The 50,718-nt window shown below is 63.4% G+C and carries 52 protein-coding genes and 1 pseudogene; 39 read left to right on the top strand and 14 right to left on the bottom strand.

Going from position 1 to position 50,718, the window contains the following annotated elements; translation table 11 throughout:
- On the bottom strand, positions 1–1,738 hold a 1,738-nt coding region (locus ON00_RS11130), incomplete at its 3' end, for a DUF4158 domain-containing protein (RefSeq protein WP_040601641.1).
- 129 nt (positions 1,739–1,867) lie between these two features.
- On the opposite strand from ON00_RS11130, the gene ON00_RS11125 reads away from it, so the two are divergent.
- The 4 genes and pseudogenes from ON00_RS11125 to ON00_RS11110 all read left to right on the top strand — a co-directional run bounded on the left by ON00_RS11125 (position 1,868) and on the right by ON00_RS11110 (position 6,905).
- Positions 1,868–2,500: a recombinase family protein gene (locus ON00_RS11125; protein ID WP_029622716.1), complete on the top strand. Its 633-nt coding sequence runs from the start codon at positions 1,868–1,870 to the stop codon at positions 2,498–2,500.
- Positions 2,497–3,708 (top strand): MFS transporter, encoded by a 1,212-nt coding sequence (locus ON00_RS11120; RefSeq protein ID WP_010405816.1) that lies wholly within the window; start codon positions 2,497–2,499, stop codon positions 3,706–3,708. The genes ON00_RS11125 and ON00_RS11120 overlap by 4 nt, the downstream gene beginning before the upstream one ends.
- A 50-nt stretch (positions 3,709–3,758) precedes the next feature.
- Positions 3,759–6,065, top strand: a pseudogene (locus ON00_RS11115) (strawberry notch C-terminal domain-containing protein); the annotation flags it as partial.
- 102 nt (positions 6,066–6,167) lie between these two features.
- Positions 6,168–6,905 carry a dienelactone hydrolase family protein gene (locus ON00_RS11110; RefSeq protein ID WP_245535567.1) on the top strand — a complete coding sequence of 246 codons (738 nt, stop codon included), beginning with the start codon at positions 6,168–6,170 and terminating at the stop codon, positions 6,903–6,905.
- 43 nt (positions 6,906–6,948) lie between these two features.
- Here the strand turns inward: ON00_RS11110 and ON00_RS11105 are convergent, their stop codons facing one another.
- Entirely contained in the window at positions 6,949–8,130 is a 1,182-nt protein-coding gene (locus tag ON00_RS11105) for a hypothetical protein (protein WP_029622714.1), read from the bottom strand.
- Positions 8,131–8,205: 75 nt separating this feature from the next.
- Positions 8,206–9,567, bottom strand: a complete 1,362-nt coding sequence (locus tag ON00_RS11100; RefSeq protein ID WP_029622713.1) for a phospholipase D-like domain-containing protein — start codon at positions 9,565–9,567, stop codon at positions 8,206–8,208.
- A 323-nt stretch (positions 9,568–9,890) separates the two neighbouring features.
- On the opposite strand from ON00_RS11100, the gene ON00_RS11095 reads away from it, so the two are divergent.
- The 5 genes from ON00_RS11095 to ON00_RS11075 all read left to right on the top strand — a co-directional run bounded on the left by ON00_RS11095 (position 9,891) and on the right by ON00_RS11075 (position 14,796).
- Positions 9,891–11,990, top strand: coding sequence for a ParB/RepB/Spo0J family partition protein (locus ON00_RS11095; protein WP_010405811.1), 2,100 nt, complete (start codon positions 9,891–9,893; stop codon positions 11,988–11,990).
- A 129-nt stretch (positions 11,991–12,119) separates the two neighbouring features.
- Positions 12,120–13,073: an ArdC family protein gene (locus ON00_RS11090; RefSeq protein ID WP_010405810.1), complete on the top strand. Its 954-nt coding sequence runs from the start codon at positions 12,120–12,122 to the stop codon at positions 13,071–13,073.
- A gap of 11 nt (positions 13,074–13,084) precedes the next feature.
- Positions 13,085–13,402: a DUF5983 family protein gene (locus ON00_RS11085; RefSeq protein WP_010405809.1), complete on the top strand. Its 318-nt coding sequence runs from the start codon at positions 13,085–13,087 to the stop codon at positions 13,400–13,402.
- A 30-nt stretch (positions 13,403–13,432) separates the two neighbouring features.
- Positions 13,433–14,041, top strand: a complete 609-nt coding sequence (locus tag ON00_RS11080) for a DUF6927 domain-containing protein (RefSeq protein WP_010405807.1) — start codon at positions 13,433–13,435, stop codon at positions 14,039–14,041.
- Positions 14,042–14,280: 239 nt separating this feature from the next.
- Positions 14,281–14,796 carry a thermonuclease family protein gene (locus ON00_RS11075; RefSeq protein WP_010405806.1) on the top strand — a complete coding sequence of 172 codons (516 nt, stop codon included), beginning with the start codon at positions 14,281–14,283 and terminating at the stop codon, positions 14,794–14,796.
- A 15-nt stretch (positions 14,797–14,811) separates the two neighbouring features.
- Here ON00_RS11075 and ON00_RS11070 read toward each other — a convergent pair whose 3' ends face one another.
- Positions 14,812–15,300, bottom strand: a complete 489-nt coding sequence (locus ON00_RS11070) for a hypothetical protein (protein WP_010405804.1) — start codon at positions 15,298–15,300, stop codon at positions 14,812–14,814.
- Positions 15,301–15,381: 81 nt separating this feature from the next.
- Here ON00_RS11070 and ON00_RS11065 point away from each other — a divergent pair, with 81 nt between their 5' ends.
- The 14 genes from ON00_RS11065 (at position 15,382) to ON00_RS11005 (ending at position 24,430) form a co-directional block, all read left to right on the top strand.
- Complete coding sequence (locus ON00_RS11065) at positions 15,382–16,392, top strand: deazapurine DNA modification protein DpdA family protein (RefSeq protein ID WP_010405803.1); 1,011 nt, start codon at positions 15,382–15,384, stop codon at positions 16,390–16,392.
- A gap of 428 nt (positions 16,393–16,820) precedes the next feature.
- Positions 16,821–17,315: a hypothetical protein gene (locus ON00_RS11060; RefSeq protein ID WP_010405802.1), complete on the top strand. Its 495-nt coding sequence runs from the start codon at positions 16,821–16,823 to the stop codon at positions 17,313–17,315.
- A gap of 106 nt (positions 17,316–17,421) precedes the next feature.
- Positions 17,422–18,066, top strand: coding sequence for a hypothetical protein (locus tag ON00_RS11055; protein WP_010405799.1), 645 nt, complete (start codon positions 17,422–17,424; stop codon positions 18,064–18,066).
- Between the two features lie 22 nt (positions 18,067–18,088).
- Positions 18,089–19,240 carry a phosphoadenosine phosphosulfate reductase domain-containing protein gene (locus tag ON00_RS11050; protein ID WP_010405798.1) on the top strand — a complete coding sequence of 384 codons (1,152 nt, stop codon included), beginning with the start codon at positions 18,089–18,091 and terminating at the stop codon, positions 19,238–19,240.
- Positions 19,237–19,560 (top strand): hypothetical protein, encoded by a 324-nt coding sequence (locus tag ON00_RS11045; RefSeq protein ID WP_010405796.1) that lies wholly within the window; start codon positions 19,237–19,239, stop codon positions 19,558–19,560. The genes ON00_RS11050 and ON00_RS11045 overlap by 4 nt, the downstream gene beginning before the upstream one ends.
- Before the next feature lie 76 nt (positions 19,561–19,636).
- The gene (locus ON00_RS21330) at positions 19,637–19,765 is read left to right on the top strand and encodes a hypothetical protein (protein ID WP_269430337.1); all 129 of its coding nucleotides are present in this window, start codon (positions 19,637–19,639) and stop codon (positions 19,763–19,765) included.
- 59 nt (positions 19,766–19,824) lie between these two features.
- Positions 19,825–20,793 (top strand): adenine nucleotide alpha hydrolase family protein, encoded by a 969-nt coding sequence (locus tag ON00_RS11040; protein WP_010405795.1) that lies wholly within the window; start codon positions 19,825–19,827, stop codon positions 20,791–20,793.
- Positions 20,790–21,140 carry a DUF3768 domain-containing protein gene (locus tag ON00_RS11035; RefSeq protein WP_010405794.1) on the top strand — a complete coding sequence of 117 codons (351 nt, stop codon included), beginning with the start codon at positions 20,790–20,792 and terminating at the stop codon, positions 21,138–21,140. The genes ON00_RS11040 and ON00_RS11035 overlap by 4 nt, the downstream gene beginning before the upstream one ends.
- A gap of 231 nt (positions 21,141–21,371) precedes the next feature.
- A complete protein-coding gene (locus ON00_RS11030) occupies positions 21,372–21,701 on the top strand; it encodes a hypothetical protein (protein ID WP_010405793.1) in 330 nt (109 codons plus the stop codon).
- A gap of 210 nt (positions 21,702–21,911) precedes the next feature.
- Positions 21,912–22,232 carry a DUF7673 family protein gene (locus ON00_RS11025; protein WP_010405792.1) on the top strand — a complete coding sequence of 107 codons (321 nt, stop codon included), beginning with the start codon at positions 21,912–21,914 and terminating at the stop codon, positions 22,230–22,232.
- Between the two features lie 168 nt (positions 22,233–22,400).
- Positions 22,401–22,904: a DUF736 domain-containing protein gene (locus tag ON00_RS11020; RefSeq protein ID WP_010405791.1), complete on the top strand. Its 504-nt coding sequence runs from the start codon at positions 22,401–22,403 to the stop codon at positions 22,902–22,904.
- A 136-nt stretch (positions 22,905–23,040) separates the two neighbouring features.
- Positions 23,041–23,355 carry an antitoxin gene (locus ON00_RS11015; RefSeq protein WP_010405790.1) on the top strand — a complete coding sequence of 105 codons (315 nt, stop codon included), beginning with the start codon at positions 23,041–23,043 and terminating at the stop codon, positions 23,353–23,355.
- 11 nt (positions 23,356–23,366) lie between these two features.
- Complete coding sequence (locus ON00_RS11010) at positions 23,367–23,765, top strand: type II toxin-antitoxin system VapC family toxin (RefSeq protein ID WP_010405789.1); 399 nt, start codon at positions 23,367–23,369, stop codon at positions 23,763–23,765.
- 344 nt (positions 23,766–24,109) lie between these two features.
- Positions 24,110–24,430, top strand: a complete 321-nt coding sequence (locus ON00_RS11005; RefSeq protein WP_010405787.1) for a single-stranded DNA-binding protein — start codon at positions 24,110–24,112, stop codon at positions 24,428–24,430.
- A 42-nt stretch (positions 24,431–24,472) separates the two neighbouring features.
- Here the strand turns inward: ON00_RS11005 and ON00_RS20900 are convergent, their stop codons facing one another.
- Both ON00_RS20900 and ON00_RS11000 read right to left on the bottom strand, forming a co-directional pair.
- Positions 24,473–24,637 carry a hypothetical protein gene (locus ON00_RS20900; protein ID WP_169313331.1) on the bottom strand — a complete coding sequence of 55 codons (165 nt, stop codon included), beginning with the start codon at positions 24,635–24,637 and terminating at the stop codon, positions 24,473–24,475.
- A 133-nt stretch (positions 24,638–24,770) separates the two neighbouring features.
- On the bottom strand, positions 24,771–25,418 hold the full coding sequence (locus ON00_RS11000; RefSeq protein ID WP_010405786.1) for an AbiU2 domain-containing protein: 648 nt from the start codon (positions 25,416–25,418) through the stop codon (positions 24,771–24,773).
- 430 nt (positions 25,419–25,848) lie between these two features.
- Between ON00_RS11000 and ON00_RS10995 the strand changes: the two genes are divergently transcribed.
- From ON00_RS10995 to ON00_RS20585, 4 genes are all read left to right on the top strand, one after another.
- Complete coding sequence (locus ON00_RS10995) at positions 25,849–26,823, top strand: DUF2493 domain-containing protein (protein ID WP_029622706.1); 975 nt, start codon at positions 25,849–25,851, stop codon at positions 26,821–26,823.
- Between the two features lie 167 nt (positions 26,824–26,990).
- Positions 26,991–30,809, top strand: coding sequence for a DEAD/DEAH box helicase (locus ON00_RS10990; RefSeq protein WP_010405784.1), 3,819 nt, complete (start codon positions 26,991–26,993; stop codon positions 30,807–30,809).
- Between the two features lie 71 nt (positions 30,810–30,880).
- On the top strand, positions 30,881–31,459 hold the full coding sequence (locus ON00_RS10985; RefSeq protein ID WP_010405783.1) for a hypothetical protein: 579 nt from the start codon (positions 30,881–30,883) through the stop codon (positions 31,457–31,459).
- A gap of 120 nt (positions 31,460–31,579) precedes the next feature.
- Positions 31,580–31,924 carry a hypothetical protein gene (locus ON00_RS20585; RefSeq protein ID WP_137903286.1) on the top strand — a complete coding sequence of 115 codons (345 nt, stop codon included), beginning with the start codon at positions 31,580–31,582 and terminating at the stop codon, positions 31,922–31,924.
- A 67-nt stretch (positions 31,925–31,991) separates the two neighbouring features.
- On the opposite strand, the gene ON00_RS20580 is transcribed toward ON00_RS20585, so the two are convergent.
- Complete coding sequence (locus tag ON00_RS20580; RefSeq protein ID WP_154651314.1) at positions 31,992–32,165, bottom strand: hypothetical protein; 174 nt, start codon at positions 32,163–32,165, stop codon at positions 31,992–31,994.
- A 269-nt stretch (positions 32,166–32,434) separates the two neighbouring features.
- Positions 32,435–33,016, bottom strand: a complete 582-nt coding sequence (locus tag ON00_RS10980; RefSeq protein WP_137903285.1) for a hypothetical protein — start codon at positions 33,014–33,016, stop codon at positions 32,435–32,437.
- A 316-nt stretch (positions 33,017–33,332) separates the two neighbouring features.
- Here ON00_RS10980 and ON00_RS10975 point away from each other — a divergent pair, with 316 nt between their 5' ends.
- Positions 33,333–33,557: a hypothetical protein gene (locus tag ON00_RS10975; protein ID WP_010405781.1), complete on the top strand. Its 225-nt coding sequence runs from the start codon at positions 33,333–33,335 to the stop codon at positions 33,555–33,557.
- 113 nt (positions 33,558–33,670) lie between these two features.
- Here ON00_RS10975 and ON00_RS10970 read toward each other — a convergent pair whose 3' ends face one another.
- Positions 33,671–33,889 (bottom strand): hypothetical protein, encoded by a 219-nt coding sequence (locus ON00_RS10970; RefSeq protein WP_010405780.1) that lies wholly within the window; start codon positions 33,887–33,889, stop codon positions 33,671–33,673.
- A 706-nt stretch (positions 33,890–34,595) separates the two neighbouring features.
- Between ON00_RS10970 and ON00_RS10965 the strand changes: the two genes are divergently transcribed.
- A complete protein-coding gene (locus ON00_RS10965) occupies positions 34,596–34,886 on the top strand; it encodes a hypothetical protein (protein WP_010405779.1) in 291 nt (96 codons plus the stop codon).
- Between the two features lie 70 nt (positions 34,887–34,956).
- Here ON00_RS10965 and ON00_RS21225 read toward each other — a convergent pair whose 3' ends face one another.
- On the bottom strand, positions 34,957–35,436 hold the full coding sequence (locus ON00_RS21225) for a hypothetical protein (RefSeq protein WP_245535566.1): 480 nt from the start codon (positions 35,434–35,436) through the stop codon (positions 34,957–34,959).
- Here ON00_RS21225 and ON00_RS10960 point away from each other — a divergent pair.
- From ON00_RS10960 to ON00_RS10930, 7 genes are all read left to right on the top strand, one after another.
- Positions 35,392–37,188, top strand: coding sequence for a type IV secretion system DNA-binding domain-containing protein (locus ON00_RS10960; protein WP_245535565.1), 1,797 nt, complete (start codon positions 35,392–35,394; stop codon positions 37,186–37,188). The two genes, ON00_RS21225 and ON00_RS10960, sit on opposite strands and share 45 nt — an antisense overlap.
- A 3-nt stretch (positions 37,189–37,191) precedes the next feature.
- Positions 37,192–40,254, top strand: coding sequence for a MobF family relaxase (gene mobF / locus ON00_RS10955; protein WP_010405777.1), 3,063 nt, complete (start codon positions 37,192–37,194; stop codon positions 40,252–40,254).
- A gap of 45 nt (positions 40,255–40,299) precedes the next feature.
- A complete protein-coding gene (locus ON00_RS10950) occupies positions 40,300–40,500 on the top strand; it encodes a hypothetical protein (protein ID WP_010405776.1) in 201 nt (66 codons plus the stop codon).
- A gap of 52 nt (positions 40,501–40,552) precedes the next feature.
- Positions 40,553–41,170: a DUF2726 domain-containing protein gene (locus ON00_RS19875; RefSeq protein WP_010405775.1), complete on the top strand. Its 618-nt coding sequence runs from the start codon at positions 40,553–40,555 to the stop codon at positions 41,168–41,170.
- Positions 41,157–41,807 (top strand): hypothetical protein, encoded by a 651-nt coding sequence (locus ON00_RS10940; protein ID WP_010405773.1) that lies wholly within the window; start codon positions 41,157–41,159, stop codon positions 41,805–41,807. Before ON00_RS19875 ends, ON00_RS10940 begins: the two co-directional genes overlap by 14 nt.
- A gap of 161 nt (positions 41,808–41,968) precedes the next feature.
- Positions 41,969–43,630 carry a hotdog family protein gene (locus tag ON00_RS19870; protein WP_010405772.1) on the top strand — a complete coding sequence of 554 codons (1,662 nt, stop codon included), beginning with the start codon at positions 41,969–41,971 and terminating at the stop codon, positions 43,628–43,630.
- Between the two features lie 11 nt (positions 43,631–43,641).
- The gene (locus ON00_RS10930) at positions 43,642–45,264 is read left to right on the top strand and encodes a hypothetical protein (protein ID WP_040601631.1); all 1,623 of its coding nucleotides are present in this window, start codon (positions 43,642–43,644) and stop codon (positions 45,262–45,264) included.
- Here the strand turns inward: ON00_RS10930 and ON00_RS10925 are convergent.
- A complete protein-coding gene (locus tag ON00_RS10925) occupies positions 45,261–45,779 on the bottom strand; it encodes an SOS response-associated peptidase family protein (protein WP_029622703.1) in 519 nt (172 codons plus the stop codon). The two genes, ON00_RS10930 and ON00_RS10925, sit on opposite strands and share 4 nt — an antisense overlap.
- A gap of 57 nt (positions 45,780–45,836) precedes the next feature.
- On the opposite strand from ON00_RS10925, the gene ON00_RS10920 reads away from it, so the two are divergent.
- Positions 45,837–46,454, top strand: a complete 618-nt coding sequence (locus ON00_RS10920; protein WP_010405769.1) for an SOS response-associated peptidase — start codon at positions 45,837–45,839, stop codon at positions 46,452–46,454.
- 25 nt (positions 46,455–46,479) lie between these two features.
- Here the strand turns inward: ON00_RS10920 and ON00_RS10915 are convergent, their stop codons facing one another.
- Positions 46,480–47,256, bottom strand: a complete 777-nt coding sequence (locus ON00_RS10915; RefSeq protein WP_010405767.1) for a hypothetical protein — start codon at positions 47,254–47,256, stop codon at positions 46,480–46,482.
- Positions 47,257–47,311: 55 nt separating this feature from the next.
- Positions 47,312–48,253: a hypothetical protein gene (locus tag ON00_RS10910; protein ID WP_245535564.1), complete on the bottom strand. Its 942-nt coding sequence runs from the start codon at positions 48,251–48,253 to the stop codon at positions 47,312–47,314.
- A gap of 100 nt (positions 48,254–48,353) precedes the next feature.
- On the opposite strand from ON00_RS10910, the gene ON00_RS10905 reads away from it, so the two are divergent.
- Complete coding sequence (locus ON00_RS10905) at positions 48,354–48,890, top strand: hypothetical protein (protein WP_010405765.1); 537 nt, start codon at positions 48,354–48,356, stop codon at positions 48,888–48,890.
- On the top strand, positions 48,887–50,290 hold the full coding sequence (locus ON00_RS10900; protein ID WP_010405763.1) for a HEPN domain-containing protein: 1,404 nt from the start codon (positions 48,887–48,889) through the stop codon (positions 50,288–50,290). The genes ON00_RS10905 and ON00_RS10900 overlap by 4 nt, the downstream gene beginning before the upstream one ends.
- Before the next feature lie 24 nt (positions 50,291–50,314).
- Here ON00_RS10900 and ON00_RS10895 read toward each other — a convergent pair.
- Positions 50,315–50,718, bottom strand: a 404-nt coding sequence (locus tag ON00_RS10895; protein ID WP_010405762.1) for a hypothetical protein, incomplete at its 5' end; no start/stop codon positions are given.

The raw sequence follows: 50,718 nt of genomic DNA, 5'->3' as shown, positions 1-50,718 counted from the left end.
GGTCAGTGATCCGCACACGCGGCAGCATCGCGTAGAGACGGGCCTTCAGTGCCTCGGCATCGTCCGACGGGGATCGCCGGATCGGCGAGATCAGCAACTGCCCGCGCTCGATCGTCACATCGACCAATTCGCCCGTCGCCGCTGCCCGTTCCACCTCGGTCATGCGCCGGGTCAGCAGGGTACGACGTTCCTCATACCATTCGGCAAAACCGGACGGCACGGCCAGGCGCAGGTTGCCATCGGCGCGCATCGTGTCGAACGCAGGGGTCGGCAGCAGGTAATCGTCGAGCGTGCGATAGGCGCGACTGCCGTCCACCCAGATGCTGCCGGAGCCGAGCCGTTCGCGCAGATGGACGATCACTGCGATCTCGTAGGCGCGGCGGTCGATCGTACCTTCGGTCGGTTGGACCACCTTGCGCCAGCGCGGCTTGATGAAGCTGGTCGGCAGTCGCTTCGGCAGGACCGAGCGGCCGTCGCGGTACATCGTTCGCAGCGCCTCGATCGCGCCGAGCAGCGGGTCGCCCGACCTTGCGGTGCGGAAGGTGAAGGCGGCGAGGAAGGCCGGTGCGAACCGGCGGACCGCAGGGTAACGCTCGACCACCTCCTCCAACCCATCGTCGGCCGAGCGGGTGAGACCCTCGGCGAAGCGGATGCTGCGTTCGAACTGGTCCCAGCCCATGCGTTCGTCGATGGCGCGGAACGCATCGCGACCGGTCGCGCGGGCATCGACCAGCAGGCGACCGAGCCGCGCATGGAAGCGGGCGGTGTCCTTCAGCATCCGTGCCTGCCCGAGCAGCCGGTCGGATCGGGTGCGGTCGGCGCGGCGGAACAGCGCTCCCACCATCTTCTCGACCATGACCAGGGCGGCGTCGGTCAGCGCCGCCTCCATCTCGATCATGGAGGCGACCAGCATGGCAAGCCGGCGCGGACGTTCGAGGCGGCGAAAGTGCTGCGCGGTGATGATGCCGGCGGTCCGTGCGATGACGGCGTAGCGAGCGGCATGGATACGCCGCGCCCGATCGGCTGTGATCCCGATGCCGCGCACCGCGTCGAGCCGTTCGATGATCCCCTTCAGGTTTGCGGCCGATGGGGCTTCCGGCCATTCGCGTATCCAACCAAGGCGGGTCCGGCCATTGTCGTCGGATGCGATCAGGCGTTCTAGCGCCGCTTCCTGATCGGCCGAGCAGTCGCGGATCAGTCCGGTATGCGCGGCCTTGCGTGCCTGCGCCCGCACGATGAGGGCGAGACGTTCCAGCGTCGATGCCGCAGGCAGCACGATCCGGTCGAGCCGCAAGCGATCGACCATGCCGGCGACGATTGCCTCGCCCCGATCGGTCGAAGTGGCGATCTCCGATCCCAGCGCCAGCATCGATCGCACGTCAGTTCGGTCGAAGGCGCGCACACCGAGATACGCTTCGATCTCCGCGCGATGCTCGCGCAGCGTAGTCGCACGAGCAGAATAATCGGCGAAGTCGTCGGTTCGGCAACCGATCTGGTCGGCGAGCAGCGACAGCATGGCGGCAGGCACCGCCTCACCCGGCAGCAGCGCACGCCCCGGATGGCGCAGGTAGCAGAGCTGCACCGCGTAGCCGAGCCGGTTCGGTCCGCGCCGGCGCCGCGACACCTGTCCGAGGTCTTCGGGGCCGAGCGTATAGAGCCGTTCGATCGTAGCTCGGTCGGCAGGCGGATCGAAGATCGCGCTGCGCTGCGCGGGCGACAATATGGTCCTGGACGGCATCGGCTTCCTGTTCGTCACGCAACAGGGAAGCGGCCCTGTTCACGGAGCGTAGACCACAATACGGGTTATGTGACATTATGGCGATCGATCGACGGGCAATGCCGCTCCGTCACGCAGACGGACGTATATGTGACAACACTCATCGGCTACGCGCGGGTCTCGAAAGCCGACGGCAGCCAGCTCCACGACTTGCAGCGCGATGCCCTGCTGGTGGCTGGCGTCGATCCCGACCACATCTATCAGGATACGGCTTCAGGCCGCCGCGATGATCGTCCCGGGCTTGCGGCCGGTCTCAAGGCGCTGCGCTCTGGCGATACACTCGTCATTTGGAAGCTCGACCGGCTCGGGCGCGATTTGCGGCATTTGGTGAACACAGTCGGCGACCTCACCAAACGCGGAGTCGGACTAAAGGTGCTGACTGGTGAAGGTGCTTCGATCGATACCACCACCGCAAACGGCCGACTGATCTTCGCCATCTTCGCAGGGCTGGCGGAGTTCGAGCGCGAGTTGATCGTCGAACGCACCAAGGCGGGGCTCGCGTCCGCGCGTGCCCGCGGCCGGCAGGGCGGACGACCGTTTAAGATGACACCGGCCAAGCTACGGCTTGCACAGGCGGCTATGGGAAAGCCTGAAACCAAAGTTGCCGAGCTATGTGCCGAGTTGGGCGTCACTCGGCAGACGCTCTACCGGCATGTCACGCCCGATGGGCGGATTAGACCGGACGGTGAGAAGCTGCTTGCTCGACGAAACCGCACGTCGTGAGCCAACCGATCTCTGAGACAATTGCGCTTCGCCCAGGGTTTGAACGTCTCCTCTTCGGTGTGCTTCTCGCATCCACCATCGGCGATGAGATTACGCAGGTGGCGCTCGTGTTCCGGGTAGCTCCGGCCGGCTCTGGTCCGCAAATAGCAGCCCTGCTGATTGCGCTTCTGCTGCCCGGTGCTTTGGTCGCGCCGTACGCGGGCAAGCTGGTCGATCACCACGATGCTGCAAAAATCCTCGCCGCGACCTCGTTGGCGCAGGCGTTCGTCTCGGGCGTGATCGCGTTCACAGGAGGCGTGACCGCAGCGCTCACCGGCGCGGCCATGCTCAGCTTCCTGTTCGCGTTTAGCGGTGCCGCGACGTTCACGCTGGTACCGATCGTGGGCCGGCCGGCCGGGCTTTCGGTTGCCCGCGTTAATGCCGCGACCGAGTTCGCGAGTGGCGGCGGCTCCGTGTTCGGGCCGCTCGCGGGTGGGCTGCTGGTCGCGTCCGGCGGTACCGCAGTTGCGCTTCTCTTCGACGCAGCCAGCTTCCTGCTGCTTGGGCTCGTCATCGTACTCTCCCACCTCAGCCGGCCGGGCGCACCCGATGCCGACAATCCTGGCTGGACGCCGGTGGCCGTGTTCCGGGGCTATGCGCCGATTGCCCGCCAGCGACGCATCATGCTTCTGCTCGCCAGTTTCTGGGTCGTTATTATGGCGCTCGCGATTGCGGACGGTGTCTATGTGTTTCTCGTAACCAACGTTCTCAGCCGAGGTCCGTTCGCATACGGGGCGTTCATTGCCGTCTGGGCAGGAGCCTATCTCATCTCTGCATGGGCCGCGGGTGGCTATGTCGAACGTAACGCCCGCTGGACGGCCCTTGTCGGACTGGGAAGCATCGCGGCTTCATTTCTGGCAATAGGTCTGACCGGTGCGCTCGCCCCATCGCTTCCCCTGGCGGTCGTCGCCATGGCGTTCCTCATCGGCGGTGCGGGCAATGCCATCTACAACGTATCGGTTCGCACGATCCTACATACCACTGTGAGGCCCGAGCTCCACGGCCGCGCCGCCGCGCTTTATGGTGCTGGAACCCGCATCAGCGAGGGTAGCGGGTTTGCAATTGGCGGCCTGCTTGGACCAGCGCGTGTCCTCATCGCATACATCCTGTCGGGTGTCGTCGCACTGGTGGCGGCCGGAGGGGGAAGCATTGGCCACCGCAGCCGCTGAGGCTGGACGTGATGCTTAGCGTACGTTTTTGGGCCTTTTCTCACCGGTCCCCAGAAACGGCTTTTCCCGACCGTGAGCAGTTCATCAGCAGCATCCGAAAGGGCGGTATCGCGGCCATGGAGCTGGTCGCTCGCGACCTGAAGGCGACAGGCCTCTACATGGCGCGCGCGCTCAGCTTCGCCGGTGTCGAATATGACATTCTCAGGCACGAGCTGACGCCGGCCCAGATCGAGATCTACGACACCTATGCGGATGCCTGGTCGATCATCCATCAGAATATGGAAAAGGCCCTCGAACTGACGGCTGTCGTCGACGGCCTGGAGAACGCGACGCTGAATAGCGGCGCCAAAGCCTCTGCTCGCTCCCGCTTCGAGTCGACTAAACAGCGGTTCTTCGGCCAGGTTCTGCTCTCGATGAAGCTGCCGACCGTCATTGCTGCCGCTCAGCACCATCTCGAGAGCGGGCAATCGGTGGTGATGCAACTGGTGACGACAGCAGAATCGATCCTCGACCGCCGGCTAGGCGCGCTCAGCCCCGACGAGCGGGCGGACCTGGAGATTGATCTGTCGCCTCGCGAATATGTCATAGATTATCTCGAGCGGGCGTTCCCCACCCGGCAGATGCGCGTCTTCACCGATGATACCGGCACCCCGCGGTCGGTCCCGATGGAGGACGAAGATGGCAACCCGGTCTACAATCCCGAGGCCGAGGCCGCGCGCGACCAACTCATCGAGCAGCTCTGCGCACTCCCGCCGATCATGTCCGCGCTGGACGGCCTCCTCGAGCATTTCGGTCACGACCGCGTCGCCGAAGTGACGGGGCGCACCAAGCGTCTGATTTCGTCGGCCGGCGGCCGCCAGAAGCTTGAGACCCGATCGACGCGGACCAGCCAAGCCGAGGCCGCGGCTTTCATGGAGGGCCGTAAACGGATGCTCGTCTTCTCGGATGCCGGGGGGACCGGGCGATCCTATCACGCGTCCAAGGACGTCGTGAACCAGGAGCAAAGGGTGCATCTCTTGCTCGAGCCAGGCTGGCGCGCCGATCGCGCGATCCAGGGTCTTGGCCGTACCCATCGGACGCACCAGGCCAGCACCCCGTTGTTCAGGCCGGTTACGACAGACTGCAAAGGCGAGCTTCGCTTTACGAGCACGATCGCTCGCCGGCTGGACAGCCTTGGAGCCCTCACACGCGGGCAGAGACAGACAGGCGGCCAGAACCTGTTCGATCCTGCCGACAATCTCGAGAGCGAATATGCCTGTGCGGCGCTCGTGAGCTGGTTCCACCTGTTGGTCGGGGGCAAGCTCACAAGCGTCAGCCATGCCGAATTCGAAAGCCGGACCGGCCTCGAATTATGCGACAAGGATGGGGTGATGAAGGACGAGCTGCCGCCTATTCAGCGATGGCTCAACCGCATCCTCGCTTTGCCGATCGGTTTGCAAAACAAGATCTTCGACGAGTTCCTCTCGCTCGTGGAGACCCGCGTCTCGGCCGCGCGCGAGGCGGGTCGCCTCGACGTCGGGGTCGAAACCATCCTTGTCGATAAGGCCACTCTGATCGAGGACACGTTGCTGCGCACTGATCCGGTCAGCGGTGCAACATCGCACTTGCTGACGATCGAGATCGAACATCGACGTGTGCCGGTCTCGCTCGAGCGGATCCTGCATATCGCCGACAACGACGCGACGGCCGAATTTCTTATCAATACCAAATCCGGAAAGGTGGCCCTCCAGACAAAGGCCCGCGCTCTCATGGAGGAGAAGGAGGGAACGCCGATCCCGCGCGTCGAGTTGATGCGGCCGACGCGGCGTGAATATATGCGCGAGCACGAGCTGTTCGAAAGCGCTTGGACCCTGCTCGACCGAGCTGTCTTTTCCGCGAAATGGCGCGAGGAGGCCGAGGAAGCGGCGAACAAGATCGACACCGAGACGGTTCGTCTCGCCACGGGCCTCCTGCTCCCGATCTGGTCCGCGCTGCCGAGTGATCATCTGGTCGTGAACCGCATCGCCGACAAGGCCGGCAATAGCTGGCTCGGTCGTCTCGTCTTCGACGAGCATGTCGTTCAGCTCTTCACCAAACTGGGCATCGACCGGGCGGAGAACCTGCCACCGCAGGACATCGTCAAATCCGCCTTTTCCGGCCGCGCCGTCGATCTCTCGCGACCCTTCCCGATGACCATCAGGCGTGCTCTGGTGAACGGTACCCCCCGGATTGAGCTGGTCGGCGCGCCGTCACAACAGATCCCATGGCTCAAGTCGATCGGCTGCTTTACCGAAGTTATCCAGTACCGCACCCGCGTCTTCCTTCCAGTGCCGACCGCGACGGAAATTCTCACTTGTGTCATGTCCGCAGGCGGCTGATCCATGAGACGGCAGCGACTTTCCGCTTTCCCGAGCCTCTCGCATCCCTAAGAAATAAGTCCACCGGCGCTGGCAGTTCGCCCGACCAACTCAGGACTAAAGATGATGGCTCATGAGCAGGCAATAATCACGACTCGCAGCGGCGAAATGTCGGTCGACCTGTTTACGGCTGACGATGGGACCCCGGCACCCGCCATCATATTTTACATGGACGCCGGCAGCATCCGGCCGGCTACGCTCGCGATGGCGGCGCGCTTATCGGAAGCGGGCTTCGTCGTGCTGCTGCCTGATCTTTTCTATCGCTATGGGCCTTATGGCCCGCTTGACCCCAAGGAGGTGTTCAAGGGCGATGTAAAGGCGATCCTTGGCCCACTCATGGCAACGACAGGTAATGCGAGGTCCGCTGAGGACACCGATGCGCTCCTCGCTTTTCTCGACAGCCGCACGGAGGTCGCGGGTGTTAAGGTCGGCGCCGTCGGCTTCTGCATGGGAGGCGGTATGGCCATCGCAGCAGCTGGCACCCGACCCGATCGCTTCGCCGCGGTCGCGAGCTTCCACGGCGGCAATCTGGCAACCGAGGCCCCCGACAGCCCACACTCCTATGCAACCCGCCTGGACGCGGAACTCTACATCGCTGTGGCCGAGAATGACGGCAGTTATCCGCCCGCGATGGCGGAGCAATTCGAGCACGCTCTGAACGAGGCAGGCGTCAGCTATCGCAGCGAGACATACCCTGCCGCGCACGGATGGATGAAGCCCGACTTCCCCGTCTATGACGAGACGGCGGCAGAGCACGGTTGGCGTGAAATGCTGGCTTTCTTCCGTCGAACCCTTCGGTGACGGTTTGCGCTTTCGTGCGTCGAGTGGCTCTAATAGCTCGCCATCAGCCAATCTGCTTGGGTGCTTCTGGTTGGTCCGTGGCCAATCGATCCTCCTCGCTTCGAGCAGGATCAGTATCCTCACCGCAATGAGCCGCAACTGCGGGGGGAGTCTCGCGGCGGCGACGCAATCTCGCGACGCTTATGCCTACCAGGTGCCGGGCGCGTTTGCCGACCTGCAAGAGGCGCTTGGCGGCCTTGGTGAGATCGTCGGCCACGGCTGAAATCGCCTTCCCGAATTTGATCGAGAGCGCGAGCACGAGAATATACGGCCAGAGTTGTTGCTGCAGTTTCCGGCTGTTCTGCTGGATCGGGGTGGGCGTCTTGTTGTCCTTAGCCGCCTGAAGATCGCGCGCGAACTTCGCTCGGGTGCGCGCCCGATTCTGTTCCTCTGCCTGCCAGGCATCAAGTGTTTTCAGGCCCTCTGCGGTCCGATCGTCCCGGCTAGCACACCAGCTCAGCTGTCCGAGCAGAACGACTGCGTGTTCCGATTGGACGCTGATAAACGGCTCGGCAATCGCGCGCTCTTGGGCATCAGACATGCTGTCGAAAATCTGGCGGTCATGGGCGATATTGCGCGCCAGTGCCGCTTTCAGCATTGCCTCATCACCACCCTTAGACAATTGCCCAAGGGCGGTCTTCAGCCTGTCGAATGCACCGAGCGAGAGGCTGCTATCTTCCGCAAGCCTGTCGACATACGCCAATCCGGCCCGGCAAAAGCGATCCTCCGCGCGAGCGAGTGCGACCGGGTCCTCAGTGAGGGGAATCGCGAATTCGCCGAACACCGCTTTGATCGCTCTGGCATGCTCGCTATGCGCCCCGCAGCCCGGCGTCGTGCTCCCCTCGCAGACCTCGCCGAGGCTGCGCACGGACGCAAACCAGTCGAACCGCGCCGATAAAAGGGCTGCCGGCGTCGGCTGAAGTTCAACGTTCGGCTGCGGATTGGCGCGCGCACGCCACGCCTCCTCTGTGGCCGTCCGATTGGCTTCGATCTTGAGCAGGGTCCGATTGATGTCGTTGCTGAGGAAAAGCAGCACGATGCCAAGCGCCGCCAGTGGATAATAGACAACGTCGGCCCAGCGCCACAGCCACAGCTTCGGCTTTGTCCAGCCCCACGCACCGACGCCCAGGAACGCGGTCGCCGAGAGCACGAGCAGGAACACGTCTTCCGCGCTCAACATCTCCACCGCGCCGATCCGGACTGGACGCCCCGAACCACAACATGGTTGGCTGAGAGGAAAGGCATCAAAGGCCTCCGCAAATCATGGCAGGTACCAATCGTCGTCCTCCCACGGCTGCTCGATAAGACCACTCTCCATGGCTTCGCGAAAATCCACCGACGCCGCCAAACTGGGGTCATCGAGCCATTCGAGAATCGACTTCACGATGATCGGACGCGTTGCTTCCGACGCCCGATAGGCGAAATCATCGAAGAAGGATTCTATGAAATCCTCAACCGCAGTACCATCGGCCCAAATATCCGGCATGTCCGTCATAACAACGGATCGAGCGTAGCGCTGGACAGTGTCCGGGTCAGTCAAGCTCCTAACTCTATTCGCCAGGAACTTGCCAAAGCGGGCTTCGCGGTTTGAGATCGGCCTGGCGTCAATCCCCTGCCTCTCGAGAAACGAACCCATGGAGACCACATGATCCTCAAGCGCGTTCCGCACGGCCGCCTGTCCTTCCGGAGGCCGTAGAGCCTGACCGATACGGACCAGACGCTCTGCTCGGGCGGCTTCTTCATGCGCAACTTTACGTCTGAGGCGGGAGGCATAGGCATCGGGCATCCACCGGCCAAAAACCGTGTCGATCGAATACCGCGCCACAGGGACGCGGCTGGCCTTGGCTCCGACGATAAACGGATCATCCTGCATATCCTCGGGCAGGGCGCTCCTGAGATTAAACCCGAATCCCTTGGTTTCAGGGCTGGCATGGCTGACCCCCGACGAGCCCGCCAGCGCAGCAGCGAGCTGTTCGCGATGCTCGGGTTCGATGTGGAATGCATTGAAGGTGAAGAGTCGGTGGACCGGCGGCTTGTGACAAAGGACACCGGTCATGATGAAATCGCGCAAGGAAGCAATTCCGCTGGTCGGCTTGGTACGGCTGACATCAGCGGCTTTGGCGAAAGCGGCCGCGACATAGGAGGATAGCGCGTCGTGCCGTCCCGCAAAGCGCACCATCAACTCGTGCCGGCTACTGCCCGGATTCGCCGAACCCACAAACCACATTGGTTGGGTCGTGTGCAGAAAACGGTAGAGCTTGGTGTGGAAGTGGACCGGCTTGCTGTCGACGATTGAAACAATAGGGTCGACGAAGCGCAGATCGATCAAAGCCTTCCTCAGCCGGCGCATGTCCTCCCACGTCTTAGGAATGGATGAGGCAGCGTCGAGGCCAACTGCGATCCTAATCCGGCAGGTCCGCCGCTTTGCCGGGGGTACATTTCGACAGAGCGCGATAAGCGGTTCAACACTGTAGAAGCCGCCGAGTATTGTAATCTCGGTCGCCGTCTTCGCTGCTTCATTCAGCGCATCGCCAAGATGTTCGTATTCGACGTCGTCAGCGAGATCGATCAGGTCGGGACGACCGACAAAAATGATGGGTGATAGTCCGCGTCTGCCCGTCATCCGCGGCTCCCCCATCGGTTGATGACCAGCTTAGGATTTGAGGGGGACACCAAGCAAGACCGAAACGAAGTTCAGTACTTCGAGCGCTACATCCAACGCGTCGGGTTTTAGGCAGGTCGCCCCAACGCGATGACGGCGACCTTAGGCGGGTTCGCAACACCTTTCCCCATTAGTCTGGCCGCTGGTTCCGACCGCTACGCGCGGGTTCGCTGACGCATGACCCATGGGGGCCTTCGGCATCGTCTCAAGGCACCCTGGGAAAGAGGGAAGGGGGATCGGGAGTGGTGTCCGGGATGTGCCGGATGCCAGAAGGAGTTACTCCAGTGATCCAGACCATGAAGCTCAACAAGCTCCGTCTCTCGCCAATCAATGTCCGCCGACTGCCCGAAGAAAAGCTGCAGATTCCGCAGATGGCGGCCGATATCGAGGCGCGAGGCGTTCTCCAGAACCTGCTCGTCACGCCGGCCAAAAAACCACGCGGCACCTTTGAGGTGTTCGATGGTGGCCGCCGCCTTCGCGCGCTTCAGCGTCTCGCCGACGCAGGCACGATCAAGGCCGACGACTATGACGTGCCCGTGATGGTGCTTCAGGCCGATGAGGCGACGCTCTCCGAAACCTCGACGGCGACCAACTTCCAGCAGCTCAAAATGACGCCGGCCGAGGAATGCCGCGCGTTCCAGCACTTCATCGGAACGAGTGGCGATATTGATGCTGTCGCCAAGCGATTCGGCGTCACGCGTCGTTTCGTCGAAGGACGCCTCCGTCTCGCCGCCCTTGCCGAGCCGATCTTCGAAGCCTTGAGCTCCGGTGAAATCACCCTCGACGTCGCCAAGGCCTATGCGTCGACCGAGAACCAGGAGAAGCAGCTTCTGGTCTGGAACAACTACCAGAACAGCTATGTGAACGCTGACACGATTCGTCGCGTCATCGCCAACGAGACCCTGAAGGCGAATGACCCGATCGCCATTCTGGTCGGCGAGACCCGCTATATTGACGCGGGGGGCAAGATCGATGGCGACCTGTTCACCGACGGCAACGACCGGTGGGTCGATCCCGAGATCGCGCATCGGCTCGCCGGCGAGATCATGGAAGCCGAGGCCAAGCGCGTCGGCGAGGAGACCGGTCTTGCATGGATCCGACCGATCGCCAGCAACTACGCGCATAATGCGGCGCACGGTCTCTATCGGGCCATCCTTCGCCAGCCCGACCTGACTGAGGAACAGGCGCTTCGCCTGACCGCAATCGACGAGCGGCGTTCCGAGCTCGAAACCGAGATGCAGGACGAGTCTCTCCTCGAAGAAGACTTCAAGTTGCTCGACCAGGAAGATGATCGCCTGATCCAGGAGGCCGAGGCGATCGAGAACCGCGCACCCGTTCTCCCGGACGAACTGAAAGCGCATGTCGGCGCGTTCCTGCTCCTCACGCCGCAGGGTGCGATGGTACTCGACACCCAATATTACAGCGAGCAGCAGATCCTCAGCGAGGAGCCCGCTGACGACGAGGGCAGCGAGGGCGAGGATGGCGAACGGTCGTCAGGTGGTTTCCGCATCGGCGGCCCCAAGCCGTCCGAGCCGAGCCATCGCCCCGAGGCCGTGGCGCCGGGGGGCAAGCCGCTCAGCTCCCGCCTCTATGACGAACTGGCGATGCAACGCCGTGACATTCTCGCGTCCTGCCTCCTCGCCCAGCCCGCACTGGCGCTCGACTATGGGTTGTTCGTGATGGTCGATGCCCGGACCAAGACGTCGAGCCGCTACACCTACAACTCGACGAAATACGGAACCACGATCCGCGCGAGCGGGCCGCAGGACCCGAACACCGGCGACATGCCCACGTCGCGCGCGCGGGACTATCTGGCGGAGGCTCATGAAAGTCTCGACGCGGGCTGGACCGAGCACGAAAACGAAGTCGAACGCTTCGAGGGCTTCCGGGCGCTCGACGATGACAGCAAGGCTAACTGGCTTGCCTACATCGTGGCGATCTCGCTCGAGGCGAAGCCGGGCATCAGCAACGAGCAGATCCCCCTTCACAACCGACTGGCATCGATCCTCGAAATCGATGTCGCCAGCTGGTGGCGCCCGACGTCGGAGAACTTCTTCGACCGGGTGAACAAGGGCAGTATCCTCAGCCTTCTCGACGAAGTGGGCGGGCCCGCGCTCAGCGGCCGGCATGCCTCGCTCAAAAAGACCGAGATCTCAGCGAGCTGCGAGAAGCTCTTCGCAGGCGACACAATCGTCGAAGCTGAGGTCAAGGAAGCGGCCCTCGCCTGGGTACCAAACGCGATGCGGTTCCTCGACAGGCAGCCCGAGGACGTCGTCATCGAGGCCGATGAGGCAGAACATGACGAAGACGATTCGGGCGGTGTTGCCGACGCGGCCGCTGACTCGTCCCAGGCTGGCGACGAGGTGCTCGAACCCGCTGCCTGACCGCTGAGCGGGGCGGGGCCGGCGGCGTGCCGGCGGTTCCCGCCCCATCACTCGTCCTCCTGCTGGGCACCAGTCCGCCGATGCACAGCACCGGCGGCCCCTTGTGCCCGTTTTCCGGAGCTGATCGTCATGTCCGCTACAGCGAAACCGAGCCGCGATGTCGCGGCAGAGATCACCAACCTTATCATCAAGAAGCTCGAGGAGGGCGTTCCGCCCTGGAGTCGTCCCTGGCGCGTCCAGGGAAGCGGTGGCCGGCCGCTCCGTCATTGCGGCACGCCCTATACTGGCATCAACACTTTTTACCTCTGGGCGATCGGCGACGCGCAAGGGTACCGGTCGCGCTACTGGATGACGTACCGCCAGGCCGAGGCGCTCGGTGGCCATGTCCGCCGCGGTGAGGTCGGCTCACTGTCGGTCTATTATTCAAGCTTCAAGAAGACCGAGGCGAACCCTGTCACTGGTGCCGAAAAGGAGCGAAGCATTCGCTTCCTGCGCCACTACATCGTCTTCAACGCCGACCAGATCGACGGCCTTCCAGCTCATTACTATCCGGCGATCGAAGATCCGGCGCCGATCGATCCTTCGCAGCATCAGGCGGCGATCGATGCCTTCTTCGAGGTAATCCCAGCCGAGGTCCGGCATGGCGGGGATCAGGCCTTTTTCACGCCCACCCTCGACTACATCCAGATGCCGCATCAGCGGACCTTTCGGACGATGGACCATTACGCATCGGTCCGGGCGCACGAGACCACCCATTGGACCGGCGGCACCAAGCGCCTGGCGCGCACTTTCGGGAAACGGTTCGGCGACAAAGCCTATAGTTTCGAGGAACTGGTTGCCGAGATCGGCAGCGGTTTGGTCTGCGCCCATCTCGGTCTCCCGAACGAGCTGCATGACAGTCATGCCAGCTATGTCGGCCACTGGCTGGGTATCCTGCGCGGCGACAAGACCGCCATCATCCACGCGGCGTCCAAGGCCGAGCAGGCATTCAACTACATGATCGCCTTCGGGGCCGATCCCGCCGCAGCCTCGCCGTCCGAGGCATCGGCCGAGGGCGATGAGCTTTTGGCAGAAGCAGCTTGAAGGAGGCTGGCATGACTCTCGAAATCCAAATGCTCGCATGTCTTTCAACCGGACATGTCGATGAGCAAACCGCGCGCGAACTCGATGCTCTTGTCGAAAACCCTCTTCCGACAGCAGCCCGCGACGTCCCCGACATATGGCAGGGCCAGATCGTCGCCGAGCGCTGGCAGCAATATGGATGGTTCGTGTGGGTCCGATCCCCGGGCCGCGACGCCATGCCGTCCTCGCTGCGCGCCTGCCTCACGCTCGCTGAGGCCGCGGGCGCCACGTGGATCCAGTTCGACCGCTACTGCGCGCCGATCGACGCGCTGCAGGTCCACGACTGGTAGTTTTCAAAGCTTATACCAAGGAGACCCGGCATGGGCTGGCTCACAATGTCGCGTTACCACATGGGCGGCCACGCGACCGCCAAGGCGTATCTCGATGCACAGTTCACCTACAGCCGTGACGTGGACGGCGTCGTCAAAGGGTTGAAGCTGCTAGCCTCATCCTGCCCGCAGAACCGGACGTATTACGCCGCCGCCCAGGTCACGGTCGATGGCGTTGGCGGAGAGGTCTTTGCGATCGTCTGTAAGGTGATCTGGAATCCCAAGAGCAAGACCGGCGAGCATTTCGGTTACAAGGACATGGATGAATCGATGGGACCGTGTGAGGACAACTGTCCTGCTCAAATCCTCGATCTCCTGACCCCGACCGACAAGGAGCACGCGCTCGACTGGCGCCGGCGCTGTCGCACCAATCTCGAGCGGCGTGCCCGTAAGATCGAAGACGGCGACCGCATCCAGCTCGCCGCAGCCCTAACATTCACGGACGGCCATGTCGGGGACGAATTCATCGTGGTGAGACGCGGGCGGCGGCTGAGCTTTCGGGACCCCGAGACCAGCATCGGCTATGCAATCAGCCGCTTCATGGAACGAGAATGGACGGTCGTTCCGGTGACCAAAGTCCATAAGACGATATTTGCCTGAGGCCGCGCGTCGGGGCCATGATGTCTGTGAAAAGGATTCGACATGTTTGCCCCAGCACCTTGGCTGTCGCCCAAACGCTACCTCCTGTGCAGCCGTGAAAATGCGCACCGCGTTGCATCCCGGCTTTTTGATGCGCAGCCTGGCCGCGTCAGCATCGTTCGTACCGGAAATCCGTTGCAACCATTTCACGTCTCAACTTCGCCATCGCGCGATGCACATGTCGAGGTTGAGATCGTGTCATGATGCGAGCGATGGTTCTCGCCGCGCTCGTCTTTGCCTGCTGCGGGGCGTCGGCCCAAGTGGCCGCTGACCAGAGCTTCAACGCCAAAGCGCGCGCGCTAGACGGCGACACCGTCGCTGTCGACTTCCGTCTTCTCGGCGTCGACGCCTTCGAACGCCGCCAGCAGTGCGAACGCCGCGGTGACTGCTGGCAGTGCGGAAAGGCGGCGCAGGACTTCGTCGCGAACTTGCTTCGTTCGAAGACGGCCGAAATCAGACTCACCTCATCAAGCACATACGGCCGCCCTGTGGCCACGGTGACCGTCGAAGGCAGCGACCTTGGAGAACGCCTGATTCGTGCCGGGCTCGCCGTCCCCGAGGCCCAATATCTTCGCAGTCCCCGCCGTGCCGCACGCTACGCCGCCGCCTTTTCCCAAGCCAAAGATGCAAGGGCAGGGGCTTTAGCCGGACACTGGATCGAGCCTTCCAATTGGCGGCGTGGAGAGCGTCTTCAGTGCGAGCGCCGATCAGATTGACCTGTCCGTCTGACCTCACGCCGTCAGCGAGGGATCGGCCCACCAGGAAGGCCCCTGTTCAAACTCGGCGTCGAGCTTGACCAACGGTCCGTCGGGAGCGTCCGCCACATAAGGCTTGGCGAGCGGCATGCACCGACCCTTCATCCGTCGAATTTCGCCCGCCACGCGTCCACGACGCTCCAGCAGATCTTCCAGCCATTCGAGGTCGTCGAGCATGTCGACCACACCCCGACCCGCAAGACAGAAATAGATACAGCGCTGGAAATCGTCCGCGCCGTCATTGGCGAGTATCTCGGCGAGCTTTCGCTTGGCCGCTAGGTCGCCCTCGTGCGTCCAGGCGATCGCCTCACGAAGCTCACGAACCGAGTAATAGGCATCCTCAACGTCCATGCCGATGGCTGCGTTCGCGATCATGCGACGTGTCGGCCGGTTGTCGGCATCCAAGGCGGCGTCTCGCAGCGTGATGTCGAGATCAAATCGATCGTGAAAAACGGTCTTCTTCATCGCAAGTCTCCAGCGAGCGGGAACGTAACATGAACACGTGCGGCGGTCAAGCGCATGACTGCTCACCTCCGGAGGGCCATCATGCCGATCGACATCATCGTTGGGCTTCCGCATCTCCGCGAGGGTCCCATCCTCCAGCGCGCCCGGGCGCTGCGGACCACCGCTCTCATTTCGGCCAACGGCCTCTCCCGCTGGGTTGCCAAAAGAGGTTGGCGTGAATGGAGCGGTTGGCGCACCGAACAGCTCGGCAACGCGGGCGACCTTGCCGGTCTCTGTCTCGATTCTGCCGGCTTTGTCGCTGCCTCGCGCTACGGTGGTTTCCCATGGACGCTGGCCGACTATGTCGCTCTTGCAGCGGCGCACCCCTTCCAATGGTGGGCAAGCGCTGACTATTGCGTCGAGCACGAAATCGCCGCCGATCGCGAAGAAGTGACGGATCGCTTGTCGCGCACCATCCGCGCCAATCGCGACTGCTGGCGGCTTGCCAGCGACCACGGCATCGCCGAAAGCATGATGCCGGTCATTCAAGGCCGCACTCCGACCGACTATGAGCGCTGTGCCGACGCGCTGAGCGGGTTGTTTCGCCCGGGAGCGCTGCTGGGCGTCGGCAGCATGTGCCGACGCGATATCCATGGTCCCGAAGGCCTGATCGCGGTGATCGACCACCTTGATCGCGTCCTGCCAGCAGGAATCCGGCTGCATGCATTTGGGGTCAAAGGGACTGCGCTCCCGTTTTTGCTTCCCTATCGCCACCGCGTCGCATCGATCGACAGCCAGGCTTACGGCGTCGGCGCGCGGCGCGCAGCGTTGCGCGGTGGCACCAGCAAGACCGACGCGTTCGTCGCCAATCATCTCGAGCAATGGGTCGATGCGCAGCGCGCTCGGTTGAAAGAGGGGCCTCGCCAGCTTCCTCAGATCCGGCCAGCCCGCCTCAGCCCGCTACCCGTCGACCCGTGGGAGGCGGCCATCGCTCAAGCGCGCGCTGAAATCCGGGACCTGATCGAAGCTGGAGAGCTCGACCATGACGAGCTGACTGCGCCGTGGATCGAGCAATGGGCGGCTGACATCTACCGGGACCTTCTCGCCGGCTGAGAGGGAAGGGGGGCTTTGAGGTCCGATCAGGGAGTGGTCGAAGCTGCTCTCTTGCGCCGAGGAGCTGCCCGCGATGGCCAACACTTTCTACCAAGATCACCATGTCCACCCGCTGATGGGCGCAACCCGGTGAGTCCGCGGTCGACCAAGGCCGAGGTGCGCAATCCGGTCCTGGCTTTACCAGCCGTGGCGCGTTTGCGGGCGCTCAGTCCCGAGGCGCGTCAGGCGCTCCGGGACATACTGCTCGACATCCATCGCGACGCCCGCGTGCGCGCAGAGAGTAGCTGGCGAAGCGGAAAGCCACCGATCGCAGCCTATTGGGCCGCCTGCGGCGTCTACGCCGGCCACATCGCGCGCTCGATCGGCCCGGACTCACACCCGCGGCTTCGTGCGAACCGGTCAACAGCATCCCAAGAGGAGATCACACCATGTTGATCGAACTGCACAAGCTCAGGATCATCAAGGCCCTCTCGGAAGAGACGCCATGCTACACCGCAGAGATATGGATAGACGGTGCGCTCGCCTTCCACGCGAGTAATCGCGGCCATGGCGGCGCGGACGACTATCGCCAGGTCAGCGCGATCACCGAGGCCGAGGTCAATAGCTGGCTCAGGGTCAACCGACCGACGCGCTCGTTCCACGGCATGTCGTTTGAGCCGGATCTCGAACACGAGATAGCGCGCCTGATGGACGAAGCCGAGCATCTCGGGCTGCTTCGGCGGCGCAAGCGCACCAACGTCATCACGATCGAGGACGGGGAGGTCTATACCTATCCGTTGAAAGGCCGGCCCGCGGCAACGCTCATCGCTGCAATACGGGCCAAAAAACCGGACATCGAGATCGTAAACGAGACCGGCGAGGCCGGTCTTGCACGGGCCGTGCGGGTCCTGCTGGCAAAGGCATCGGATCACCAAGAAGGGTGACGCGCGCTCTGCCGGACGCTCCTGGCCGATGGCCAGCGATCGATTGAAAAGGGGAGGGGGAGGGGCCGGGCGAGCGGATTTGCGCTCGAGACCGGAGGCCCACCCCATGCACTATGATGTCGCAATGCGTCACCAACAGGCGCTTGATCCCAGCGCACTGACCACCATCGCCGCCGCGCTCCACGCGATTGATGCGGCCATCACCGACTGCCGCAACGCCGGCAAGGACAGTGAAACGGACCCGGCCGTTATCCTTCTCGCACGCCACCTGGGCGGCGTCTGCGCTCGCGCTGCAGACGACACGATCCTGCGCCGGACCTGTATTGACCAGATCGCAAAGATCCGCCGGCATCCCGTTTTGCGCACGCTCGCTTATCGCGGCGTCGGCTATGACGAGGCAGCCAAGCGCGTCTTTCATGCAGAAGGCCGGGCTGCGATGCGCCGCCTCGCCGAGGCCTTGGAACTAGACGAGCGCAGCTTCGACATTCGCTCGAACAAAGCCGGACCTGCCGTCTCTGGCGAGATCACGCTGCACGGCGAGGAAGTCTGGGTCCGGCTTTCGCTCGGTTGCATGGGGCCGGATACCGAAGTTGCCTTCCGCCAGGTACGCGGTCGCGACGATCACTGCGGTGACCGCAATCGGTGGGCATCCATCAACGAGCTGCTGGCACCCGACCGCTTCGCCGCACGTCTTCGGCGCGAATTGCGCCTGGCCGCCCCAACTAGCCAATCGGCGCGGCTCTTCGCCTGATCCCCACCGCAGGAGCATTACGATGGCCGTTTATCAGTCCGTACCGGCCTGCCCGGCTGTGCCGCCGATCCTTTCTGCGATGCCCAATCTGGCAAACGACTCGGAGATCATCGGTGCGATCCGCGCTGGCGCCCGGATCGTCTTCAATGTTTCAGGCGGCAAGGATTCCAGTGCGGCCATGTTCGCGGTCAATCTCTACCTTGACCTTCTCGGGCATCCGCGCGCGCGACGCATGGCTATTCACGCCGATCTAGGCCGGGCCGAATGGGCATCTACACCCGCAACGGTGGCGCACATCGCCGCGCTCGCGGGCATGCCGCTCACCGTTGTTCGACGGGCGGCCGGCGACCTCGTCGACCGCTGGATCCAGCGCTTCGAAAACGCCAAGCGGCGCTATGAAGCGCTGGAAACCTATAACCTTATAGGCCCCTGGTCTTCGGCCTCACTTCGGTTCTGCCAGTCGGAGATGAAGGCGGCAGTCATCGGCCCGGCGGTGGCGCGGATGTTTCCCGGTGAACGCATCATCTCGGTGCTCGGTCTTCGCCGCGACGAGAGTCACAACCGCTCCGCGATACCCGTCGCCAAGGCAGATCACCGTCATGCCAAGGCCGGAAACCGCCAGGGGACGATCATGTCGCTCTGGCATCCGCTCGCCGACTGGACGGCCGGCGACGTGTTCCGCGCGCACCAGCTCCTCGGCATCCCGCTGCACGAGGCGTATACCGAGTGGGGCTCGACCCGCTTGTCATGCCGATACTGCATATTTGCCTCGCTCCACGACCTCCAGGCTTCAACCGCAGCGCCGCCGAATGGCGAAATCTACCGCGAGCTGGTTGGCATCGAGGCACGCTCGACCTTCCCGTTCCAACCGACACGATGGCTGGCCGACGTCGCACCGCACCTGCTCGGTCGCGCCCTTCACTCAGACATAGTCCGCGCCAAGGCCGACCAGGCGGAGCGTCGGCGCATCGAGGCCGCAATGCCGGCGGGCCTGCGCTATGTTGCCGGCTGGCCGCCACGCCTTCCGACACGCCCCGAGGCCGAGGACATCGCAGCGGCACGGCGCCCGATCCTTGCGCGCCACCGTCTCGAAGATCGCTATTCGTCAGTTACCACCATTTTGGACCGATTCTCAGAATTGATGGCGATTGGCGCCCGAAAGCGCGCCGCTTGATCAGATTCACGGCGAAAATCCGCCGCTTCGAAATCTCGGCATCGATTGATCCCGTTGCCCCGCTTGGCTGGCGCTTCTGGACGCTTGCCGGTTTCCCTGGCGATCCGGTCGAGCCACGGCCCTATGGCGGCTCGCGCTGCCTGCCGCTCGCGATCGTCGACATCGCGGGCCAGCCTCGTTGGCTCTGCGCGATGGAGTTGGACCGCTCGCTCTGGCTCTTCGGCAGCCACGATCTTTTCCCCTGCACGGAACAGGGCGGGGCCGACGCATTCGCTCAAGCCATCATCGATCAGCTTAGGCACCAGGCCAGGCTGCTCTGACAGGGACCCCAATCATGGAAACCACCCGCAGCCTGTGCTGGCGGGAACGTCGCGCCCCACGCCCTTCACCTTTCTCATGATCGAGCTTGCCTCTGGCGAAGGGTGCGAGGGCGTGGCGGAGGCCGCGCGCCGGCTCGAGTTGGCGACGGGCGACATCCAGGGCGCCGCCGAGGCCATCCAACGCGCGGGATCGCCCGCGCGCTGACAAGAGGAGGGGGGCTGAAGAGGCGGCGATTTGCCGCCTTTCAAGCCCGAGGCCTCCCAATGTCTGTCCTGACTCCCCACCGACCCGCCGATTTGCCGAGGCAGCCCGACAGGCTCCTGGCTGGCGCACCGGCGCCGATCGTCCTCGCCTATGGCATCGGCGTCGATTCCACCGCGCTGCTTGTCGAGCTGTCAGCGCGCGGCGAGCCGCCGGATCTGGTCCTGACGGCTGACCCCGGGGCCGAGAAACCAGAGACCTATGAATATCAAAAGCTGATCGCCGCCTGGATGGCGGCGCGGCGCATTCCCTATGAGGTTGTCCGCTACGTGCCCCGACGCTTCAAGCACTGGCCTCCATATTATTCGATCCTCGCCAACGTGCTCACCAATGCGACGCTCCCCAGCATCAGTCTGGGACGCCACAGCTGCTCGCTCAAATGGAAGGTCGCGCCACAGGATGCCTTCCTCAAGCGATGGGCGCCAGCTCAGGCCGCATGGGCGCGCGGGCAGAAGGTGACACGCCTGATCGGCTATGACGCATCCCCTGCCGACACGCGCCGCTATGCCCACGCCTCAGCTATCGACGACCCGCTTTTCAATTGTCGTTATCCGCTTCGCGAGTGGAACTGGACGCGCGACCGTTGCATCGCTCGCATCGAAGCGGCCGGTCTGCCGGTCCCGCCCAAATCGAGCTGCTTTTTCTGCGGCGCGATCCGGCCCGATGAGGTGCGTGCGTTGCCGCAATGGTGCCTGCGCCTGATCGTCCTCATCGAAGCGCGGGCCGAACCGCGCCTTCGCACCGTCGAAGGTCTCTGGCGCCGGTCGACCAAAACCAAGCCCGGCAGGATCACCGATTTCATTCGCGCGGAGCGCCTTCTTTCCGAGGCCGAGGTCGACGCGATCCGCCGCGACGCGCCGACCGAGCTTGTCCGCTTCCAGGACGCCGCCGGCCTCGTGCCAGTGAGCGAGCGTCCGACGATGGAGGAATGGCTCGAGAGCTTCAACGCCGGCCTGATGGAGGCAGCATGACCGACCGAATGTTACGGATCGCCGCGCTCAACGACCGTTGCCGCCAGGGTCTGGATCCGACCGGCCGCATCGTCATCACCGCCGCCTGTCTCGCGACCTTAGCAGAGGAGAGGGGCAAGGTTGCTCAGATTTTGGCCCAGGCCGATTTGATGGCCGCAATTCGGCGATACGTCTTCAGGCCCGAAGAATCTCGCGAGCGGGCGCGCGGCGACCTCGTCGTCGCCGGCCACGCCGTCCGCTTCACGATCGATTATTATGACCTCACGCTCGAATGGGGGTCCGAGGACCCGGCTGACCCGCTGGTCACGGTGAGAGTCATGACGATCATGCTCCCCAGCGACGACTGAGCGTCGCGCAACTTTCCGACACCCAATCCGGAGACCAGCCATGCGGCGAATTACACCGGCCGGGCCCGAACATGGGCAGGCGATAGCAATAGCAGTTGAGCGTCTGCGCGAAGCCCGTACTCTGCTTCGGCAGGCCGGCGCGCGCCAGGCAGCCTCGGCGGCCGGCAAGGCGATCAGCAGCGCCGAGGGCGCTGCCCGGCACGTACAACACAGGATCCGGAGGACGACCCAATGAGCCGGCATGACCTTCAGCCCAAGGCCGATCAGCCGCATGTCGTGCGCGCGACCGTCGGTTGGGACCGTCCACTGCAGACGTTCTTCGCACAGGTGTTCTTCCGCACCGAGGACGAGCCCGATGAAGGTGAAGCCCTGATCTGGCTCGGCACCGAACCCGGCGAAATGCTGACGCCCGAGGCCGTGATCGCCGTGGTCGCGCCCCATGTCGAAATGCCCCCTGACCTCGCCGAGCGGCTCAACGCTGAAATGCGTCAGACAACCGGCATGAAAGACGGCCGCCATCAGGCCGCGGCCAAGCGGTCGCTCTTCGGCTCGATCCACTGATGCGTTGACGCGCTCCCGCTCGCGGCCACGCTCGCGTCGAGCCGTCTTCACTCATCCACACGCGTCGCCGGCATTGCCGGCAGCGCCCACCATCGCGTGCCCGGCGCACCGATGATCTAGGAGCCGTTTGGTAACACCACTCCGCCTCCGATCGACTTCGCGGTTGCGCCACAGATGCAGACCTATAGCTTCGTCGCCCGGAGACAGACGATGACCTCGATTCCGACCGATTATGATGCGGCGCGCGCGGCGCTGACGCGCCTCTTACCGATCGCGATGTCCGACACCGGCCAGGCGCGTCGCGTTGCCAACTTCCTGATGGCCTGGTGGAACGGCCCGGACCTGGGCCATTTCGAGATCGCCGATATGTTCGGCCTCGACGTTGCTATCGCCAACGACATCACGACGGTCATCGGCTTTCTCGGTCAGAACGACCGCGGCGCCGTCTATATCGACAGCCTGGGGTTCGCCGAAGAGATGCAGGACATTATCGCGCTGTGGCGCAAGCCGGCAACGCCGCTCACAAACTGACGTCTTCTTACGCCCCTGAGACGATCAGGAACGACCCGACGGCGCCGAAGAGGCGTCCGTCGGAGCGGCGCTGGCGCGCCTTACTCGGCCGAACGGCCGAGGAGCTGAGTGGGTGAGAGAGTGTGTTCGGACAAGGGGTTCGAGCAACACAACTCAAGGAGACTTCCCATGAACATCGGCACCATCACCCAGAACGCCAGCGGCACCTACACCGGCAAGATCTCGACGCTCACCGTCGCGATCGTGATCGCACTGCGCACCGTCCAGTCCGCCAACCCGCGCGCGCCAAAGTTCGAGATCCTTGCGCTTTCGGCCGCCCGCCAATGGGTTCAGGTCGGCGCGCTGTTCGAGCTATCGTCCAACTCGACCGGCGAAAGCTTCCTCAACGGCAAGATCGAGGATCCGAGCCTCGACAAGCCGCTCTACGTCTCGGCATTCCGCCAGGAGGACGGCTCGTACAACATCGTCTGGTCGCGCCCGACCCGCCGCCGCGACGCACCGACTGACACGGTCGCGGCCGACGACGGCCTGCCGCCGCTGCCGGGCGCCGACGAGCCAGCTGCTCCTGCGGGTGGCGACGGTCTGGGTGAATCTTCGGCCGACGGCGCGTTCGGAAGCGAGCCCGCGACGCCCGGTGGCCGCAAGCGCCGCACGCCCGAAATGGCCGACTGACCGGTCACAACCCGTCCTCTGACGCGCTCCATACCCAGCGCGTAGATCCTGGCAGGGCTCGCTTCGCTCACCTGGCGAAGCGGGCCCTGTTTTTCGTTCGCCCGAATCCGTCATCCTGCGCGGTCGGCGCACTTGCATGCTCGCCAACCATGTATATGTTGATGTATATGCAAAGGAGGCCGTCGTGGCAGCTAATCATCCTCAGGCTTCAGTCTCGCGTGAAGTGAAGCTTTTTCGAAACAATAAAAGTCAGGCGGTGCGTATTCCCGCCGACTTCGAGCTGCCCGGCGACCGAGTGATGATACACCGCGAAGGCGACCGACTGGTGCTCGAGCCGATCAGGCGCAAAGACATCCTCGAAGTGCTCGCAAGCCTTGAGCCGCTCGGACCCGACGACCAATTTCCTGATATCGACGATACGCTCCTGCCAGCCAGGGCAATCGACCTGTGAGCAAACTCTACATGCTCGACACCAACATCGTGTCTGAGCTTGCGCGAAATCCTCACGGTATCGTCGCCTCGCGCATCGCCGAGGTCGGGCCAGACGCGATATGCGTCAGCATCATCACCGCGGCGGAATTGCGGTATGGCTGCGCGAAGAAGGGATCGCCCAGACTGCTGGCACAGATCGAAGCAATCCTCGGAAGCGTTCAGGTGCTCGCCCTCGATGTACCCGCCGACACCGAATATGGCGGGATCCGTGCCGAGTTGGAGAGCGCGGGGAAACCGATCGGTCCGAACGACCTCTTCATTGCTGCCCATGCCTATGCACTAGATGCGACGTTGGTGACGGCCAACGTCGGCGAATTTTCCCGCATCCGCGCGCTCACCGTCGAAAACTGGCTCACCGACCGCCCCTGAATCGGCGACTGGCCTGCCAAACCTGATGTCGCCTTCCGGCTTCTCCCGGTGAACGAGACTGCGACGCACAGCGGGACGGACTATCGCCGAGACCGTAGTGGACTGATGGTGCAAAGCTATCCTCGTCAGGTTCGCCGGCCTTCCTTCGCCTTTGACTGACACCTGCGGCGGACGGTCTCGCATCACAACCCCATCCAGTCGCCCGTGTTGCCGCTTCGCGGCTGCCCGCGCCAGCTCCCTCCAGGGGTTTCCCTCCGCATAGCGCTCCGGTGCGATGCGATCCCGCACGCCGCTCTTCGGTGTCACCGGCGGGAAGGCCGTCGGACCCAACAAGGAGCACGTCCATGAACATCGTCAACATCACCGGCCGCGTCGCCAAGGATCCCGAGACCCGCAGCACCGTCACCACCCTCATCGTCGCGACCGACCGCGTGAAGCTCAAGGACGGCAAGACCTACGTCGACGAAGCCACCGGCTACACGGCCAAGGAGACCGAATTCCACAAGGTCACCTGCTTCAACGGCCTCGGCAAATCCGCCGCAACCCGCGAGAAGGGCAACGTCGTCGCGATCTCCGGCCGGATCCACTATTCGAGCTGGGAAGACCGTGACGGCGTGAGCCGCTACGGCTGCGAGATCATCGCCAACAGCATCGACTTCTTCTGACCAACCCGGGGCGGCGCCTTACGGCGCCGCCTCTCGTTCGCTTTAAGCCGGCCGCGCCAGCAGCTCGGCAACGCTTTCGGCGAACCCCTGGGCAAGCAAGGCTTCGTCGCCCGTGAGCCGAATTTCGTCCGCCATGCTTTTGTCGAGGAGCGCCTTCAGCCTGTCGGCCAATGCCCGCGCCGCGTCCCTGATCATCGCTTCATCCATGCTGAACCTCGTGGGATCGACATCTCGCCACGCGCGATTCCGCGTGATCAACTGGGCGGCTGTTCGCCGACTCCGACTATAGCGCAAGTGAAGGCGGCCGACATGCCGGCAACAGCTTCGACAGTCGTAAAGTTCAATCGAGCTGTCCCGGAAAATTCTCGCGGCGTCCGGCCTCCAGATTGCGGACCATATTATCGATCCCAATCTCCAGGAACTCGGCGACGTGAAAGTTTGCCGTCTCCCTGAGCTTCCATTGATGCTCGGTGACGATCGCGATCACGACGTTGACCAGTTCGATGACGGCCGAATCCTCCAGCGGGAAATCGACGTAAATCCGCTCAGGCTCGCGAAAATAGCGCTTGTCGAGGTGCGCGAAGAACTTGTCCCGGCGGCCCATGATCGCGGTGATGGTCGCGCGTTGCGCCTCCAACCGCGCGACCTGCTCGTCGAACGTCTCGGCGGGCGGGGTTCCGGCCTTCCACGTGATGTGCGTACGGTTGGTCACGCAGAATTTGAGGAAAGCGAAGATGCTTCCTTCCGATCGGCCCGGATCTTCGAGCAGACGCGCCGCTGCTAGATGGAGATCGATCTCGGCCGAGTGCATCAGCGGATAGAGCATCGGCTCGATCTTCCAGAGCTTCTCGCCATGGATCTCGCGCTGGCGAAGGAGCTGGCGGTATATGGCGAGCTTTGCGACGAGCCCCGGCGGCTCGTTCGCATGGAGCAGTGTCGCATAGCGCGACAGTCGCGCCTCGTAATTTGTCTGGAGCTCGGCCTTCATATTTCGTCCTTCCTCCGCCGGGGCGGCATATGTCGGCGCATCCCGGCCGCGGCCGGGACCGGCGCTCTACTCGGCTAACGCCTCCCGAAGCCCCGGTGCCCGGGTCTTCGCCCTGCGGGTAACGATCACCTTGCGGTGGCCCTTGGGGCGAGGGGGTACCTTAAAAAATCTCTCTCTCTGAATGCCTAGATATGACGTGCGGGGATCCGAGCCCGTCAAGGATGAGCGGTTCCCCCAATTTTCGCGCGGCCCGCCACTCTCGCTTCGCTTCGTTCTGGGCCCCGATAAAATCGGCTCCCCCACTCCCCGCTGGCGCGGCGTTAACCGGGGTCCGGCTGCGCCGGCTTCCCGGTTAACGTCCCTGACTGCCACGACCGCCGCACGTCGAATGAGAAGCCTCATCGAATGGATGAGATTCATGGAGGCTATCATGACCAACTTCACCAACTTTGCCGACCTCGCCAGCCACATTGCGGCCGCGCGCGAAAATGAAGACCTGACCCAGACCTATGAGGGAGCGTTCATCGAGCATAGCGAGATGGCGAAACTGAGCATTGTCGAAGCGCCCGAGGCGCTGGACATGCCCGATCCGGAGCAGGTGCGAGCGGCTGTCGAAATGATGATGCAGACGATGTTCGATGTGCTGCGCGACACGCGCATGGAGCCGTTTGCCACCGATCTGGTCTGGGGGTTCGCCAACAGCTTCCATGTCGTCGCCAAGCGGATCGAAGGGCGGGAGGACGACGCTGCGAAGAAGCTGGGAGAACTCGCCCGTGCTTACGATCCGTCAGAAATCTACGCGACCGAATTGGAGGACACGCAGCTGCTCTGCCAGACGCTGCAGGGGTGCCGCGAGGCCATGGAGTGCATGCGCGACCACGCCGCCGAAATGTACCGCGTCGAGACCGGCAAACCATTCTCCCCGGTCCGGGGAAGCCGGGTGTCGAGCGCGCTCAACGCCTCGATGATCGATGCCCGCGACTATCTGGCCTCGCGTGCCCGGGAGCGGCGCGAGCAGTTCGCCCCCGAGGGACCGGTGGTGGCATTCTCCGGAGGACAGGCATGGGAAGATGCCGATCTGCTCTGGAACGGACTCGATGGCATCAAGGCGCGCATCCCGGAAATGATCCTTGCGACCACGGCTCAGGCCAAGGGCTGCGATGCCGTGGCGCACGCTTGGGCGGCCTCGCGCGGCGTGAAGGTCATACAGTTCCGGCTTGACCGGAGCCAGGGCAACCGCGCCGCCTTTGTCCGCAACGACCGCATCCTCAACCTCAAGCCGGTTGAAGCCGTCATCTGCGAAGGGTCAGGCATCCAGCAGAACCTCGCACAGAAGCTGCGGCAGGCCGGCGTCCCGCTGCACATCGTCCGCCTCGCGCATCAGCGCACCGCACAGCGGGCGTGAGCCCCTTGTGGAGAGGTCCTGGCTGCGGCCGGGGCCTCTCCTCTTTTTCTTTGCGTCGGCATGCGGCGCTCAGGGGCATCGAGCCCCTTCGCGCCGCCCGGGACTGACCTTCGGTCGTGGAACAACCTTTCGTTTCGCCGGCGCAGCAGTCACGATAGGAGGGAGGGATGTTCACGATCCATCCCGACGAAATCAAAGACTTTACGGGCGACCAGCTCGTCGGGCTGCTGCGCCGCCTGCTCTATGCGGAAGCCCGCAAGGCTGGCGTTCCGCTGCGGGGCGTCGAGGTTCCTCTCCAGATCACGGTGGCCGATGGCGGCCAGGACGGAAGCATCTTTTGGGAGGGCGGCAAGGATTCGACCGACTATTTCCCGGGCCGCGACATCGTCTTCCAGTGCAAAGCCAAGGACAGCGGCGACGCACAATGGAAGCGCGAGGTCTGGACGAAGCCGACCCAACCGCCGCGCATCGAGAAAAAGGCGCTGAGCGACGCCGTCCAGGGCGCGCTCGACCGCGGCGGCAGCTATATCGGGATAACCGCCAAGCCGCTTGTGAACCCCAAGCCCGATGACCGCGTCGAGGCGATCCGGCAGGGTATCATCTTGGCCGGTGGCAATCCCGACAAGCTCGCGGCGATCAAGGTCTATGAGGGCAACGCGCTTGCCGCCTGGGCCAGTACACACCCCGCCGTCGCGGTCTGGATCAAGCAGATCAACGCCAGGATCGACCTCGCCGGTTTCTCCACGCTCGATCATTGGGGGACGCGCGCCGACATAACGACGCCGCCCTTCGTCGACAGCCCCGACCGCCGGTTCTCGCTGGGGCCTCAAACCGCCGATGCGATCGACTTCTCGCAGCTCGCCGAGCGCCTGGCGGACGAACTGGACCAGCCTCGGACATCGGCTCGCATCTGGGGCGCCTCGGGTATCGGCAAGACGCGGTCGCTCTATCACGCCCTCAGCACCAGCACCGGCCTGCGCGGGGGCTCGACCGCCGCCAATTTTATCTTCTGCGACTATCGTGAGGTGCGCGACGACCTGTGGAAGGTCGCCAACCAGATCGTCAAGGAGCGCTCCGTCGCAGTCCTCGTCGTCGATGGCTGCCCGCTCGAAGAGGCGCGCCGCCTCAACGAGATCGCGCGCGCGGCCGACAGCGAGCTTCGCATCATCACCCTCGGCGCCGATGGCATCGACCATGACGATCAGTGCGTGATGATCCGGCCCAACCAGGCCGATCGTTCCACCATTCGCGCCATCCTGAAGGCCGGCCTTCCCAAAGCAAAAGGCGACGAACTCGATTATCTTACAGACTTCTGCGACGGCTTCCCCAGGATCGCCGTGCTGGCGATCGAAACCTATGGGAAGAGGAGCATCCTCAAGTCGGCCGACGATGTCGCCCAGCAGATGCTTCACGCCGCCGGTGCCCACCGCGAGACCATCCGCGCTCTGGAATGCCTCTCGCTCTTCGAAAAGCTCTCGCCCGACGACAATCCGGCAGATTTCGACGACATCGCCGAGACGCTCGTCCACATGAAGGGCGAGCTGATGTACGAGAATCTCGTCATCGCCGCAGGGCAGCATCTGGTCGGTCGCAACTATGGCGCGATGAACGCTCAGCCCCGGCCGATCGCCGATTTCCTCGGTCGAAGGCGGCTTGAGTATCTGCGATCTTCGACTCTAGTCGACTTTCTCGATCGGGCGATGCCGCACCACCGCGATGCGACGCTCGCAAGGTGGCGCTATCTCAGGCCGTCGCCGACGTTGAGCGCGGTCATCAACATTCTCCTGCGCGGCATCCTCGCCGACGACAAGATCGTGCATCCCGACGCGGCGGCCTATCTTTCGGCCGTCGTCCGCGTCGAGCCCGATCGCATCGCCAGAGCACTTTTCGACGCCATTGGCCGACCGCCGCTCGACGATCTTGCCGCGATCCCCGTCACCGACGCGCTGATCGACGCCCTGCGGTTTCTCGCGGGCCGAGAGGACAGCTTCTGGGCTGCCGCTCGAATGATCTTGCGCCTCGCTGCCGTCGCCGAGACCGAAGGTTCGCCGCCGATCGTCAGTCTTTTACGCCAGATCTTCCAGGTCGCGGCGGCCGGAACACAGGCTGACGATCGTCATCGCCGTGAGGCGCTGGAGGAGGCGCTGGAAGAAGACGACCCACGCATTCGGCGCGCCGGCGTCGAGGCGCTCGGCGGCATGATCCAGACCTATCTCACCCGCTCTGCGGAGTTCGAGCAGACCGGCGCCGAGCCCTTTCGTCCCGAATGGAGGCCGCCCGACCAGAGCACGATGTACGCCTATTTCAACTGGGCGCTGGAGCGTCTGCGCGAAATCTGGGGCAAAGCCCCGGAACTGCGCGCGGCGATCGAGGAGCATGTCGCGGGCGACTTGCGCAACCTGCTCGCGCCTGAGCTTCTCCCGGCGATCGACGCTTTCGTGCGCGAGGTCGTCGCGGGCGCCGGCCATTATTTCCGCGCCACGAAGAGCATCGGCGACTGGCTCTATTTCGACAGCACGGAAAAGCCGACCAAGTTCTCGCGCGCGGTGCGCGCCCTTTACGACGCGACGCTCCCCAGAGATCCCGTCGACCAGGCCCTGCTCCATAGCCGTTTCTGGATGTCCGACCTCCACGATCCCGACAAGCGCTACGCACAGGACCAGGAGAGACCCGATTATGATCGGTCCGCCAGAATTGTGGCCACGCTCGCGCCCGGCATTGCCGGAGATGATGACCAACGCTTCCGCGCGATCGAGGCGTTCGCCACTCAAAAGCTGAACACGCCTGGCCCCTTTGCTGTCGCCCTTGCCGACCATCTGCCCGATCCGGTGTCTGCGTTCGAGCACGCGGTCCGCGCGCTCGATGCCAGCGGCAACCATGAAGGCGTGAACTTCGTCGGGACGCTCCTCTCAGCGCTCGACAAGCGGCTCACCGAACGGCCTGACGATGTCAAAAAGCTCGTCGGCATGGCGCGAGCATCCGAGATCTTCGCGGCGAACCCGATCTATATACCAACGTCGCTGCGGGTCACCGACGACCGGCTGGACGAGTTCGCCACGGATGTCCGCGAGGGCAAGGTCTCGCCCCGCCAAAGCACGGTGATTTCCCATGGCAGGCGCCTCGAGCAGGTCTCCATGGCCGCGCTCGAGCGGTTCATTGCCGCGTTGCTCGATCGAGGTGAAGACGGCGGCGGATGGGCGGCGCTCGAAATCCTCTCGCTCCTCCTGCACGACAACAAGGCACCGTCGGCCGAGATGATCGAACTGGTGAAGCTCGCCTTGCTTTCGCCCTCGATCGCCGATGATAGCGACGGCCATGCGGCGAACTCGGAGTATAATTACGACCGGCTGTTCCAAGCGCTCGAAGCGTCCGCCGCGATCGACAAGATTTTTGCGCGCGCCGTCGCCCTCCAGATCGAACAGGCCTGCCGCACGACGGGCGCGCGCTACGGCCGTCCTTCGGACGCGCTGCGCGTGGGGCTGGCGATGGTCGTCAGGCACGCACCGGATGAAGTCTGGCCGGTCCTGGCCGGCTTCTACGAGATCGCGACCCGCGTTGAACGCGAGCGCCTGAATGCCATCGTCTCGGCGGCCAAGCCGTTCGCTTATGACGAAACGCGTACCGGCGCCGGCGCACTGTTCGAGGTACCGCTAAAGCTCATGCTCGATTGGGTGAAGGCCGATCCGGATGCCCGAATCGGGTTCCTCCTCACCTTCTTCCCGATCCTTGAGCAAAATGGCGAAGTCTTCGCCTGGCATCCTGCCTTGCAACAGCTCGCCAAGCTCTATGGCGGCCGCAAGCGTTTCCGCGAGGCCCTTCGCGAACGCATCTATCCCAGCTCTTGGGGCGGGTCGCTCAATCCGCATCTCAGCAGCTTCAAGGCGCCGCTCAAGGCCTGGACCGCCGACTGCGTCATTGGTGATTGGGCGACCGGCATGCTCGCTAGTGTGGAGCGGTCGCTGGAGAATGATTTCTACGGGCGCTGAAGTGCCCGGACCCCCCGAGACGGATAAAGAAGAGGAGGAGCGAGCGAGCGGTTCCAACGAGGGAGGACGAGATGTCCATCACGTTCCGCATAGCTACCGCCGCCGACGATCAGCCGCGTCCGATCGCCGCCATCAACGCCCGCCAACTGGCTGCCTTCAGAGCGTTCCTTCGCGAGGAAAGCGAGCGAACCGGCACCACGCTTCTCGATCCTGACTCGGCCGAAGACGCGTTCCTGTCTTATCATTTCGAAGCGCGGGTCTGCCCGTTGGCGCTCGCTGCGGTGACCGTTATCTTCGACTTCCAGACCGACGTCATCAGCGTTGTCGAGGAAGCGCAGTTTCGTTGCCGACGGGTGAGCGTCTACCGCGTCGACGAGAGCGGCACGATCAACTTGGCGGTCGCCTTGACATCAGACATGGGCCTCGAGCTTGACCTGGCCTCTGCCAATGCGTTCGCACTGCTCGAAGGCCTTGGCCTTCGCCCCGACAGCGTCGGCGAAATCCCGATCGATACGGTGCGCGCCCGGCTCGCCAATCCGGCCGTCCGGCGCCGCGCCGCCGAGCACGGCGTGACGGCCTATCTCGACCAGCTCGATCAGCTGCTCGCGACCGCAGATGCCGACGACACTTCGCGGCTGGAATGGGCCTAGCCTCCGTCCAAACCCGCCGACGAAGGAGGGCGCGCCGCTAACGCTGGCGCGCCCCTTTTTTGCCCGCCTGTCTCAAGCCTTGAAATCGACCCGACCTGTCCCGATCTTCCCTATAAGGGCGTGGCCACGCCCTTCCATGGACAGCGAATCAGAACCAGCGACACCGAAAACTCGAAACCAGCAAAACTCAGCAAACCGAAAAACAGCCAGCAAAACTCAGATCCAAACAGCGAACCCGAAAAACCAGCAAACAGCGAACCCAGATCCAAAAGCGAAACATGGAAACATAGAGGTTCGGCCTCTCAAAACACCGAGCAAGCGCGTTGCAACGTATTACCCCTTCAATCTGGGGGCGCGTCCCCATCGCTGGAAGTCAAAGCGATGGAATGGCACAATTTCGCAGAGATCCTGTTTGGACTCGCGGCTGTAATCACTGCCCTCAAACAGGGCGGCAAAAAGAAATGAACGACGGGGCGGCAGGTGCGAACCTGCCGCCCTTTCGCGTTCTGGAAAATCCGGCCTGGCGCGCGCTTCAAGATGCGCCGGGAGCTTGATCCGGACGCTTCCGCAGAAGCGTGTCGATCGCGCGTTGAAGCTGCGTGACGCTCGCTTCTTCTTTTACGTCCTGAAGCAGATTTTGAGCCTGCCGCATCAGCGCCAGTGCCACCGCCCGGGTGACGGCCGAGTCCTTCTCGTGATGTTCCATATCGCCAACTCGGAGGCACGCTCATGTCGCAACAGTGCTGGTGCGCCTTCCCAGACAACTCCCGCGCGCTGGGCGCGGGAGCCGGGGCTGGTAACACGTCGAGACATGCGCCTACGCTTTTAGTGCCGAGGCACCTGGACATATGCGCAGGCACCCCGGCGTGAAGACCACACCGAGTTGCCGTACTCGACGGGATTACCAGTCCCGGCGCCGCCGTCCGCAGCGCCTCTCGGGCCTAACACAGCGCCTTGGTTGAACCAACCAGAAGGTCACTTCTCACCATCTCCAATCCCGCGCGCGGGCCTCATCGAGCCGCAACCGCTACCGGCCGGAGTGCGTTCGTTATTCGGGGATAGGAGGGCGAGCTTGGACTGGAGGCGCTGCGCGTCAGCATGAATTCGGTCGGCCAGGTGGCGCGCTTCTTCTTCCTCCCAGACGAACATGGTCCGCTCCGCACGCCGATTTTTGAACGACGTCATCCGCACGACCAAAGTCCAACGACCGGCCTGATCGACGCTGATCTTGCCCAGGCCGTGGCAAAGCGGCGCGCGCACGCTGTCATGGTCACGGAATGCCTGGAGCGTCTTGAGAACCGTGGCCGCGCCGTCACCGAACGGGCCGTCCGGGGCGATCGCAGCAGCCAATGCCTCGAAGCGCTGGCCTACCAGATGAGGGAGTTTTACCAGGGCTCCTCGCTCCGCGTCCTGAGCCAACCGGTCCAGCGCCTCGGACACGGCATATTCGGCGCGCGAAAACGCGTTCAGGCAGCGGCCGCGCCATGCATTGACCGCCTCATGGACACTCGCCCACACGACGGTGTCGCCGGCGGCAATAGAAACCTGTTCGTTCACGGCGCTACCGTAGGTGTCGCACCTTAAGTTCAGGTTGCCACGCGCAAATGGCAGCCGGTGCGCCCCCATCAGAGGATAAAATCTCTCACAGAATTCCGAACATGTCGTTGAGGGAGCCACCGCGTCAAGGACGGCGGGGCCCCACCATTTTCTTCGGCGGAGCGAGCGGCAGTGCTTCCTTTCGGCGGCGGTGGCCGCCGAAGAAAATCGTGACCCCCACCGCCGCTACGCGGCGCCGGCTGTGCCGGCGTCCCTGACCCGGCGGCTCCCTCAACGACGACCTTTCCCCTGTCATTCAAGACGACAGGAGGACAACATGCAGATCATCACGACCGCCGCCCATGCCGACACCGCCAACTATCTCGCCGCGCTGGCCTTCGCCGAGCGTCGCGCTCTGCACAGTTTCTTCGATCAGCACGTCATCGAGGACGCGCCCGGGCGCTACGTCGCCATCGACGAAGGCGACTACAATGCGCTGCCGATGACGCTCATCGACCGGGTGGTCCACACGGTCCCGGGCCGGATGTCCGACGAGTTCTAAAGGATCAGGGGAGGGGCTCCGGCCTCTCCCTTTTTTTTGCTGGGAGAGGTACGGACATGGGGGGCATCGAACCCCCCATGTCCGTGCCGCGCCATTGGCGCGGCGGGTCAGGGTCAGGCTGCCAGCCGCTTCTCGACTGCCTCGATTCCGAGGGTCTTGATCCGGTCGGTGAGGGCCGCCAGCCGTTTGGCCTCGAGCTTGAGCAAGCCTGATCTTTCGACCGTCAAAATGGCCTGCTCGCGCTCTTTTTCTTCGAGCCTTCTGCGCCGCTCTTCCAGCCGACGCGCATCCTCTTCGAACGCCAAACGCTCCTGTTCCAGTGTCTTTGCCATATGGGCCTCGTGTTCAACGCTAATCGGGCTGTGAACACCGTGACTATAACGGCGATTACAGCGCGCCGGAAGAAGCAGGTGAAGGTGGGGGCGCATCGGGCTCATCGCCCGATGACGGCTCTATTCGCTAGAGATCCCGTCGTCCTGGACGGACGCCGGGATCAAAGCTCACGGAGCCAAGGCGTTTGCCTTGTCTCCGCCCTGCCGGGTTACGATCCTCGCCTGGCCAATGGGGCCGGTGGCCCCTATTGATGCGCGCTTCGGGACCAAAGTCCCGGCGCGCATGGGGGAGGGCATCGCTCGCTTGCCCGTCCCCGATCGCGCAGCCTGACTGCTTCGCAGCAGACGCTATGCACGTTCCGCCCGTAGGCGGAGCGGTCCCCAGCCGGCCCCGGTAACGGGCACCCCAGCAGACATCGCCAGACAGCCCAGGGACAGGGTATCGGTCTCTGAGGATATGCACACCCTACGCACCTGAAGGTGCAAGATTTCCGTTGCTGCGCAACGGTTTAGCGCGGATGGAAAGGCGACTACATTGTAGTACGGTTCTTGCGGCGCGTAAAAGCCACGCAAATCCGCCACTTGGCCGTAGTACGGACGACTACGATGGTTTGGCGCTCGACGATCAACTTGCCGCGTGCCAGCCTCTAGGCTATAAGTCAGGCCTTCTTCAGTCCCCACCAGCCTCCCTGCTAGGAGGTTGGTCTTGGCTACCAGTTACCGGCACTATAATGTGCGGCTCGAGCGGACCCAGTGGGATCGGCTGAGCACCATAGCTGCGGAGCGCAAGCTCAGCGTCGCCGACATCATCCGGTCGGCGCTCGACGTCTTCCTTTCCTCGTCCGATCTGCTGACCGCCAGCCACCGCCGTCTCGCCCGCATCAGCGAGTTCCAGCAGCTCGCCTTGGACATCATCATCCGCGAGCAATATCCCGAGCTTCGCGAACGGCTCGTCGCCGAAACCGACAAGCGCCTGGTTCAATATCATGGCGCGTGAGGACATCCGCTCGAACGGGAAGAACATCCCGCTGACCCATCATTCCGCGCGGGGCCGGGTTCAGCGCAACTCAGGCAATTTCACACGCGGCAGCCAGCTCCTCACCCATGAGATGCTGATGTGGTTTTCGGGCGCGAAGCTGCCCATCATCGCCTGGTTCTTCGCCTTCCTCGCCGCTTGGTTCATCATCCTTTCGCTGCGCCTCGACGAGCATGGATTCCAGCTCGTCTGCATGAAGCTCTATTCGGCGCTTTGGAACTGGGTCGATCTCAATCCCAACAAGCGCGTCAACGTCACGCTGCCGAACGGCGAGATCTACAAAACGATCATGCCGGCCGTGCCCTATATCCCCGCCGTCCAGAAGGCGTGGGCAACCACGGTCCACGCGTTTATCGGCTCGATCCTCGTCTCGGTTTTCGTCATCGCGCCGATCACGATCTGGTTCGTCGATATCTCCCGGCGGCGCGGCAAGACCATCCTCCAGGAACGCCACGAACGCGGCGCGATGCTGGTCGAGCGCGATGTCCTCTTCGCCGAAATCGCCCAGCATAACGCCGCCAAATTCGAGGAAGATGCGCGTCAATTCTTCCCGCGGCTAAGCCCTTCGGCCGTGCTTCGGCTGCCCTTCGCCGAGCGAAAAGCCGGCGGCATCCATCACCCTTATTCGCTCGCCGGCGTCCCCTATCCGCACCGCATGGAGCAGTCGCATACGATGCTCATCGGCACGACCGGATCGGGCAAGACTACCGAGCTTCGCAGCCTCGTGGCGCAGATGCGCGAGCGTCAGGACAACGCCGTCATCTTCGACCTGACCGGCGCCTATGTCGAAGCCTTCTACGATCCGGAGCGCGATACGATCCTCAATCCGATGGACCAACGCTGCCCGGCCTGGTCAATCTTCAACGATTGCCGCACGCACAGCGAATTCACAGCCGCCGCCGCAGCCCTGATCCCGTCGGACGGTGGATCCTCGGAGCCCTTCTGGGCGCTGGCGGCGCGCACGCTGTTCATCGAAATGTGCGTCCGCCTCCAGGAGCGCGGCCAGACCACCAATCTGGCGCTCAGCGAAAACCTGATGACGGCCGATCTGAAGCGCGTTCACCGTTTCCTCGCTAACACCATCGCCGACCCGCTGACCGCCCCGGAAGCCGCCCGCATGGCGGAATCGATCCGTGCCGTCTTCAACACAAATGCGCAGGTACTGCGCTTCCTGCCCGACGAAGGGGAACAGTTCTCGATCCGCGACTGGATCACCGGCGACAAGCAGCCCGGCGCGATTCTCTTCATCACCTCAAACTATGTCGATCTGGCGATGAACCGGGCGCTCCTGACGCTCTGGATGGACCTGTGCATCAACCGGCTCATGACCATGCCGCGCACCCGCTCCTTGCGCATGTGGTTCATGTTCGACGAGCTCGGCGCGCTCCACAAATTGCCCGCGATCGAGAATGGCCTCCAGACCGCGCGCGCGTTCGGCGGCGCCATGATCCTGGGCATCCACAGCTTCGAAAAACTGGTCGAGGTTTATGGCGAACAGGGCGCTCGCAACCTTGCCTCGCTCGCCCGCTCAAAGCTCATCCTGGCTACCGCCGATCTCGACACGGCCGAGCAGTGCGCGCGCTACATCGGCAACCGCGAGGTGCGCCAGATGGATGAGGCCTACAGCTATGGTTATAACAACAATCGCGACGCCTCGACCCTGACCCCGCGCAAGCAGGTCGAACCGCTCGTCATCGCCGACGACATCACCAACCTGCCCTCGATGCATGGCTTCGTGAAGTTCCCCGACGGCTTTCCGGCGGCCCGCATTCTGCTCGAATGGCAAGACTATCCCCAGGTCGCCCAGGGCTTCATCGCGCGGCCCACCATGAGCCCGGTGCGGTCGAGGCGCGGAGAGGAAGTGTTCGCCGAAGAGGACGGCGCGGGAGGCGAGGCGGGCGGGCGTGATGGCGCCGTCCAGATCGTCGAGGAGGTCGTCGAGGCGACCAATCTCGCAAAGGAGATGGCAGCGCGGATCCTCAGCACCCCGACCGAGGAGGAGAATGCCGAAACGATGCGCGCGGCGCAGCGCAGCGACGATCGGAACGAGCAGACGGCGCCTGCAATCCATGCGGCCGACAAGGCGCAGGCGGCGCGCGACAAGCCCGAGGACCAGACCGCCGGCACCCGCACCAGCGAGGAGCGCCGCGACGGTCGCGACGCGCAACCGCGCGGGACGCAGGTCGAGGATCAAACCCTGGTCGAGCTGAGGGAAGGCTTTGCCAGCGGACGGGATTCCGATGGCATGGACATGGGGATCTAGGGCGTGCTCTCGGTCGCCTCGGTCCGCTCCGCCTCGGGTGCGGCGAACTATTTCGCGAAGGACGACTTCAAGGACAATTACTACACCGCCGACGGCTCGGCCGAGCAGAGCGCTTGGGGCGGGGAAGGGGCCGGGGCTCTCGGCCTCGAAGGCGAGGTTTCGAAACAGGCCTTCGAGGAAATCCTGGGCGGGACGCTGCCGTCAGGCGAGGGCGTCGCCCAAGTGGAAAACCGCCGCAACGGCGTCGATCTCACCTTCTCGGCGCCTAAGTCGGTGTCACTCATGGCCTATGTCGCCGGCGACAAACGCGTGCTCTCGGCCAACATGGCTGCCGTTCAGAAGACCATGGCCTGGGTCGAGAAGAATCTCGCTGAAGGTCGCAAGGATGTGGAGGGCCGCAAGGTCCCGGTCCAGACCGGCAATCTGGTCTATGCGCTGTTCCAGCACGACACGAGCCGCGCGCTCGACCCGCAGGCCCATGTCCATGCCGTCGTCGCCAATCTGACGCAGATGCCAGACGGCAAATGGCAGGCGCTCCACGCCGACAAGATCTGGAGCAGCAACACGACGATCGGCGCCGTCTACCACGCCTATCTGAGGGCCGGCCTCGAGAAGCTTGGCTACAGCGTAGAGCTCAAGGGTAAGCACGGCACGTTCGAGATAGCGGGCGTGCCCAAGGCGGTGATCGACGCCTTCAGCCAGCGCCGCGAGGCGATCCTGGAAAAGGCGGCGGAACTCGGCATCGTCTCGGCCAAGGGCCGTGACGGGATCACCACCAACACCCGTGATCCCAAGCTCAATGTCGATGACCGCGACGGCCTGCTGAAAGGCTGGATCGACAAGGCTGCGGCGCTCGGCTTCGACGGCAGGGGCCTGCTCGCGTCGGCCGAGGCACGCTCAGGTCTGAGCGCCGTCGACAGCCGGCTCGATCGCGGGTTCCGCGCGGTCGGCGAGGCAATAGCCGGCGCGCGCGACCTGGTCGGTGGTTTCCTTCGCCCGCACGATCCGCTGGTTGATTCAGGCCTTGCACGCGTCACCCAATCCCCCGCGACCGCCCGCTCGCAGCTCGCCGTCGCCTCCGCCGTCCGGATCCTTTCCGAACGCGAGGCGGCGTTCAACGTCCACCTCCTGGCGAAGACCGCGCTCGATCTCGGATTGAAGGGCGTGACGATCGACACGGTCGAACAGCGCATCGGCCAGTTGGTCGAGAACCGACAGCTTATCCCCGGCGTCGCCCGTGCCGGCGACAAAGGCGTGAGCATGGTCACCACCCAGGAAGCGCTACGCACTGAAGAGAGCATCCTGAAGGCAGTCGAAGTAGGGGCAGGAAGGGCCGCACCGATCGTACCGGCCGCCGATGCGCCCACACGGCTACAGGCGGCCGCTGACCGCCCGCTCAATGCAGGCCAACTGGCGGCAGCCACGCTGATCCTGTCGTCAGACGATCGCACGGTCACCGTCCAGGGCGTCGCCGGCGCGGGCAAGTCTACCATGTTGCAGGCCGTCGCGCGCGTCGCGGCAAGCGAAGGGGGACAAATCCTCGGCCTCGCATTCCAGAACAAGATGGTGGCCGACCTTTCGGAAGGCGCCGGCATCAAGAGCCAGACGATCGCTTCCTTCGTGCTCGCCAACGAGCGGTTCGTGACCGAGCGCGACACGCCGAGGTTCGAGGCTGCGCAGGCGAAGTTCGCAGGGGCCATGCTTGTGGTCGATGAAACGTCGATGGTCTCGAGCGACGATATGCTCAAGCTGCACCGGATTACCGAGGCGCTCGGCGTCGATAAACTCGTGCTGGTCGGCGATCGCCAGCAGCTCTCCTCGATCGACGCCGGCAAATCCTTTGCGATGATCCAAGCGGCCGGCGGGACCATGGCGCGGATGGACGAGAATATCCGCCAGCGTACCGATATGCTGCGGACCGTCGCGGCTCTCGCCAATGTCGGCAAGGCAGGCGAGGCGATGAAAGTGCTGGGCGACAACGTCCATGAGAGTGCCAGCGCGCCAGAAACAGCCGCCGATATGTGGCTCGCTTTGCCGGGAGGTGACCGCGAGGCGACTGCGGTCTTCGCGTCCGGCCGGGAATCTCGCGCGATCATCAATCAACGCATCCAGGACGGCTTGGCGGCAGAGGGGACTGTGCGAGGGGAGGGGATCCACCTCACCGTCTATGAGCGCGTCAATCTGACTCGCGAGGAGCTGCGCTACGCGTCGACTTACCAGCCCGGCCAGACGCTCGATGTCGGCCGCGGCGGCGCGCAGGACATCGGCCTCGAGAAGGGGCGGTACGACGTCACGCGCGTAATGCCGAACGGCAAAGTCGAGCTCAGCGACGGCCGCCGGAAGATCCGCTTCGATCCGCAGAAGCTATCGCCCACCGAAAAACGCGACAGACTCGAGCTCACCCATAAGAAAGACCTCCATGTCCGGGAGGGCGACCGCGTCCGCTGGACCGCCAACGACAAGCCCCGCGACCTCCACAACGCCGCCTTGGCGCGCGTGCTGACGGTCGATGCCAATGGCGTGACCGTCGAGACCGCCGGGCAGCAGCGGCTGACCCTGGATCTGGGCGATCCGATGCTGTCGCGTCTCGACCTTGCCTACGCGCTCAACATGCACATGGCGCAGGGCATCACGACCGACAAAGCCATCACGGTCATGGACAGTCATGAGCGCAATCTGTCCAACCAGCGCCTGTTCAATGTCGGCGTGACCCGCGTCCGCGACGAGCTGACGATGGTGGTGGACAACCGGGAAAAGCTGGAGCGCCAGCTCGATCTGAACCCCGGCAACAAGACCTCAGCCCTCGAGACGGTCGGCCGCCTCGACATTGACGGCAAAAAGGGATCGCCGCCGCCGGTGAAGTTCGATCCAGGTCCGATCGACGGCATCAACTTTGCCGATCACCCCGATATGCTCGCTGACCTGCCACCGGTTCCGGACGGACCGATCGCGCCGGCGGCCGCAGCGACCAAGGCGAGTGACCTCAAGGCGCCGCCCGACCTCAAACCCGACAAGGGCGACCTTCTTCCACCGCTGCCCGAACGCAGCCTGGGCCTCGATTTGTGAGAGTGAACCGCCGGCGCGGTGCCGGTCCAACCAAGGAGACGAAACATGGCATGGGATTTTGACGAGGGCGGCAAGTTCGGCAGCGAAAAAGCGGCCGAGGATTATGCACGGCGCAACGGCCTCAACGACGCCGATTTCCGCACCCGTCGCAAGGGCGACCAGGTTGAGCTCGAGATTCGCCGCTCAGCGATCGACGGCCGTAGCCTCAAAGACAGCAACGAGGGCCGTCGCGACGGCTGGAATTGAAAGGCGCTCCGGCATGGGGCGCGAGCCTCGTGCCCTAACCGGGAGAGGTTCAATGTCAGAGTATTTCGGCCGGCTCGGCCAACAACCGATCGGCAACCTATTGCTCGCCATGGGCGCGCTGATCGTGCTCTGTTTGGCGATATGGATCGCGCCACGCATCCGCCAAGGCATGAGGGATAGGCCTTTACCGGTGCCGGTGCCGGCGCCGGTAGCGAAGCCCTTTCTGACAAACCGGAAGCACGCGATGCTCTCCGCTCTCGAGCGGGTCCTGCCGATGTATCGGATCCATGCCCAAGTCTCGATGGGTGCGCTTCTCGCGCCGGGTGGTCGCCTGGGCCCGTGGCAGCGCGGGACGGATGGCGGCGCATTCCTTTGGAGGATTGTCGACTTCGTCGTTGTCGATCCCACCTCGAGTTCGATCGTCGCTTTGATAGAGATGGACGAGCGCTTCGCCGAACCTGACGAAAATCGGCAGCGTGAGGCGCTGACGACCCAGGCGGGGTATCAGACGATCCGCATTCCTGCGTCAGACCGCGCGACGATGGCTACCGCGCAGGCCGCGGTAGGGCATTTGCGGGACGCCGCGCTGAAGGCAGCGCCCGCTGTGACGCGCTTGCCAATGCCTGTGCGCACATGGCCACTCGAGGGGCGCTTCAATGGGACTCGATGATCGGGACTATATGCGCGATCGTCGGCGCGCTGAGCGCGAGGCAGCGCGGCTGGGCAGTGCGTCCTGGATCGACAGGAACGGGCGGGTGGAGCACCACGGACTCTGGTTCGACGGTCGGTATCGCTCCGGTCCGCGCGTCGTGCCGCACCCATGGCAGAAGTGGCTCTTCCTGCTCATGGCCCTGTCGATCCTGATCCCAATGTACGGTGAAATAAAGCGCGAAGGATGGCTGCCCGACTTCGACACGGCGGTGAGGTTTCCCGAAACGGGGTCGGTGACGGTGGCGAGAACCATCCGACGCGCCGATATTGAAAGCAGGCTGACGGTAGAGGCCAGCGAAGCAAACGCTGTCGTGCAGCTATTCGACCCAGCGACCAACCGGCATATCTTCTCACTCTATGTGGCGCGCAATGATCGCATCACCGTCCCCGCTCCGACCGGCACTTTCCTGATGCGGCTGATCGAGGGGCAGAAGTGGCATGGAACCACGCGATATTTCGGGCCGAACACATCTTACGAGACGGTTGCCGAACTGATGACATTCGAGCCGCGCAGTGGCCACATTATCGATCTGCATCGAAGGCCCGGCGGCAACCTCAAGACGCAGCTAATGCTATCGCGACCATTGAGCCTGTGATCCCCAGTGCCATCCGTGACACTTTACCCGAAAACGCTGGGTAAAGTGTCATTGCTGACAATTACTTGGCTGAAGGAGGGGCCTGTCCCGTAACTGCTGCCCGAACGATGAAGGCGTGTTAGCTAGGGTTCCCTGAGCAAATAGCGAGAATCGCCACCTGAATGCCGCACCATATCTTCTACTCCTGGCAGAGCGACACCGATAATCGAATTGGCCGCGGCTTCATCCAGCATGCATTGGATCGCGCCATCCGCGCAGTGAATGCGGACGCGGACGTCGATCCTGCCGATCGCAACGTGCAAGCCGACCGTGACACGGTCGGGATATCAGGTATGCCGCCGCTCGCCGATACTATCTTCGGCAAGATCGACCGTGCTGTCGCCTTCCTCTCCGACCTCACCCATGTCGCCAAACGGGCCAAGGGGCAGCTTTCGCCCAATCCCAATGTCCTGCTCGAGCACGGCTGGGCGTTGAAGTCTCGCGGCTGGGCCAGGATGATCGGCGTGATGAACACGGCCATGGGTCACCCGGATGAGCATCCTCTCCCGTTCGACCTTACCCATTTCAAGCGGCCGATCCTCTTTCACTGCCCGCCAGATTCGACCGACGAGGATCGTCAGGCGGCCCGGCTCGGACTGCAGAAGGATCTGGAGAGCGCGCTTCGCCTGATCCTTGATGACGAGGTTCTTCGCGCGGCTCAGCCGCCGGAGCAGCCACATCCTCACGATATCGCATTGCTCCAGCGGTTCCGGACCCAGATCCCGGAGCGGCTGCGCCAGTTCCTGCGCGAGCATAACTTCGGTGAGCCCTATCCGCGAAAGGCGCTCGATCCGCTCGATGATATCGCTTCCACCTGGGCAGGAGCTGAGTTCGATTTCGAGGATAAGGCGCTGCAGGAAGCGTCTACGGCGCTGCGCGCAGCCAATAGCTCGCTGATGGAGCTGGTCTACGAACGCACCCATGTCATGGATCGCAATCCCAACATGGCGTGGGCGAAGACGGGCTATGATGTCAGTCATGGCCTTCAGCAGGGAACCCTGGACGCAATCCGGGATCTCAATGCGCGGTCGACGACTCTGATCGACTCGATCGACGCCTTCGAGAAGGTTGGCCGGTCACGGATCCGTGTCGCGGCACCGGCACCTACCGCGCCGCAGGTCGATCCCAGGTGGGAAGCCGCGAGGCAGGCGGTAGGCGAGCTTGCCGCCGATCGCATGCGGGGCGGGCTCCCAGAGATCGTCGCCGTGCCGAGCATGACCCTTCGCCTCGTTCCTCTTGTTGCGATGGATCGGCCATCCCTCGACCCGAAGGTCGTGCTGGCCGCCGCATTGCGTTTTCCACCGGACATGCAGGTCAGGGTCCAGTCGGATTCCGATGAGCGCCAGTGGTGGAGTTTCGGGCTGCCGCTGATCCGCACAGAGAACAATCCCGAAACCAGATGGCGGACCCGTTTCGTCCGTCCAGGTGTCATCGAATATGAAGCAACCATTGGTGGCCGCGTTGATGATGGGGACGAGCAAATCCTCGTTGATGGCCGCGCGCTTGAGGGATCGATCGTGGCGCATGTTGAACGGCTAGCCGGCGTCCTCGCGGCGATCGGGCTAACCGGACCAGGTCTCGTTTCCATCGCCTTTCGTGGCGTTGAGGATGTTGAGCTCACGCGGTCCCGCGGGGGCGGCAGGACGATACGAAAGCCGGAGCTGTTCCTGCCCGAGTTGCGGGCAGACGATCTTTCCGCCGCCATGCAGCCTCAGCTGCGCGACCAGCTCAATATCCTGTGGCAGGCGTCCGGCTGGGCGGATGGCTCGCCGTCGTTCGGCTGACGAGTGACACCATGATCCTCAAGCCTCCTCCGCCTGAAACGGGAGACGTCGGACTCGCGGAGTTTCGTGCGGCGGCCAAGCTGTATGAGGACACGTTGCGCAATCGGACCTTTCGCGAGCTCTACCGAAAGGATCTCGCCAAGTGGCGGAAACTCTATGGGACGCTTGCCGGGAAGCGCGAGCCGGGTTCGGCCGCAGCGACGCATTTTACAAGGCTATCGGCGCTCTGCGGTGAGTTGCTCGCGGAATATGGCCCGGAAGCCCCGCCGAAGAAGCGACCTTCCAAGGCTGTCGCGCCTGTTCCGTTGACCTATCCCGATTTCCCCGAGGAGCTCACGCACCGGATCCACTTCCTGGAGGGACCGGGTATCCGCCGGCAGCGCGCCGTCGAGCTGGCCACCTATGCGCCGGCCGTGTCGCGCCAAACCTCGACGCGTGGGCGCGTGCTCGTCTCGATCGGAGTGCGCATGGATCAGGTCCGGTTGTTCGAGCGCATTGTGGAATCGATAGGTGACCTCGCCATGGGTGACTATCCCGCCGCCGGCTTCGATATCGGCTATGTCATGCGGCCCGACGGAATCCCGCAGGGTCAATCTTGGACGTCCAATCCGCTCGACCCGATGTTGCCGATCGCGCGCATCTGGAACGACAATGAAAGGGCAAGGGGTTACGGCTTTCAGGCCCGCCTGCTTGGCGACCAATGGCGGGGCGTCGACGGCGAGGGCCTTCCCGAAGACCTGCCCGACCTGACCGGCGGACCATGGGACCCAGATCCCCACTGGCAGCGTGTGCTCGAGCTTACTGAGGCTGATTGCCTCGACGAAGCCCTCGTCTTGGTGGAGGCTATTCCCGGCCGCGACCGCGAGCCGATGTTCGACGAGGTCATCTACCTTCGGTTTCTTACGAAGACGCCGCTGCAGGCTCAGGATATCCGCGTTCTTGCCCGCAAGCACGTAGTGAACTCGCTGATCGCTGGGCGATTGCTCGAGGAATTCGATGCTTTCCTCGACCATCTCGACGCTCAGTTCGCCCTAGAGCCGCCGGTCCTTGAGGAGATGACCCGGTTGCGGCCGGATTTTGGATCGTCGATGATCCCGCCGCTCCCATCCGCTGCCGATTGGGCGACATACCGGCGCCACATGGGTCAGTTCTCAAACCCGAGCGGGCGGCGCGGCCGGATCTTTTCGAGGAATATTGGCGTCGCCGATACTGGCGCGTCGGAGTTTTTTGCGAGCGCCTTTGTGGCGGCCGAGGAAGCGTTCCGCCGGGAGCGTTCCATCCCTGAGATTGGGCGTGGCTGGGTTTCAGAGGTTACGCTTTTTGACCTGGTCCGCTCGATTTGGCCCTCAGCGGTCCACCAATGGCGGCCGGCGTTCCTCGGCATGCAGTCCATCGACATCCATGTACCGGAGCTGCGGCTCGCGATCGAGTATCAGGGGCAGCAGCACTACGAGCCGATCGCGCTCTTTGGCGGACAGGAAGGCTTCGAGCTTACCTGCGCGCGGGACGCGAAGAAGCGGATGTTGCTCGCGCGTCACGGCACGCGTTTGCTCGAATGGCGCTTCGACGTCCCTATAACCAGGGCGGCCTTGGTTAGTCAGCTCTCCGCGATGGCGATCGTCGTTCCCAACTAGAGCGCGAGTGCCTTTTGCCGCGGGCCGCTGGTGATCTCTTCGACGACGAAGGTCCGCGCCGGCGGCGTTTCCAGTAGCTCGATTTCCGGGATCGTGTGATCGAGCCACTGCATCCGCTGTCGGCGCAGGATGATCGCGCCATGGCGATCCTGATACCGGCTGATCTCTGGATTGGCGGCGACCGTGATGACCCGGAACGACAACGGCCACTCGGCCATCGCCGGCTCCAAGACCGCCGCCAGGTAGAAGAAGTTGCCGTCGTCGAGCTTCACTCGATATTGCTTGTCGCCCACGGTCATGTGAAATTCGGACGCCGGCACGAGGCAACGGTGGTTGGGAAAGGTCTTCCCCTCCGATCGCACGAACCGATACGAGGTGCCGTCGCTAAAGCGGGGATTGGAGCCCCACCTCGCTTCGACCATTTCCACTTCTTGCATATCGTCCGGATTTCGCCGGATGATGGGCAAGAGCTTCTCGAGTGGAGCCTCGGAGTCGAAGGCTGTTGGCGTAGCCATGAATAGAACATATATGGAACGAACTTGAGTCGCAAGGGCGAGCCGAACGGATGACCGATGTGCAATGACTATCGCCTCGAGGTCGACATAGCCTCGATTGTCGAGGACTTCGAGGACCTCAAGATCAGGATCAAAATGCCCGAAGGCACGCCCAACGTGGCTGCCCGCGCGGACATCAACATCAGCGATGTCGCGCCCATCGTGCGCAGCGGCGAGGGCAGAGGATCGGGCGAGGTGATCAATCGGCGATGGAGCTGGCCGGGCCAGAACGGGCGACCGGTATATAATTTCCGTTCGGAAGGCCGCACATTCACCTCGCATCGCTGCCTCATCCTGGCCGATGGCTTCTACGAATTTACGGCGCCGACCGATCCCGGTCAGAAGCGCAAGACTAAATGGCTGTTCACATTGAAAGATCATGCGTGGTTCTGCATCGCCGGCATCTGGCGGTCGCACCCAGAAATCGGGGAAGCATTCACGATGCTGACGATGGATCCTGGCGACGACATCGCTCCCTACCATTCCCGGCAGATCGTCCCGCTTCCGCGTGATCGCTGGGCCGACTGGCTGGATCCCTCAGTGCCTGCCGAGAACGTGCTTGGTTTATTGCCGAAGGGCAGCCTGATACCACAGCAAGTCTATCCGCCGATCGCCGCGCAGGCATCGCTGCTTTGAGGCCGCAAAGACGACGCTCTCGATCTCATTCACCCGGCGGCTCGACGTCTGGCGGGTTCATATATGCCCTGAACCCTGCGAGATCCTCATCACTTGGGTTCTCCAGCTCGGGAATGTAGCGGATGGTCTCAGCCACATCCCGGCGCGAAATATAGCCAATGATGGAGCCGCCGTTGCTCAGCTCATATTGCATCGCGCCGCAATGCCGGTCGACGGTCGCCAGCCCGGGCGCGAACGCGATCGGCTTTTTGCTCCCCTTCTTGCTCACCTCATGTTTGGCCAGCGCGACGCGCAGAAATTCCAGCCTGGTGAACCCCATTTCCGTCCGCCGCAGATCGACCCGCATCTGATCGACAAGTTCGGGTCGCTCCAGCGCGTCGCGGAGCTGCTGGGCGCGCAGCTCCCGGTCGTAGTGCCGGTAGCCCAATTCCCGTTCGAGGTTCGTGGCCTTCAGGTTGATCCCGCCATTCTCAGCGAGCTTGATGACCTCCTCGCATCGCTGACGCCAAGTGCGCAGCAGTTCATAGGCGGCATAGATCCACATAGGCGTTAGGGCGGAGAGCTGCGCGATCCGGCCGCGTGGTGGCTCATCATCGAGCTGGCGTTCCAAGATCTCCTGCTCGATCCGGTTGAGCATATTATCGACCAGGCAAAGCTGGCTTGCCTGCATGGCCAGAAACGGGTTCTCGCCAAACCCCGCGAGGGTCATCAGGGCTTCATGGAGCTCGGCGTGACCGATATCCGCCAGTGGGCGGTATCTGGGCTCGTCATCCAACTCCTCGGGATGAGGCTCGCCGTCCACGTTCAACCCCTCCGGGCCGCCCGAGGCAGTTGCTGCGCCCAGATGCGGGGCCTCATCATGAAACCTTCTCCCTCAGCCATGACGACAATCCAGCGTCTAGGACCATCCGCGCGAGCCGCTGTGGTCCGAGCAGAATCACGCCTTCCGGCCCTTCATTTTCCGGAATGTTGCCGGTGTGCCAGACGAAGAACATGCGGTCATAGGCTTCTGCCTCGGCAAGCCGGCCGGCATAATCGTCGAGCGACGCGCGCGTGGCTTGCGATTTCACCTGCACGAAGGCCCGTTCGGCGGTGCTCGGAAGCAGCAGTTCGAGATCTATCGTCTTCTGGGTTCGGCCGACCTGGCTGAGCCGGCGCCACCCGCTGCTCGAGAAGACGAGATCGACCAGCAATTCAAAATCTTGCCACGTCAGTAGGCGCATCAGCGGTATGATAGCGGTGGTGAGGGCGCGTTCGGCCTCTTCGGCAGCCGCGACTTCCGGCGACAACTCGTCGCTCAGCCTGCGCAGTAGATAGTCGGCCGCACCGACGTCGCAAATCGTCCCGCGAAACATCTGCACCTTGAGCAGTCGCCCCGACAGTCTATCGGCGGTCAACAAGCTCCCGCCAATCGACGCGTTGTGCCACCCGTGGAGGGTTGAGCGGCGGTGGCTGCTGTCCGCCAGGATCTCGATCTTGCCCGTCGGTCGGCACCAATAGAGCATGCCGCCGACAAAGGTGATGAAGATGGTGTCTTCGCCGCTCTCATAGAACGCCCGGATCTGCTTCACGTCGCGGGTCGCGGCACCGGCGTCCCCTCGGCGCGTCTTCATGGCGTCCCACACACCCGCCCAGTCGCCCGCGACGCACAGGTCGTGCGGCGCCTCGCGGTAGCCGAAGCGAAGCACGCCGTCGCGAATGCTCTCAGCTTCCCAATCGCCGCCCCGACCCAGCTTGATGTAATAGACCTTGGCAGCCGTGACTGCGGTCATTGGTTTCCCCCGTTTGGGCGAGCGCACCCCGGATCTTCACGCCGGCCCATCGCACGCTATACGTTAGACAAAGAAAAGATAATGAAGACGTTGCCCTTATCAGACTGAGGGCGAGATCGAGGGGGCAATGGGAAAGTCGAACGGCAACGCGCAGCGCAAGAAATCATCGAAACCCTACAATGAGCGCACCGACCTCGAGAAATTGCAGTCACAATGGACCAAACTGTCCGGCTTGCACCTTCGCGAGGAGCCATCCGCAGCGATAGTCCGATGCGCGACCGCGGCAGAGATCGCGGCGAACTATGCGATTCGGGCTGAATGGGCTCGCAAGACCGAGTTCGACGATACGATCATCGATATGTTTCTGCGCTGGGCGAACGGCCTTCCACTAAAGGTAACCCGATTGTTCGTCCCGATTTATTTTGCGACGCCGGACAAGAGTCCCATCGGGAAAGCGCTCAAGGCGTCGGCCGAGAAGATCAACACGGTCCGCAATGCCGTGGTCCATCAAGGGGCGTTCAGCAATCCCGATGAGGCCGAAGCCGTCATCGCCGAGGCGAAAACTTTCATCAACACGATCGTCGGTTTGTCGATTCCCAACTTCGACATCGAGGTGGCCGCACGCGAGTGGCAGGCCTCCCGTGAGACCGAGGCGGGCGAATGACTTCCACGCTCGGCGGCCTGACGGTGACCCTCGGCAAGAAGCTCACACAGTCTGACGACTACCTGAAGGGGAAGCATAACCTGTTGACCCAGTTTGACAGCATCGACGACTTGGTCACGGATGAGACGAAGCTGACTGCCAAGGATCGTCAGGCAATCGAGCATCATATCCTGCAGCTCCGTGCGGCGATCGCGCGCACCCTCTGGTCGAACGAATTCTATATCGGTCGCTCCCTGCTCGACGACTACATCCTTCACACTACGAAAGATGGTGGCGGGAATGTGCCGGTGCGCGTCATCGCGGCGCTCGCGGCCGCCGGCGCTGACCGCCCCGGTTTCGTCCTCTACCCACTGACCGGGTTCGGCATGGAGATGCCGCGGATTTTCGCGAAAGACAGCAAGCTCCGTTCCGAGGCGATTTTCAGGAAGGCTGGCTTCGCGGTCAGCACCCAAAGCAATTCGTTCGATGCGGCCGTTGCCAGCGTTGAACGGATGGCCCGGGGCCTGGGCGTGAAACAGCGCATCGACAAATCGGATTTTCGCCACTTTGCCTACACGGCGAAATGGTTCGGAAAAAACCCCCTCATGCTGGTCCGGATCACGTCGTTCACCGGCGACATGTACGAGAACCAGTTCGTTTATTCGCTCAAGATCCGGGTGGCGGCGGCGCATCTTCTGATGCTGCATTGTCTGTCGCAGGAAACGGTCGGGCCGCTCGACCGGCATCGCAACTCGTCTTTCGTCAACAATTTCGAAACGCTCGACATTGCCCACTATCTGATTGGCGAAGCGATCCGCGGACGCCCTATGTCGACCCGCCGCGTGCCAATGAACGTCTCGCAGTTGGAATTGGCGAAGCTCTCCGACGTAGCCGCGACGCTTTCCACTAGCGCTCTTGCAACGGCGCGGATGAAGAGGCTTGCACCCAGGGTGACGCAAGCCCTGAACACGGTCGAGCGGGGCTACTTCCGTCACGTCAACCTGGCCACTCGCTCAAAACCTGAGAACCGCCTCTATCGGCGCCTGCTCACCGCCTTGGACTGGTTTCGACAGTCTTTCAGCGCCCGCGCAAATGAGGCCGAGGCCATCGTTGCGCTCGCGGTCGCTTTCGAAACGCTGCTCACGGATCAATATGCCCCCGCAATCGCGGAGCGGCTGCGACGCCGGATCGGTATCTGCATGAAGGGCGTGCCTGGCCTTGCGAGTTATCAGGACAGCGTCGAAGCTATCTACTATGCTCGCAGTTCGATCGTGCACACTGGCGAGCCCGACCATTCGGTCGACATTCATCGAGGCCAGGTCGCTTTCACCCGATGCTTTTGTGCGATCGCCGACCGACTGACGGCCTGGGTGCCGACCGCGAACAACGCTATGGGCGATCTGCTAGGCGACGTCGGTTGAGCCTGTGATCGGTACGCCCCCGCGCTAGATCGCTATCTTGCGATAGCCGTTCCCTTGCACAAAACCCTGCTCGAGGCACCATCTCCTGGTCAGGCCGGCGCCGGTATCATTCGAATAGGCGTGCCCGTTTGCACGAAAGCGAAGGAATGAGGGCCACGCATCCGGAACAGGATGGTTGGTTGTGACATGGACGAGCACTTTCTCGCCGTTCCTGATGTCCGTGGGCTTTCTGACCGCGTAATATTCGCCCCAATCGCTCGTCTTCTCGAGGACCGCCTGCGTTATGGTGTGGCGTGCTTCGGGGCGGCCGGGCTTGGTCGCCGCGGCCTGCGTCGCGACTTGGTCGCGACCATCCCACTCCCGAAAATAAATGTTGGCCCAGCAACCGAGTATCTGGTGCACGTTAAGGGCTTCTATGTCCTGGCGCC

This window comes from Sphingomonas echinoides ATCC 14820, assembly GCF_000241465.1.
GTDB classification, from domain to species: domain Bacteria; phylum Pseudomonadota; class Alphaproteobacteria; order Sphingomonadales; family Sphingomonadaceae; genus Sphingomonas; species Sphingomonas echinoides.
This window is presented reverse-complemented; position numbering and strand designations above follow the sequence as displayed.

Bases quoted from the DNA above. Each gene is read 5' to 3' on its own strand.
- ON00_RS10990 (WP_010405784.1), top strand. From the start codon at position 26,991: ATGTTCACGATCCATCCCGACGAAATCAAAGACTTTACGGGCGACCAG.
- ON00_RS11025 (WP_010405792.1), top strand. From the start codon at position 21,912: ATGACCTCGATTCCGACCGATTATGATGCGGCGCGCGCGGCGCTGACG.
- ON00_RS10985 (WP_010405783.1), top strand. From the start codon at position 30,881: ATGTCCATCACGTTCCGCATAGCTACCGCCGCCGACGATCAGCCGCGT.
- ON00_RS11075 (WP_010405806.1), top strand. From the start codon at position 14,281: ATGATGCGAGCGATGGTTCTCGCCGCGCTCGTCTTTGCCTGCTGCGGG.
- ON00_RS11020 (WP_010405791.1), top strand. From the start codon at position 22,401: ATGAACATCGGCACCATCACCCAGAACGCCAGCGGCACCTACACCGGC.
- ON00_RS20580 (WP_154651314.1), bottom strand. From the start codon at position 32,165: ATGGAACATCACGAGAAGGACTCGGCCGTCACCCGGGCGGTGGCACTG.
- ON00_RS11015 (WP_010405790.1), top strand. From the start codon at position 23,041: ATGCTCGCCAACCATGTATATGTTGATGTATATGCAAAGGAGGCCGTC.
- ON00_RS11090 (WP_010405810.1), top strand. From the start codon at position 12,120: ATGTCCGCTACAGCGAAACCGAGCCGCGATGTCGCGGCAGAGATCACC.
- ON00_RS11100 (WP_029622713.1), bottom strand. From the start codon at position 9,567: ATGACGGGCAGACGCGGACTATCACCCATCATTTTTGTCGGTCGTCCC.
- ON00_RS10975 (WP_010405781.1), top strand. From the start codon at position 33,333: ATGCAGATCATCACGACCGCCGCCCATGCCGACACCGCCAACTATCTC.
- ON00_RS10930 (WP_040601631.1), top strand. From the start codon at position 43,642: ATGATCCTCAAGCCTCCTCCGCCTGAAACGGGAGACGTCGGACTCGCG.
- ON00_RS11070 (WP_010405804.1), bottom strand. From the start codon at position 15,300: ATGAAGAAGACCGTTTTTCACGATCGATTTGATCTCGACATCACGCTG.
- ON00_RS19870 (WP_010405772.1), top strand. From the start codon at position 41,969: ATGCCGCACCATATCTTCTACTCCTGGCAGAGCGACACCGATAATCGA.
- ON00_RS19875 (WP_010405775.1), top strand. From the start codon at position 40,553: ATGTCAGAGTATTTCGGCCGGCTCGGCCAACAACCGATCGGCAACCTA.
- ON00_RS10970 (WP_010405780.1), bottom strand. From the start codon at position 33,889: ATGGCAAAGACACTGGAACAGGAGCGTTTGGCGTTCGAAGAGGATGCG.
- ON00_RS11085 (WP_010405809.1), top strand. From the start codon at position 13,085: ATGACTCTCGAAATCCAAATGCTCGCATGTCTTTCAACCGGACATGTC.
- ON00_RS20900 (WP_169313331.1), bottom strand. From the start codon at position 24,637: ATGGATGAAGCGATGATCAGGGACGCGGCGCGGGCATTGGCCGACAGG.
- ON00_RS11080 (WP_010405807.1), top strand. From the start codon at position 13,433: ATGGGCTGGCTCACAATGTCGCGTTACCACATGGGCGGCCACGCGACC.
- ON00_RS10920 (WP_010405769.1), top strand. From the start codon at position 45,837: ATGTGCAATGACTATCGCCTCGAGGTCGACATAGCCTCGATTGTCGAG.
- ON00_RS10950 (WP_010405776.1), top strand. From the start codon at position 40,300: ATGGCATGGGATTTTGACGAGGGCGGCAAGTTCGGCAGCGAAAAAGCG.
- ON00_RS21225 (WP_245535566.1), bottom strand. From the start codon at position 35,436: ATGCTGGGCGATTTCGGCGAAGAGGACATCGCGCTCGACCAGCATCGC.
- ON00_RS11065 (WP_010405803.1), top strand. From the start codon at position 15,382: ATGCCGATCGACATCATCGTTGGGCTTCCGCATCTCCGCGAGGGTCCC.
- ON00_RS10900 (WP_010405763.1), top strand. From the start codon at position 48,887: ATGACTTCCACGCTCGGCGGCCTGACGGTGACCCTCGGCAAGAAGCTC.
- ON00_RS10925 (WP_029622703.1), bottom strand. From the start codon at position 45,779: ATGGCTACGCCAACAGCCTTCGACTCCGAGGCTCCACTCGAGAAGCTC.
- ON00_RS11035 (WP_010405794.1), top strand. From the start codon at position 20,790: ATGACCGACCGAATGTTACGGATCGCCGCGCTCAACGACCGTTGCCGC.
- ON00_RS11050 (WP_010405798.1), top strand. From the start codon at position 18,089: ATGGCCGTTTATCAGTCCGTACCGGCCTGCCCGGCTGTGCCGCCGATC.
- ON00_RS11110 (WP_245535567.1), top strand. From the start codon at position 6,168: ATGATGGCTCATGAGCAGGCAATAATCACGACTCGCAGCGGCGAAATG.
- ON00_RS11040 (WP_010405795.1), top strand. From the start codon at position 19,825: ATGTCTGTCCTGACTCCCCACCGACCCGCCGATTTGCCGAGGCAGCCC.
- ON00_RS21330 (WP_269430337.1), top strand. From the start codon at position 19,637: ATGATCGAGCTTGCCTCTGGCGAAGGGTGCGAGGGCGTGGCGGAGGCC.
- ON00_RS11055 (WP_010405799.1), top strand. From the start codon at position 17,422: ATGCACTATGATGTCGCAATGCGTCACCAACAGGCGCTTGATCCCAGC.
- ON00_RS10995 (WP_029622706.1), top strand. From the start codon at position 25,849: ATGACCAACTTCACCAACTTTGCCGACCTCGCCAGCCACATTGCGGCC.
- ON00_RS10940 (WP_010405773.1), top strand. From the start codon at position 41,157: ATGGGACTCGATGATCGGGACTATATGCGCGATCGTCGGCGCGCTGAG.
- ON00_RS11000 (WP_010405786.1), bottom strand. From the start codon at position 25,418: ATGAAGGCCGAGCTCCAGACAAATTACGAGGCGCGACTGTCGCGCTAT.
- ON00_RS11005 (WP_010405787.1), top strand. From the start codon at position 24,110: ATGAACATCGTCAACATCACCGGCCGCGTCGCCAAGGATCCCGAGACC.
- ON00_RS10905 (WP_010405765.1), top strand. From the start codon at position 48,354: ATGGGAAAGTCGAACGGCAACGCGCAGCGCAAGAAATCATCGAAACCC.
- ON00_RS11060 (WP_010405802.1), top strand. From the start codon at position 16,821: ATGTTGATCGAACTGCACAAGCTCAGGATCATCAAGGCCCTCTCGGAA.
- ON00_RS11030 (WP_010405793.1), top strand. From the start codon at position 21,372: ATGAGCCGGCATGACCTTCAGCCCAAGGCCGATCAGCCGCATGTCGTG.
- ON00_RS10960 (WP_245535565.1), top strand. From the start codon at position 35,392: ATGCTGGTCGAGCGCGATGTCCTCTTCGCCGAAATCGCCCAGCATAAC.
- ON00_RS11010 (WP_010405789.1), top strand. From the start codon at position 23,367: ATGCTCGACACCAACATCGTGTCTGAGCTTGCGCGAAATCCTCACGGT.